We start from the raw sequence: 41,800 nt of genomic DNA, 5'->3' as shown, positions 1-41,800 counted from the left end.
GGGCAGGAGCGGCGCAAGCCGCGACCGCCATGTCCCGATGTCGCGTCGTCTTCGGGTGTGCCCCTGTAGGAGCGAGGTGAGTCGCGACCGCGAACGCGCAGAGATGACGGGGCTGTCGCCGTTCGCCGAGGCGGTGTGCTCGCGCCAGGGTAGGAGCGGCGCAAGCCGCGACATCGCCGCCACAGTCTTGCAGCGCATCTTTCAGGAAAGATCTGGATCTGGATCTGGATCAGATCAAGATCAAACCCAAAGCTTCCGCCACTAAAGCGGCGGGTTACTTTCTTTTGTCTAAAGCAACAAAAGAAAGGTAACCAAAGAAAAATGCTTTGTTTTGAATCACAAGCCCGCACGAGCGATGCCGACGCAGGGATTTTTCATACGGGACATCCCTGTCCCGATGAAAAACGGCCCGTATCCCTGCGGGCCGCCCTCCGGGTCGTCGATTGCCTTCGCTAGTGCGATGCTGCGCACAGCAACAGCAACAGCAACAGCAACCGCGACAGCAACCGCAACAGCAACCCCAACAGCAACAGCAACAGCAACAGCAACAGCAACCGCAACCGCAACCGCGGGATAGCTCGTCGCCGCTCTTGGGTAGGAGCGGCGCGAGCCGCGACCCGCGAACTGCGAATGCGACGAAACACTGGTGCTTACGTACTCACAACCCCGCTCATCCCGGCAACCCACGCGCGCAGCCGCGGGTCGCGTATCTCCAGCACCTCGAACAGGCCCAGGGCGCGCAAGGCCGGCAGCGCTTCGGCGATATGGCGTTCGGCCTGCGCACGCGCGCCGGCATCGGCCTGCGCATCGGTCCAGATTCGCGCGTTGGCGAGAAAGGCGCCGACCGACCCCTTGCGCACGAGGACGCCGTCGATGCAGGTGTGGTCGAGGTGGTCGGGCAACAGGTCTTCGGCTCGCATGGCGGTGCTCGGTGATGGAGGAGGCGCTCATGCTGGGTTCGGTGGCGAGCCTCTGCTACGTTGCCCCGGCCATTCGATAGCGGGTTCCGGCCAATGTCCGATCCTCTGCTCGCCGCGCTGCGCGCCGATTCCGCCGACGGGCCGGTGGCGATCGCGGCGACCACGACTCACGCCGGCGTACGCGATACCGCCGCGCACCGGCATGCGCGCGGGCAATTGTTCGGCGCACACCGGGGGCTGTTGACCGTCGGCACCGCGCAGGGGCGCTGGCTGGTGCCGGCGACGGATGCAGTCTGGGTGCCGCCGCAGGCCGAGCATTCGTTGCGCTCGCACGGCGCGGCGTTCTCCGGCTGGAGCGTCTACGTCGCCGAGCCCGCCTGTGCGGCGCTGCCGGCCCGGGCCTGCGCCCTGCGGGTGTCCGGCCTGCTGCGCGAGGCGGTCGCGCGGGCGGCGCAATGGCCGGGCGACGCGCCGCTGGGCCCGGCCCAGGTCCGGCTGCTGCAGGTGTTGCTCGACGAGATCGCGTCGGGCGCGCTTGCTGCCGGTCTGAGCGCGGACCCGGTGCAGCCGCCGATCGGCCTGCCGATGCCGAGCGACCCGCGCTTGCTGCGACTCGCCCAGGCCCTGATCGAAAACCCGGCCGACCCGCGCGGCCTGGCCGACTGGGCCGCGTTCGCGCATTTGTCCGAGCGCAGCCTGAGCCGGCGCTTCGCCGCGCAGACCGGTCACAGCCTGCTGCAGTGGCGCCAGCGCGCGCGGCTGATGCGGGCCATGGAGCGCCTCGCTGCCGGCGACGCGGTCACCGCGATCGCCCTGGACCTGGGCTACGACAGCGTCAGCGCCTTCATCGCCATGTTCCGGCGCAGCCTCGGCGCCAGCCCGACCGCCTACCTGGCACGGCTCGGGACCTGAGCGGACCGCGGGTGCCCCGGCCGGCGCCCGGGTGGGTCTTCGGTACCCGGCCGGTCACCGGGAGAAGAGAAGATTTCATCGCCCCCCCCTTGAAAGGCTTCCGGTACCGCCTCATCTAGCGTGCAGTCCCGGTTCGTCCGGGCGCTTTTGTCCCCGGCGTTGGCACTCTCCGGGGGCGACTGCTAAAATTCCCCTTCTTTCTCCACCCATTCAAGCACTTACAGAGGGTTGCCATGAATCTCAAGCCGCTTTACGACCGCGTTGTGGTCAAGCCGATCGAAGCCGACGAAATCTCGGCCGGCGGAATCATCATCCCCGACGCCGCCAAGGAAAAGTCGACCAAGGGCGAAGTCGTCGCCATCGGCGAAGGCAAGGCCCTGGACAACGGCAGCGTGCGCGCGCCGAAGCTCAAGGTCGGCGACAAGGTCATCTACGGCCAGTACTCGGGCAGCTCCTACAAGCAGGACGGCGTCGAGTACAAGATCCTCAAGGAAGACGACGTCCTCGCGATCGTCGGCTGATCGGGCGGGAGTCTGGAATTGGGGAATCGGGAATCGGCACGCGCTTGCGCTGCCTCCCGGGTCCCGTCCCGACTCCGTAATGCGCTCTTTCGATTCCCTATTCCCTATTTCCCATTCCCGGAGTTCCAACCATGTCCGCTAAAGAAATTCGTTTCGGTGAGGATGCGCGCGCCAAGATGGTGCGCGGCGTCAACGTGCTCGCCAACGCCGTGAAGGCCACCCTCGGTCCGAAGGGCCGCAACGTCGTGCTCGAGAAGAGCTTCGGTGCGCCGACGATCACCAAGGACGGCGTGTCCGTCGCCAAGGAGATCGAACTGGCCGACAAGTTCGAGAACATGGGCGCGCAGATGGTCAAGGAAGTCGCTTCCAAGACCTCCGACAACGCCGGCGACGGCACCACCACCGCGACCGTGCTGGCCCAGGCGCTGATCCGCGAGGGCATGAAGGCCGTTGCGGCCGGCATGAACCCGATGGACCTCAAGCGCGGCATCGACAAGGCCGTGATCGAGGCCGTGGCCGAGCTCAAGAAGCTCTCCAAGCCGTCCTCGACCAGCAAGGAAATCGCCCAGGTCGGCGCGATCTCCGCCAACTCCGACGCCGACATCGGCGACCTGATCGCCCAGGCGATGGACAAGGTCGGCAAGGAAGGCGTGATCACCGTCGAAGACGGCTCGGGCCTGGAGAACGAACTCGACGTCGTCGAGGGCATGCAGTTCGACCGCGGCTACCTGTCGCCGTACTTCATCAACAACCAGCAGTCGATGTCGGCAGAGCTCGACGACCCGTTCGTGCTGCTGTACGACAAGAAGATTTCCAACGTCCGCGACCTGCTGCCGGTGCTGGAAGGCGTCGCCAAGGCCGGTAAGCCGTTGCTGATCGTCGCCGAGGAAGTCGAAGGCGAAGCGCTGGCGACCCTGGTGGTCAACACCATCCGCGGCATCGTCAAGGTCTGCGCCGTCAAGGCTCCGGGCTTCGGCGACCGTCGCAAGGCGATGCTCGAAGACATGGCCGTGCTGACCGGCGGCACCGTGATCTCCGAGGAAGTCGGCCTGCAGCTCGAGAAGGCCACGATCAAGGATCTGGGCCGCGCGAAGAAGGTGCAGGTCTCCAAGGAGAACACCACCATCATCGACGGCGCCGGCGACGGCGATTCGATCCAGTCCCGCATCAAGCAGATCAAGGCGCAGATCGAAGAGACCTCTTCGGACTACGACCGCGAGAAGCTGCAGGAGCGCGTGGCCAAGCTGGCCGGCGGCGTGGCGGTGATCAAGGTCGGCGCATCGACCGAGATCGAGATGAAGGAAAAGAAGGCTCGCGTCGAAGACGCGCTGCACGCCACCCGCGCTGCCGTGGAAGAAGGCATCGTCCCGGGCGGCGGCGTCGCGCTGCTGCGCGCCAAGGCCGCGATCTCGGGCCTCAAGGGCGCCAACGAAGACCAGAACCACGGCATCCAGATCGCCCTGCGCGCGATGGAAGCTCCGCTGCGCGAAATCGTCACCAACGCCGGCGAAGAGCCGTCGGTCATCCTGAACAAGGTCCAGGAAGGCAAGGGCGCGTTCGGTTACAACGCCGCCAACGGCGAATACGGCGACATGCTCGAGTTCGGCATCCTGGACCCGACCAAGGTCACCCGCACCGCGCTGCAGAACGCCGCGTCGATCGCCGGTCTGATGATCACGACCGAAGCGATGGTCGCCGAGCTGCCGAAGAAGGACGAGCCGGCGATGCCGGGCGGCGGCGGCATGGGCGGCATGGGCGGCATGGATTTCTGATTCGAGCCTCCGCGCTGACGCAACACGGAAAACCCCGCCGCGAGGCGGGGTTTTTCTTTGCCCGCCGGGCCTGCGGCAGCGGCGGCGAGCGGAATGCGTTTACTCGCGACCGGCCGCGCTCGACAATGCCGGCCAGCCCCGCCCCGCCCTGGAACCTGCATGTCCCTGCGCCCGATCGCCCTGCTCGTGACCAGCCTGGCCCTGTCGTTCGGCAGCGGCTGCGCCGTGGTCAAGGTCAAGGAACGCGCCTTCGGCGAGGTCGCGGTGGAGCGCAACCTCGACGCGCTCAGCAGCGGGCGCCTGAGCACCGCCGCGGCGACCGCGCTGGGCTCGGCCGGCCTGGACCCCGATCAGTGCGCGCGCGAGCCCGAGCCCTGCATCGCCCAACTGCGGCCGCTGGCGCCGGTCGAGGACTGGCTGGCGACCGCGGCGGAGTTGCAGCTGCTGCGCATGAACACCGCGCCCGCGACCGTGGCCCAGGCCGCCGAGAGCGCTGGCCCGGCCAAGCGCGCCCAGCCGTCGAGGACTGCCGGGCCGTCGCAACGCGCCGAGCCGAACCCACAGGCCGGGCCCGACGTCGACGCCGACCTGCGCACGCGCGCGGCGATCGAGACCGCGCGCTATGCCTATGCCTATCTGTTCCTGAGCCCGCGCACGCCCGAGCAACGGGTGTTCGAGGCCCGCCAGGAGCGCGTGCTGCGTTTCTACAACCGCGCTCTCGACGTCGTCGCCCAGGCCGCCTTCGAGGCCAGCCGCGGCCAGATCGGCGCCACCCCGCTGCAGGTCGGCGGGCTCGAGCTGAGCATCGCCCTGCACGGTTACGAAGCCACCGAGCTGACCCAGCAACCCGAGGCCTTGCTCGCGTCCGACACCCTGGGCTTCGACAACCTGCGCGCGGTCTATCGCCGCGACGGGTTCGGCACCGCCCTGGTCGCGGTGTTTCCGCGCCGTTCGCGCAGCGACCCCGATGCCGCCGACACGCCCTACCGCGACACCCGCTACCTGCCGGTGACCGCGACCCTGCGCTTCGACGGCGACGGCGGGCTCGACGCGGTGCTCGCCAGCCGCGTCGCGCGCATGGACGTCTACAACCCCTATCGCATCGACAGCGAGACCATCGCCGGGCGCAAGGTGCCGCTGGCGGCCAACTACTCGGCCGCCTACGGTATCTGGCTGGCGCGTTCGGAACTGGCGAGGCTGAGCCTGTCGAGCCTGCTGCGGCCGAAGCAGGCGCGCGCGTTCAAGCCGCGCATCTACCTCAACCAGCCTTACGACCCCGACAAGCGGGTGATCGTGCTGGTGCACGGCCTGGCCAGCAGCCCGGAGGCCTGGGTCAACCTCGCCAACGAACTGCTCGGCGACGAAACCCTGCGCAAGCATTACCAACTGTGGCAGGTGTTCTATCCGACCAACCTGAGCATCCTGGCCAATCGCGCCGCGATCGACGCGGCCCTGACCCAGACCTTCGCTCACTACGACCCCGAAGGCGACGACGTCGCCGGCCGCGACGCGGTGCTGGTCGGGCACAGCATGGGCGGGGTGATCTCGCGCCTGCTGGTCAGCGACAGCGGCGAGCGCGTCCTCGACGCGACCCTGCAGGCCTTCGATCCGGCCGCGGCGCAGCGCCTGCGCAAGGAGCCGCTGGTGCGCGAGCTGACCGTGTTCAAGGCGATGCCGCAGTTCGAACGCGCGGTGTTCATGGCCTCGCCGCACCGCGGCGCAGTGGTCACCGACGGCTGGCCCCTGCGGATGGTACGCAAGCTGATCCGGCTGCCGTTCGACGTGCTGCGCGAAACCGCCGAGCTCGCCCAGCGCAACGAAGTGAACCAGGACGAATTGCAGAAGATCGGTTTCCGCAAGGGCCGCCCGCCGACCGGCCCGGACGACCTGAGCCCGAACTCGTTGTTCATGCGCAGCACCGAAAACCTGCCGATCGAACCGGGCCTGCCGTACCACACCATCGTCGGCCAGCGCGATCCCAAGCTGCCGCTGCTGCAGTCCAGCGACGGCGCGGTGCCGTACCGCAGCGCCCACCTCGACGGCGCGCTGTCGGAGAAGGTGATCCCGTCCGGCCACAGCGTGCAGGAGACCCCGCAGGCGATCCTCGAGCTGCGCCGGATCCTGCGCATCGACATGGCCGAGTACGCCAGGCGCACGCAGCGTTGAGGCACGGCCAGCCTGGATCTTGGGTTAGCCCGCGGCGCCTTCCCCCTGTAGGAGCGGCGTGAGCCGCGACCAACCGAAGCGATCAATACCACCTGGCTTCCCGAAACCCGGAACCCTTCACGCGAAACCACACCCGCGTCGTTGCCGCAATTGCGCGGTCGCGGCTTGCGCCGCTCCAACCGAAGCGATCGATACCACCTGGCAACCCGAAGCCCTGAACCCACCCGCGCGAAACCAGCCTACGCCGTTGTCGTAGATTCGCGGTCGCGGCTCACGCCGCTCCTACAAGGTATGGCGACATCGCGGCACGACGCGATCCGCCTCGTGCCGCGCTCCGGTCGTCGCCTCAATGGTGGGCGTTGCCGATCCCGCCGCCCTTGCCGTCGGGCACCAGCACGCGCACGTTCTGCATCATGCCCTGGTCCTCGTGGTCGAGGATGTGGCAGTGCAGGACGTACTCGCCGATGTAGCGTTCGTAACGGGTACGCACGAACACCTTGTAGTTCTGCTTGACGAACAAGGTGTCCTTCCAGGTGCCCTGGGTGTTGGCGTACTGCGAGTCGCCGGGCTCGCCGGCGATGCTGACCTCGACGCCCTTGTCGTTGAGGATGCTGACCACCTGGAACGGATTGACGTGGATGTGGAAGGGATGGCCGCCGAGCCTGGAGGTGAGCGTCCATTCCTCGACGCCGCCGAGCACCAGGTCGCGCGCGCCGTTCGGGTCGTAGGGTTTGCCGTCGACCTTGTACACCATCGGCACCGCCTTGGTGTCGATGTCGAAGGTCAGGTCCTGAGAGCCGGTGAGTTCGCTCTTCGGGATGTCCTTGTGCGGCACGAATGCATTCAAGCGCAGGCGGTCGCTGAGGTCGGCGACGACCTTGGCGCGGATGTACGCCGGCATCAGGTACTTCGCCGAGGCGATCAGGTTCTGGGTCAGATAAGCGCGGATGTCGTTGACCGGGGGGCCACTGCCGGCGGCGACGTTGACCAGCCCGAGCAATTGGCGGTCTTCGGCGGCGTTGGTGATGCTGCCGCCGGGCGGTGCGGCGCCGTCTATCACGCAGTACTGGCCGCCCTGCGGGAACACCACCAGAGCATCGCTGCGGTAGCCGGGTTGCAGGATGTTTTCGCCTTTCTCGATCGCCTGGGCGTGGCTCAGGCCGTCGGCGGCGACCTCGAACTGCGGCAGCAACGGGCCGGTGCAGTTCCGGGTCACCCAGCCGTCGAGCGCCGGTCCGGACAGACCCTCGATGCTGGCGGCGCCCGCGCGTACCGCGCGCAGTTGCAGGTTGATGGTGTTGCGCACCCCGGCGTGCAGCAGGCGCCAGCGTTCGGCGCGGCCGGCGGTCAGGCCAAAGAAGGTCGGCAGCACTTCGCCGTTGATGCTGGTGTAGCGGCCGGAGACGTTCCACAGGTTCTTGCCGTCGGCGGTGAAACCGAACTGATCGTAGGCCTCCAGGCCGCCAACGTCGCCGGGATCGCAGACCCAGGCGCCGGTGACGGGGTCGGTCTTGATCTTGCCGAGCGGATCGGTGGGCGTCGGCGCGCCGCGGCAGGCATAGGCGACTTGCTGGAACAACAGCACGCGGTCGGGGTAGGGCGTGCCGCCCGGGTCGCGCAACAAGGTGTCCAGGTCGCCGTTGCGGTCGGCCGAAGGCAGGCGGTTGCCGCGCACCAGCAGCGCGCCGGCCATGCCGCTGGAGACTTGCAGCGCGGTCGAGCCGTGCAGGTGCGGGTGGTACCAGTAGGTGCCGGCCGGATGATCGGCGGGCAGGTTGTATTCGTACTCGAACTTCACCCCGGGACGCAGGGTCAGCAGCACGTTGTCGCTGTTGCCGGTCGGGCTGACCCACAGGCCGTGCGAGTGCAGGTTGGTCGAATTGAAGCAGTGCGGAACGTTGATGCCCGAGGAACCGCACTGTTCCGGCGGCAGGGCGTTGTCGAGGCGCACGCGCACGGTTTCGCCGGGCGAAGTGACGATGGTCGGCGCCACGAACGGCACCTTGGGATTGGTGCCGGGGCTCTGGTACGAACGCAACTTCACCTTGTCGAAGCGGTTGTGCTGGGGGTTCCAGATATCCGACACGGTGTAGACGACGCGCAGGTCGAGGATCGCTTCGTGAGTGTCCAGCGGTTGCGGGCCGCTTTGGGTCAACAGCATCGATGGCGTCTTGGCGTCGGCCGAGCGCAGCATGCGCGCCATCACCGGTTGGTCGAGCTCGCGCGGCGCGCCGTCCTGCGCGGCGAGGGTCGGGGGTGCAGCGGCGAGCAGGCAGGCGAGCGCGAGCGGTTGCGCTCGCAGCGGGCAGCGCCGTGCATTCGCAGCCGAGGTCTGGGAACTGCGATCCATGCTTGGGTTCCTGGTGGCACTTCGGTGAAGTGCCTGATCGGCACTGGAAGGTGTCTCGGTGGACCGCCGCGGTGCAGCGGCTCTTACAGTGCGGGTGCCGTCCGCGATGCGGTCTGCTGCGGTGCCTGCGCGGCCTGCTGGGCCGGCGCCTGTGCCTGGTTCAGGGCCTCAAGCTGACGGAACGATTCTTCCGTCGGTGCGGTGCGGTCGGTGGCCACCCCTACCCGGGTATGGGTGGGGCTGGCGAGGTCGCCGTGGACCAGGAACGCGGTCTTGCCGACTTCCTTGGTAGTGGGGTCGACGCTCAGCACGACGTGATCCGGGGTCAACTGGTTGCGTTTGCTTTCCAGGGTCAGGCCGGCGGCGATGCGGTCGGCGTCGCGTTCGGACAGTTGGCCGCCGTGCTTGCGGTACTCGCCGTTGACCTTGTCGAGGATACCGCGGAACAGCGCGTGGTCGGGGTGCTCGGCGTGGCGCGGGTCGACCTTGCCGCCGTGCGCATGCGGGTCGCCGCGCAACTCGTTGAGCAGGTCCAGCGGCGAGGCGTTGATGTTGACGTGGGTGTGGGTCGACTTGGTGTGGTCGAAGTGCCCGGCCCGGGGCGGCGTGCTGCTGGTGTCGAAATAGGGCTGACGGTTGGCGGAATTGGCGCCGAGGTCGATGCCGTTCTGCTCCATGATGCTTTCGTTGAGCTTGAGCTGGGTCAGGTTGACGTGCAGCTCGGGCTTGCCGCCGGCCGCGGTCTTGCCGTGGGCGTGTTCGAGCTGGCTGACGTAGCCGATGTAGCCGGCGCCGTAGTAGTTGGCGTAGTCCGAATTGCCGTTGTGCCCCAGCCGCGCCTGCGCCGGCGGCATGTCGAAGTAGTACTTGCCCATCGCCTTGACGTTGTCGGCGCTCATCGCCATCGACAGGTTCGCATCGACGGTCAGGTCGGCCTTCAGCGCATAGGTGAAGTTGGGCGCGCTGCCGCCGCGGGTCATGAAGTCGCCGGCGCGGCCGGGCGAGGCGTTGTAGACGTCGGCGAGGGTCGCGGTCGGCTTGGCCTCGCGCACGCTGCCGACCAGGGCGTTCCAGCCGGCGATGTGGGCCTTGGCTTCGTTGTCGCGGTCGGCCTGGATGACCTTGCCGATGGTCGCGGTGTAGTCGTGTTTGTCGCCGACGGTCTTGGCCAGCGCGGTGGCTTCGGTGGCGAAGGTCTTCAGCGCGGTGTCGCGGTCGTTGCGGTAAAAGCCGTGCTGCACTTCATGGCCGAGCACGAAGGTCATGTTGCCGGCGTCGTAGCTGCCCGCCGGCGGCTTGGTCAGGCCGTTGATCGGCAACAGCATGGCTTGCTCTTTGCCGTTGTAGGCGCCGCCGGCATGCGCATCGGTCAGCGGCTTGAACGATTTCAGGTGGCCCTTGGCGATGGCGTCGTCGACCTGCGCCGCCAGGGTGGGCGAGTTGGCGATGGTGGTCTTCAGGTTCGCGGCGACCTCGGCGGAGACGCCGGGTTGCTTGGCGAATTCGTCGAGCAGCTTCTGCAGCTCGGTACTGGTCGGGGTCGGCATGATGGCTTCCCAGCCTTATTCGATGGTGATGGTCTTGACGCAGCGATGGCCGATCTTGTCCGGCGAATCGTTGGACTCGCCCTCGACGAAGACCTGCAGCGATAGCGCGGGGCGCTGGAAATTCCAGTGATCGACGCGGCCGTGTTCGCCGTACGAGGCGCTGTCCTGGAAGCCCATGCTCTTGAGTTCCTTGGCATAGGCGTCGAAGTCGAGGCCGCAGACCGGGGTCATCGGCGCGCGCTCGTCGCCGCTGCGGGCGAAGTCGAAGATCAGCTTGTTCTTCTGCGAGCCGGCCGGGCGGGTGACGTAGAGGTTGTACGACCAGTCCGGATGGATCTGGGCGCCTGCGCCGAACGAGCCGTCGCCGCTGTCGGCCTGGCGCATGGCCAGTCCGGTGTGTTTCTCCACGTGCTCGGCGGTCAGGTCGGCATTCGACTCCAGGCTGCCGATCAGCTTGAGCATGCGGCGGCTGACCTCGTCGCCGCTGAGTGGGGTGGTGCCGTTGGCGGCGGTCATCGGATCCTCCTGGGTGGCGTTGGCGCTTGAACGGGGCGATGAGGCATGGCTGCAGGCCGACAGGAGCAGGCATGCGGCCCAGGCCGTCAGCAGAGTGCGGGGGGATGCGGGGTTGCGGGGCATAGCGCCTCTCCGTGGACGCGGGTGGCTTCCATATAGATGCGGGGAGCACGCCGAATCAACGGCAGGAACGCGGCCGACAGGACACAGCAGTTCATGAGGGCCGGTCGGCGCCGCGCTGTTCATCCCGCCGGGCTGCGAGCGTTTGGCGCAGCCAAGCGCTTGTCCTCCCTGTTCAGGTTTATTGAGCGAACGCAGCGCCGAAGGGTTGTGGTCACAGCGACGAATGCGATGTCATCGGTAACATCCGCGTCGTTACAGGGCTTGCCGAGGCGTATCGCGAATCGTTCTCAGTGTTTCAAATGAACTGGTGAGTTCTGTTTTGCACTGCAGCGTGCAAGGGGATAACGCTTCCTTCACGATCGCCCCGCATCCCGACGTGGGGGAGGGAGCAAGCCCGCAACCGGTTCTACCGGAAGCGGGCTTTTTTATGCCCGAAGGTTTTGTAGCGCTTCGGCACGCGCGCGAACTCCCGGCCGACTCGCTTTTGCGGCAGCGAGACCACCCGCCCTCGCGCGAGCGACGCGACCGCCGCCGCATGGCGCCGCGCCGACAACCGAACGCAGCCGTCACCCGCTCGATCGACATCGCCCAGCGCGCAACCCGCGCCCCATCGCTCCCACCCGCCTAGTTCCTAGTTCCTAGTTCCTAGTTACTAGTTACTAGTTACTAGTTCCTCACTTCTCCCAACTCACTCCTCCCAACTCACTCCTAGCTTCTAACTCCCCCCGCACACCGCATGCCATCATCGCCGCATGTCCGCGTCTTTCTCCTCGACTCTTCCCCACGACGGCCCGGCACTCGAACACGCGCTCGCCGAGCGCGCCTTGACGCGCTTGCGCGCGGCTTCGCCGGAAGCGCGCGCTGCGCTCGACGATGCGGACCTGGCCGAGCGCGTGTCGCGCGTCGCCGTGGTCAGCGACTTCGCCATCGACACCCTGGTGCGGCAGCCGGCGTTGCTGCTCGCGCTCGGTGCCGACGACGGCGCGAGCGAACCGCCGCCGCCTACGCTCGAAGCCGAATTCCGCGCCGATTGGGGCACGCGCCTGCGCCGTTACCGCGCGGCCGGCTCGACTCGCTTGATCTGGCGCGACACGCTCGGCCTGGATCGGGTCGAGGACACCCTGGACGGCAGCACGCGCCTGGCCGAGGTCTGCCTGCAGGTCGCGTTGAGCGCGCTCGAAGACGAGTTCGAGCGCCGCCACGGCGCGGTGCGCACGCGCGACGGCGAACGCGTGCGCCTGGTCGTGTTCGGCCTCGGCAAGCTCGGCGGCGGCGAACTCAATTTCAGTTCCGACGTCGATCTGGTCTACGCCTACGAGCACGACGGCAGCACCGAGTTCGACGGCCGCGACGCCGCCCGCGCGCTCGATGCTGAGGCGTATTTCGCCAAGCTCGGCCAGCAGCTCGCGCGCCTGCTCGACGAGATCACCGCCGACGGCTTCTGCCACCGCGTCGACCTGCGCCTGCGCCCTTACGGCAACGCCGGCCGGGTGGCCTGGTCGTTCGCGGCGATGGAGCAGTACTTCCAGCGCGAGGGCCGCGACTGGGAGCGCTACGCCTGGCAGAAAGCGCGCCCGGTGGCCGGCGACTTGGATGCAGGCGAGCGCTTCCTGGAGGCCCTGCGGCCGTTCGTGTACCGGCGCTACCTCGACTTCGGCGCGCTCGACGGCCTGCGCGCGATGAAGGCGGCGATCAGCGCCGAGGTCGCGCGCAAGGAACTCGCCGACGACATCAAGCGCGGCCCCGGCGGCATCCGCGAGATCGAGTTCCTGGTCCAGGCCCTGCAGCTGATCCGCGGCGGCCGCGAGGCCGAGCTGCGCGGGCGGCGCTTGTTGCCGGCGTTGCGCGAGTTGATCGCGCTGCGCCAGATCGCCGAGGAGACCGGCGAATCGCTGGCCGAGGCCTATCGTTTCCTGCGCCGCCTGGAAAATCGCCTGCAGATGCTGCGCGACGCCCAGACTCACGCCTTGCCTGCGGCCGACGGCGACCGCCTGCGCATCGCGGTCGGCCTGGGCCATGCCGGTTGGGACGGGTTGTCGAGCGAACTGGAACGCCGCCGCGAACGCGTGACCGGCGAGTTCGAAGCCTTGCTCGCGCCGCGCCGCCGCCGCGCCGCGCCGGACGCGCTGACCGCGTACTGGCGCGCGCTGCCCGAGTCGGGCGAGGCCGAGACCCTCGCCGAGGCCGGTTTCGATGCGGCCGCCGAGGCCGACGGCGCCTTGCGCGACTTCGCCCGCAGCCCCGGCGTGCGCGGCCTGTCGGATGCGGCGCGCACGCGGTTGGACCGGGTGTTGCCGGCGCTGTTGCAGGGCGCGGCGACCTCCTCGCAGCCGATGCTCGCGCTCAAGCGCCTGCTCGCGTTGCTGCACAACGTCCTGCGCCGCAGCGCCTACCTGGCGTTGCTCGACGAACAGCCGGCGGCGTTGTCGCGGCTGGTCGAGGCGGTGTCGCGCAGCGCCTTGCTGGCCGAGCGCCTGGCGTCGCACCCGCTGTTGCTCGACGAATTGCTCGACGCGCGCGTGGTCGGCCCGCTGCCGGGACGCGAGGAACTGCAGGCGGCCAGCGCCGAGGTCGGCGGCGGCGACGACGCCGAGGCGACCCTGCAGGCGCTCAACGAGGTGCGCCAGTCGCTGAGCTTCCGCATCGCGATGGCCTTGCGCGACGGCCGCCAGTCGGCCGAGCAGAGCGCGCGCCAGCTCGCCTGGCTCGCCGACGGCGTGGTCATGCGCATTCTCGCCCTGGCCGAGCAAGAGGTGGCCAGCGCGCACGGCCGTGTGCCCGGTGCGCGTTTCGCCGTGCTCGGCTACGGCAGCCTCGGCGGCGAGGAACTCGGTTTCGGTTCCGATCTCGACCTGGTGTTTCTTTACGACGCGCCGGCGATCGAAGGCGGCGCCCAGTCCGACGGCGCGCGTCCGCTCGATGCCGGGCGCTGGTTCGCGCGGCTGGCGCAGAAGATCGTCGCCCTGCTCGGCGCGGTCACCGCGGCCGGGCGCTTGTTCGACGTCGACGTGCGCTTGCGCCCGGACGGCGCCAAGGGCCTGTTGGTGTCGTCGCTGGCGAGCTTCAGCGAATACCAGTACGAACGCGCCTGGACCTGGGAGCACCAGGCCCTGGTGCGCGCGCGCTTCGTCGCCGGCGACGCCGGCCTGCACGAACGTTTCGAAGCGGTGCGCGAGCGCACCCTGGCGCGCGAGCGCGACGGCGCCAAGCTGCGCGACGACATCGCCAGGATGCGGGTGAAGATGCGCGCCGAACTCGACCGCAGCGACGCCGCCTATTTCGACCTCAAGCAGGGCGAGGGCGGCCTGGTCGATCTGGAATTCCTGCTGCAGTACCTGGTGCTGCGCGATTCGGTGCGCGAGCGCGCGCTGCTGTCGCCGCGCGACTCGGCCGGCCTGATCGAGGCGGCGCGCCGCTGCGGCGCCTTCGACGACACCCAGGCCGCCTCGCTGCGTGTCGCGCACACGACCTTGCTGGCGGCGGGGCTGGAATGCACGCTCGACCGGCGCCCGCGCCGGGTGGTCGAGACCGAGGCGATCGCCGCTTCGCGCGCCGCTATCTCGTCGGCGCTGCGCGCGCACGGTCTGGGCCAGCCGTCATGACCGGGCGCGGTCGGCAGGGCGCCACGAGCGGCGCGCGGCGATGATCGACGACAGCGCGCGCGGCATGATCTCGGTGTGGATGGGCACGACCACCCAGTCGCCGCAGGCGTTCGAGCGCTATCTCGACGGCATGGAAGCGAGCGGCTCGGGTTGCCCGGCGCATCGCGACTTCGGTTGCGACTTCCTGGACGAGGATTTCTTCATCGCCCATGTCACCGCCGGGCTGCGGGTCGTGCCGGTGGAAACCCTAGTGCTGGAAGTCGGCACGCATACGCCTCAGGCCGAGCGCGCGATTCTGGCGCGCTGCCATGCGCTCGGCGTGGTCGAAGGCAATGCCTTGTATTTCTACGACCACGCCGTGTTCCACGAAGCGCAGCCCGGCCGGCGCTACAACGAACTGCATTTCATCGGCAGCTTCGCCAACCCCCGCCAAGCCCGCTAGGAGCGGCCGCCCGCCGCAGGCTCAGTCGCCCAAGCCCAAGCCCAAGCCCAGGCGGCGGCGGACTTCCTGCGCGACCCGGGCTGTTTCGCGCAGCGGCGTCACCGGATAGGCCGACAAGCGCTGATCGAAGGGGCGGACCCGGCCGAGGCTGAGCAGGCTGTCGACGAAACGGCCGGGCCGGCCGTCGACCCGCTCGATGCCGAAGGCGAACACCGGTACCCGGGTGGCCGCGGCTTCCGAAAGCATGTTGACCGAGTCGGCGGTGCAGACGATGCGGTCGGCCCAGCCGAGCAGGCCAGGGTAAGGGTTGGCGCCCTCGCCGGGTTCGTACCAGGACACCCGCGGCAACCGCGCCAGGCGCTGGCGCAGGCGCGCGCGGATCTCGACCGGGGTGCGCCGCGAGGTGGTCGCCAACAGGCTGCCGGACTCGCGTTCGAGCAGGGTCTGCAACTGCGTCGCCAGCACGTCGAACGCGGCCTGGTCGAACTTCGCGTGCGCGCTCGGGCCGCCGAGCAGCAGCGCGGTGCGCGGCCCAGGCAGGGCGCCGAACGCGGAAAACGCGCTGCGCGCGCCGGCCAGCCACAGATCGTCGACCGGGTTGAGGCTGCCGAGCAGAGTGACGACGTTGCTGCCGTGCAAACCGTCGTGCTCGGGGGCGATGACCAGGTCCCAATGCTTCGGCGCGATGCGCGGGTCGAGGATCTGCACCGCCGCGCAACCCTCGCCGCGCAGCAGCCGGGTCGCCAGCGCGGCCTGGCGGCCGCAGCCGATCACCAGCGGCGGCCGGGCGCCGCGGGCGCGCACGAACTCGGGCCCGAACGCCTGGGCGGCGCCGGGCAGGCGCCGCGGCGAGGCCCAGCGCCAGGGCGCGCGCGGGCTCAGGGTCCAGTCGATCGCCGGCCGCCCGAGCGCCTGGGTCAGCGCATGGGCCTGGCGCTGGTTGCCGGCATGGCCGTCGGTCAGGATCCAGGTTGCAGCGGTGGAGTTAGTTTTGGCAGAAAGGCCGTTTCGTTGCACAGATGCGCTTAATCCGTTCCGGGATTGTCGGTTCTAAGGTCAGATTGAGACTCTACACTTCGTCTCCCGATCAACGCCCAGCGTGGCAGCCTCATGGAGAAGACGATGTCCAGGCCCCTGAACGACGAAGCCCTCGATCAACTGTTCCGCACCGCCCGCACGCACAACGAGCTCGGCGGCGAGGTCAGCGACGAGACGCTGCGCCAGCTGTACGACCTGGTCAAATGGGCGCCCACCAGCGCCAACGGCTCGCCGGCGCGCTTCGTGTTCGTCAAGTCGGCCGCGGCCAAGGAAAAGCTGCGTCCGGCGCTGTCGGAAGGCAACCTGGCCAAGACCATGGCCGCCCCGGTCACGGTGATCGTCGCCCACGACCTGGAATTCCACGAAAAGCTGCCCTACCTGTTCCCGCACGCCGATGCCCGCAGCTGGTTCGCCGGCAACGACGAGCACATCCGCACCACCGCATTCCGCAACGGCAGCCTGCAGGGCGCCTACCTGATCCTGGCGGCGCGTTCGCTCGGCCTGGACACCGGCCCGATGTCGGGTTTCGACAACGCCAAGGTCGACGAAGCCTTCTTCGCCGGCACCCGGATCAAGTCCAACTTCCTGATCAACCTCGGCGTCGGCGATCCGTCGGCGCTGTTCCCGCGTTCGCCGCGCCTGCCGTTCGACGAGGCCGCGCGCATCGACTGAGGCGTGCGTGCCGCCATGCTTCCGGCGCGGGCCGATGCCGGCCCGCGCCCGCTTGCGCAGTAGTGATGTCGTCATTTCTCCCGAACCACACGCTCCATACGATCCATCCCTTACGACCCCATTCGAGGAATCCAAGATGAAGCGCATCCTGCTCGCCGCCGCCCTGGGCCTGGCTTTCGCCGGCACCGCCAGCGCCGCCGCCGTGACCTACAAGATCGACCCCAACCACACCGACGTAGTGGTCGGCTGGAGCCATTTCGGCTTCTCCAATCCGGTCGCGCATTTCGGCAAGGTCGACGGCACCATCACCTACGATCCGGCCAAGCCGGCGGCGTCCTCGGTGCAGGTGACCATCCCGCTCGACGGCCTGGATTCGCACGTGCCGGATTTCGACGAGCACCTCAAGAGCGCCGATTTCTTCGACGCCGAGAAATTCCCGACCATCACCTTCAAGAGCACCAAGGTCGAAGCGGCCGGCGAGAAGAAGCTCAAGGTCAGCGGCGAGCTGACCGTGCGCGGCGTGACCAAGCCGGCGGTGCTCGACGTCACCATCAACAAGATCGGCGAGCAGCCGATGGCCAAGCGCGCCGCGGCCGGCTTCGACGCCACCACCACGCTCAAGCGCAGCGATTTCGGTCTCGGCAAGTACGCGCCGAACGTCAGCGACGAAGTCAACATCCGCATCACCACCGAAGCGCTGGTGCCCAAGCCCGAAGCCAAGAAGTAAGCGCGAACGCATGATCATCGAACGCCCCTCCAGCGCCCGCGGCCGGATTCAGGCGGGTTGGCTCGACAGCCGCCACACGTTTTCGTTCGGCGGTTATTACGACCCGGCCTGGATGGGCTTCGGTGCCTTGCGCGTGATCAACGAAGACCGCGTCGCCGCCGGCGCGGGCTTCGAGCCGCATCGCCACGCCAACATGGAAATCCTCAGCTACGTGCTGAGCGGCGGCCTGTCGCACAAGGACAGCGCCGACGGCGGCGGGGTGATCCGCGCCGGCGAGCTGCAGTGGATGAGCGCAGGCCACGGCGTCGAGCACAGCGAATACAACGCCTCCGACAGCGAGCCGGTGCATTTCCTGCAGATCTGGATCCAGCCCGACCGGCTCAACGCCCGGCCCGCCTACGCCCAACTCGAAGCGGCCGACGCGCGCGACGGCGAGTTCGTTCTGCTGGCCTCGCGCGACGGCGTCGACGGCGGCCTGCCGGTGCGCCAGGACCTGCGCCTGTACGCGCTCAGCCTGACGCCCGGCGCCAGCGCGCGGCGCGTACTCGAGGCCGGGCGGCTGTATTGGCTGCAGCTCGCGCAGGGCCGGATCGAAGTGGATGGCCGCACGCTCGAAGCCGGCGACGCCCTGGGCTTCCGTGAGGAGTCGGCCGAGCTGGTGTTGACCGGATCGGGCGATGCGCGCGCGCAACTGCTGTTTTTCGACTTGCCGCCGGCGGGTTGAGGGGCAAGAGCGGGAGCATCTCCCTGACCCCCTTCCAAACGGAGGGGCGTTTCGGGGTATCGCATCGATCCGGACGTTCGTCGCTTCGAGGCATCCTCGCTCGGTCGAGTGGATCGCTCGGTACCCGATCAAGCGGCAACTGTTGCAGCGCCTACCCGAAGCTTTCCCCTTTGGAGAGGGGGGGCAGGGGATTTGCGCTTGGCACCGACGACCCGCCAGGGGGCCCTACACGGCCCGGCCCCGCAACGCTGCTAAACTGCCACCCCCGCGTCGCCATCCGTCGTCCCTCATGACCGCAGCCAACGCCCATCCCACCCAGGCCAACGCCGAACAGCGCTATACCGTCACGCGCGCCGAGCTGCCGTTGAGCTGCCCGCTGCCGTCGATGGCGCTGTGGAACTCGCACCCGCGCGTGTACCTGCCGGTCGAGGCCGAGCGCGAATGCCAGTGCCCGTACTGCGGCGCTCACTTCACCCTGGTCGACGACTGATCGCCGCCGCGTGACATCGCCAAGGCCGACCATGCGCCGGCTGACGGTGATGCAGTTGCTGCCGAAGCTGGAATCCGGCGGTGTCGAACGTTCGACCCTGGAAATCGCCGAGGCGCTCGCCCGCGCCGGCCACCGCGCCATCGTGGTCTCGGCCGGCGGCCGCCTGGTGCCGCAACTGGTGGCGTCCGGCGCCGAACACATCGAACTGGCGATCGGGCGCAAATCGCCTTCGACCCTGCGCCATGCCTTCGGCCTGCGCCGGCTGTGGGCCGAGCATTCGGTCGACATCGTCCATGCGCGCTCGCGCCTGCCGGCCTGGATCGGCCTGCTCGCCTGGCGCGGGCTGGACGAGGCGACCCGGCCGCGCTTCGTCACCACCGTGCACGGGCTCAATTCGCCCTCGCGCTACAGCGCGGTGATGACCCGCGGCGAGCGCAGCATCTGCGTGTCGCGCACGGTCCGCGACTACGTGCTCGAACACTATCCCGACACCGACCCGGCCAAGCTGCGGGTGATTCCGCGCGGCATCGACCCGGCGGCGTTCCCGCATGCGCCCTGGCCGGATCCGCAGGCGCGCGCCTGGGCCGCGGCGCAGCATCCCGCGCTCGCCGGCGACGGCCCCCTGCTGTTGCTGCCGGGCCGCGGCACCCGCCTGAAAGGCCATGCCGATGCGCTGGCCCTGCTCGCGGCGATCCGCGCCGACGGCCGCGACGCGCGGTTGTGGCTGCCGGGCGCGCGCGAGGCCGGGCGCGAGGCCTACATTCTCGAACTCGAACAGGCCGCGCAGCAGCTCGGCATCGGCGAGGCGATCGCCTTCACCGCGCCGACCGACGCGATCGCCCGCGCCTATGCCGCCAGCGACCTGGTCCTGCAGCTCTCGCGCAAGCCCGAGGCCTTCGGCCGCACCGTGGTCGAGGCGCTGTCGTGCGGGCGCCCGGTGGTCGGCTGGAACCACGGCGGCGTCGGCGAACTGTTGACCGAGCTGCAGCCGCGCGGCGCGGTCGCGCCGTTCGACCTGCAGGCGCTGCGCGCGGCGGCTTGCGAATTGCTAACGCAAGCGCCCGCGCCTGTGGATACGATGGCGTTTTCCCTGCGGGCGATGCAGGAGGCCACGCTTGCCGTCTATGCCGAACTCGTCGATCCCGCACACCGCGCCTGAGCCGGCGACGGCCGCGCCGCCGCCTGCCGACGCACCTCATGCGATCGTCGGCTGGCGCTGGGCGCCGGCCTGGATCCTGGCCTATGTGGCGCTGTTGTTCGCGCCGGGCTATGCCGAAACCGTCCTCTCCCTCGGTGCGCTGACCGCGCTGGTCCGGCTGGCGCTGGCGCGCTTCAACACCGGCGCGCGCCTGCTCAGCGATCCGGCCTGGGTGCTGACCAGCGCCCTGTTCGCGGCCTACTGGCTGCCGGAGCTGATTTCGGCGATCGATGCGGTCGACCCGGGCCGCGCCCTGCGCGAAGCCGCGGTCGACCTGCGCTATCTGCCGTTCCTGTGGCTGGTCGCGGCCGCGGTCGCGACCCGCCAGGGGCAACGCACCACCTTCGGCGGCCTGGCCATCATCATCGGCCTGTGGACGGTCGACGCCTTGCTGCAGGGCCTCACCGGCACCAGCCCTCTGTTCTTCGGCATCGATTCGCTGAAGCAGGCGATCAGCGGACACGGCATGTGCTCGGCCGCCGAGACCGCCAGCGTCGACCGCCTCAGCGGCGTGCTCGGCCCGTGCAATCTCAAGCTCGGCCAGGTGATCGCGAGCTTTTCGCCGTTCGTGCTTTACGCCGCCGGCCGCCGTTTCCGTCTCGGCGGTTGGCTGATCGCGGCCGCCGCGGTCGGCGTGGTGGTGGTGCTGGCCGGGTCGCGCGCCTCGTGGATCACCTACGGCCTGGTGCTGGTGCTGTCGGGTTGGCGCCTGCTCGGCTGGAAGCGCCTGCTCGGCGTGTTCGCGTTCGGCGTGCTGGCTTTGGCGGTGCTCGACCAGACCACGCCGCAGGTGCACGACCGCCTCGCCCGCACCGCGCACATCGTCAGCGCCGACGTCGAAGGGCTCGACAGCGCGCTGTCCGGGCGTACCCGGATCTGGCGCGCGGCGCTGTGCATGGTCGGCGAGCATCCGGTCAACGGCGTCGGCGCGCGCGGTTTCCGCGAGGCCTTCCCGGCCTGCGACCCGCAGCCCGGACGCACGACGTCCTGGGGCGAGGGGCCGGCGCTGCATGCGCACCAGCTACTGCTCGAAGTGCTCGCCGAAACCGGCGCCTTCGGCCTGTTGCTGTGGCTGGCCGGGGCCGCGCTGGCCTGGCGCGCCTGGGCGGTGGCCGATGCGCGCGCGCGCGAGGCCGCGCGGCCGGCGATGCTGGCCCTGCTGGTGACGGTATTTCCGTTCAACACCCACCTGGCCTTCTATTCGACCTTCTGGGGCGGGCTGACCTTGCTGCTGGCGGCGCTGTACGCCGGCAGTCTGCTGGCGCAACCGCCGGACGAAGGCGAGGCGGCGTAGGCGGTCGCGCGGTCAGGCCGAAGCGTTTTCGGCGCCCTGGTTCTCCGCCGGTTTCTTGTACGGCGAGCGCATCCCCGGCGGACGGCGCTTGAAGCGGCGGTGGATCCACAGGTACTGGCTCGGCGCTTCGCGCACCATCGCCTCGATTTCGGCATTCACGCGGGTGCTGTCCTGGGTGGCATCGCTGGACGGAAACCCGGCCAGCGGCGCGCCGACGCGCAGGACGTAGTCGGCGCCTTCGCGGCGATGGAAGAACGGCACTACCGCGCACCCGCTGAGGCGCGCGAACTGGTGGGTGGCGGTGATCGTCGCCGCCGGCACGCCGAAGAACGGCGCGAACACGGTGTCCTTGCCGCGCATGTCCTGGTCCGGCGCATACCACAGGAAACCGCCCTGCTTGAGGTGGCGCATCGCCGGGCGGATCTCTTCGTTGGTGAACATGGCCGCGGCATAGCGCAGCCGGCCGCGCTTGACCGCCCATTCCATGACCGGGTTGCGGTGCTTGCGATACATGCCGGCCAGCGGCAGGTGGTCGCACATCAGCCGCCCGCACATCTCCAAGGTCATGAAATGGCCCGAGATCATCAGCACGCCACGGCCGGCCGCGCGCACCTCGTCGAGTCGGTCCAGGCCTTCGATGCGCACGGTGCGCCGCATCGGCGCGACCTCGCCCCACCAGGCGCGGGCGAATTCGAAGAAGCCGATGCCGAGGTCGCGGAAGCTGTCGCGCAGCAGGGCCTCGCGCTCGGCCTCGTTCTTTTCAGGGAAGCACAGCGCCAGGTTGATGCGCGCCGCGCGTCGGCGCTGGCTCGCCGCGCGCAGGGCGAAAGCGCCGATAAGGCGGCCGAGCGCGCGTTGCAGGCCCCAGGGCAGGCGCGCGCCGAAACACATCGCGGCCAGGGCGAGCCACATCGGCCACAGGCGCGGCACCAGCAGGGAAGGGCGGGGGGGCAGGACGGGTTCGGCCATGGCGATAGTTTATGCGGTGAGCGTGTAGTGCCGGTGCACTGCGGATCGCCGCGGCTTCGAGCAGCCAGTCCGGCGGCCGGCGATCGCGCGGCTGCGCCGCACCGCGGGCCTCGCGGTGCATGGCGCCGATGCGGCGCGTACGCCCGCGCATCGCGGTTTTGCGCGCCCGGTCGAGGCCGGCCCGCCGTGCGATGAGCGCATCCACGACCGGATCACCTCCGCAAGCTTTATCCTTGTCGGATGCGGAAGGACTTGATCGAGCGCCTGTTGCGCGGCCTGTATTCGGTCGCGCTGTATCTGTTGGCGCCGGTGACGATCTATCACCTGATCTGGCGCGGCTTCCGCCAGCCGGCCTATTTCCAACGCTGGCTCGAGCGCTACGCGGTCTATCGCGGTCCGGCGCAGACCCGCACCCTGTGGCTGCATGCGGTGTCGGTCGGCGAGGTCAACGCCGCGATCCCGCTGGTGAACGCCCTGCGGCGCGGCCGTCCCGACCTGCGCCTGCTGGTGACCACGATCACCCCGACCGGTTCGGACCGCGCGCGTTCGGCCTGGGGCGACTCGGTCGAGCACGTCTATCTGCCCTACGACCTGCCCGGCGCGGTCGGGCGATTCCTGCGCCATCACCAGCCCTGCGCGGCGCTGATCATGGAAACCGAGCTGTGGCCGAACCTGTTGTTCGGCTGCCGCGACCGCGGGATTCCGGCCTATATCCTCAACGCCCGCTTGTCCGAGCGTTCGTTGCGCGGCTACCGCGTGCTCGCGCCGCTGGTCGGGCGCGCCCTGCGCACGGTGCGCACGGTCGCGGCGCAATCGCGCGCCGACGGTGCGCGCTTCGTCGAACTCGGCGCGCGCCCCGAGCAGGTCACCGAGACCGGCAACCTCAAGTTCGACGTCAACGTGCCCGACGCGCTCGACGAATTCGCTCTCGAATGCCACCGCCACACCGGCGAGCGGCCGGTATGGATCGCGGCGAGCACCCACGAGGACGAGGAAGCCGCGACGGTGGCCATGCACCGCCGCCTGCGCGAACGTTTCCCCGGCCTGCTGCTGTTGTGGGCGCCGCGTCATCCCGAGCGTTTCCGGGTGGTCGCCGAGAATGCCCGCAGCGCCGGTTGGCAGGTGTCGACGCGTTCGCGCGCGCGCTGGCCGCAGCCCGGCGACGATGTGTTCGTGATCGACACCCTCGGCGAACTGATGAGCTTCTACGCCTGCGCCGACGTCGCCTTCGTCGGCGGCAGCCTGCAGGCGATCGGCGGGCACAACCTGCTGGAACCCGCCGCCACCGGCACCCCGATCGTGACCGGCCCGCACCTGCACAACTTCGTCGAGATCGCACAGCGGCTCGAAACCGCCGGTGCCCTGCGCATCGGCGCCGACGCCGACGCGGTCGAAGCCGCGGTCGAGCGCCTGCTGGCCGACCCGATCGAGCGCGCCAGGATGATCGACGCCGGCCGCGCCCTGGTCGAACTGGGCCGCGGCGCCCTGGCCCGCACCATGGCCCTGCTGCAGCCGGCGTTGCCGCCGCTGCCGTGAGCGCTGCGCGCCGCGCCCTGTAGGAGCGGCGTGAGCCGCGACTGCGGGATGGGCAGAAACGCCATCGTCGTCGTAAATCATCGACGCAAAATACCGGCACGCGGGTAGGAGCGGCGCAAGCCGCGACCGCGAACCCACAACCATTGCGCCAACGTCCGCAGAGCGTCGTCTTCGCAGCGGTGCCCGTGGTCGCGCCGTCGTTGCCAGGGCGCGGTCGCGGCTAGCGCCGCTCCTACCCTGGTGAAGCTACGCGGCTTCGACTACGAAGATATTGAGGTCGTTGCGCGTCCCGCGGTCGCGGCTTACGCCGCTCCTACAGTTGGATACGCACAAACGAAAAAACCGCCGGAGGGCCGGCGGTTTTTCGTAGCGTTCCGGACGTATCCGGACTGTCCTCTTACTGGGTCAACGGCGGCGCCAGGTCGGTGGCGGCGTCGGCGGTCAGCAGGCGGTTGATGTCCTGCACGTCGGCGACGTCGAGCGAGCCGGCGGCCTGCTCCAGCAGCAGACGGTTCTGCAGGTAGTTGTATTTCGACTGGGCATAGGCCTGCTGCGCTTCCAGCAGGGTGCGCTGGTTGTTCAACACGTCCAGCACGGTGCGGGTGCCGACTTCCAGGCCGACCTGCGAGGCGTCGTAGGCGGCCTGCGCCGAGACCAGGGCGAGACGGCGCGCCTCGACTTCGCTGATGCCGGCGACCAGGGTCTGATAGGCGTTGCGGGTGGTGCGCACCAGCAGGCGCTTCTGGCGTTCGAGTTCGTCCTGGGCGGCGTCGCGGCGCGCCAGGGCCTGGCGCACGCCGGACTGGATGCGGCCGCCGGCGTACAACGGCACCGACAGTTCCAGGCCGATGCTCGGGCCGTGGTTGGCGTTGCCGGGGGCGTTCATGGTCTGGCCCATGAAGGTGCGGTCGCCCCAGTTGGCGTTGTCGCCGTAGCTGCCGTTCAAGCTCAGGGTCGGCCAATGGCCGGCGCGCGCGGTCTCCACGCCGATCTCGGCGGCGCGCACCTGCAGGTCCTGGGCGCGCAGCGAGGGATTGTTCTGCACCGCGTTGGCGACCCAGCCTTCGACGTCCTGCGCTTCGGGCAGGCTCGGCTTGAAGTCGGCCGGCAGCGCCTTGAGCGTGCGCACCGGCTGGCCGGTGATCTGGCTCAGGCCCTGGTAAGCGTCCTCGACCGCGTTGCGCGCGGTGATCGTGCCGGCGCGGGCGGTGTCGTACTGGGCGCGCGCTTCGTGCACGTCGGTGATCGGCGCCAGGCCGACCTCCAGGCGCTTGGAGGCGTAGTCGAACTGCTTCTGCAGCGCGGTTTCGGCGGCTTCGGCGGCGGCCAGGTTCTCGAGCTTCACCAGCACGTCGAAGTAGGCCGCCGAGGTGCGCGTGATCAGTTCCTGGCTGGCCGACTCCAGGGTGAAGTCGCTGGCCTGGCTGATCGCATTCTGACCCTGGTAGGTCTTGATGCTGGCGCGGTTGTAGATCATCTGGCTCGCGGACAGCGCGTAGTTGCGCGAGGTGCTGTCGGAGCGAAAGTCGACGCCGGCCGGGACCGGGTCCGGATCGGTCGGGTCGCTGCTGCCCGAGCCGCCTTCGGTGGTGGTGCGGCTGCGGGTCAACCGCGCGGTGCCCGACAAGGACGGCAGCAGCGCGGCGCGGGCCTGGATGCGGTCTTCCTTGGTCGCCAGACGGTTGGATTCGGCCGCCGACAGCTGCGGGTCGCCCTGGCGCGCGAGTTCGTAGGTCTGCAACAAGTCTTCCGCCGACGCGACGGCCGGCAGCAGGGATAAGGCCAGGGCAAGAACGAGAGGGCGGCGGATCATGCGGCTTCCTTGAGCGTTCAGAACTCGAAGGCAGGCGCGGGGGCCGCGCCGACGAGATAGGGGAGGTCGGTTTCGAACAACGATTGGATGCGCGCAGCGTTGACATCGTTGCGTTCGCCGGCGGTGACCCGCAGTCCTTCCATGGCCGGCGAGCGGCCGCGGACGACGAACAGGCGCCCGTCGGGCTGCAGCCACTGCAGCCACTGCGGCGGAATCTCGGCGACCGCGCCGGTCACGCAGATCGCGTTGAAGCGGCGGTCGGTGCGGTAAGCCAGGGCGTCGGCTTCGACGACCTGGACGTTGTCGATCGATTGCGCGGCCAGGCGCGCGCGCGCGGTGGCGGCGAGGTCGGCGTGAAGCTCGAGGCTGACCACTTCGCGGGCGAGGCGGCCGAGGCAGGCGGTCAGGTAGCCGCTGCCGGTGCCGATCTCGAGCACGTCGTCGGTCGGGTCGACCGCGAGCGACTGCAGGGTGCGGCCTTCGAGCACCGGCTTCATCATGAATTCGCCGTGCGCCAACGGCAGCTGCACGTCGGTATAGGCCAGATTGCGGTGCGCTTCGTCGACGAAAGCCTCGCGCGGCAGGGCCGCCAGCACATCGAGCACGCGCGGGTCGAGCACGTCCCACGGCCGAACCTGTTGTTCGACCATCAGTTCACGTGCTTTGGCGTAATCGAGCGTAGTCATCGGGGCGTCTTCATGGTGCGTGGGAACTGCGAATTCTACCGGGACCGCACGACCCCCGGAGCAAAAGAATTAACCACGCCCCGGTCCGGGCTTAGTGCCGAAAGTCACCGGAACTCTCGGCACCGTGCGGGTTTCGGGCCGTGGCGCGGCGGTTTCAGCGCTCGCGGCGGGCGTAAGCGCGCAGGAACATCGTCACCGAGGCGTCGATGTGCGCGCGCACTTCGGTCCGGCCCGGCGCGCCGCAGCCGAACATCAGCAAAGCGTGCGGCTCGCCCTTGACCAGGCAGAAAAACTGCGGCGCGGCGCGGGCCACGTCGTCGATCTCCAGCTCGCCGGCCTCGACCCGGCGTTGCAGCAAGGCGGTGAATTCGTCGTGCAGCCGTTGCGGGCCGGCCTCCCAGAACATCTTCGACAGCGGCGACTGGGCGACCTGGGGGGAGCACAGCAGGCGGTGGATCTGGATCGCCTCGGGCGAGCTGACCATCTCGTAGAAAGCGTTGGCGATCGCCAGCAGGCGCTCGCGCAGCGGCGTGGCCGGGTCGGGCACGAACATCAGCGGCGGCAGGTGCTGCTCGCAATAGGCCTGGACCGCGGCGCCGAACAAGGTCTCTTTATCGCCGAAATGGCTGTAAACCGTGAGCTTGGACACGCCCGCCCCGGCGGCGATCTGGTCCATGCTGACCCCGTCGAACCCCTCGGCCAGGAACAGGCGCTTGGCCGCGTCGAGGATCGCGTTGCGCTTGCTCAAGTCCTTCGGGCGGCCAGGGCCGGCCGGCTTGGCCGGCGGCGGGGGGGAGCTGGAGGGGCGGGGCGAAGGCATAAGGAATACTGGACTACCGGGTTCGTTATTTATACAGTACTGGCAAGTACATTAATTCGCGATGAGGCCAACCGCAATGCGCCACCGGACTTTTTCCGCCGCATCCTCCGCTCCGATGCTGTTCGGCGCGGCGCTCGTGTTGGTCCTGACGGCCTGCGGCAACGGCCAGCAGGTCGAAGAGTCCCCACGGCCGGTACTGGTCGCCCGCCCGGGCGGCACCGTCAACGGAGTCTCGGCCTTCGCCGGCGAGGTCCGGGCCCGCGAAGAGAGCCCGCTGTCGTTCCGGGTAGGCGGCAAGCTGGTCGAACGCAAGGTCGACGTCGGCGCCCATGTTGCCGCAGGCCAGGTGCTGGCGGTACTCGACGCCGGCGATCTCGACGCCCAGGCGCGCGCGGCCCAGGCCCAGCTCGCCGCCGCCGAGGCCGACTACGGCCGCGCCCGCGCCGACCAGATCCGCTATGCGCAGCTGGCCAAGGACCAATTGGTCAGCCGCTCGACCCTGGACGCCCAGGACGCGGCGGCCAAGGCGGCGCTCGGCCAGGTCAACGCCGCCCGCGCCAACCTCGAGGTCGCGCGCAACCAGTCCGCCTACACCCATCTGCGCGCGCCGAGCGCCGGGGTGATCGCCAGCCGCAGCGCCGAGGCCGGCCAGGTGGTCGCCGCCGGCCAGCAGGTGTTCGCGCTGGCCGCCGACGGCGCCCGCGAAGTCGCCTTCGCCGTGCCCGAGGGCGCGATCGCGACCTTCAAGCCGGGCCAGGAGGTGTTGATCGAATTGTGGTCGCAGTCCGGCCAGCGTTGGCCGGGCCGGGTCCGCGAGGTCTCGCCCGCGGCCGACCCGGCTTCGCGCACCTACGCTGCGCGAGTCACCGTCGACGCGCCGGCCGGCACCCTCGAGCTCGGCCAGAGCGCACGCATCTACCTGCCCAACCAGGCCGCCAGCGGGCTCAGCGTGCCGCTCGCGGCGGTGCAGCGCAGCGCTGACGGCGCCGCCGTGTTCGTCGTCGACATCAACAGCGGCACGGTCAAGCTGCGCCCGGTCAAGACCGGTCCCTACGGCCCGGAGCGGGTGCCGGTGACCTCGGGCCTGCAGCCCGGCGACTGGGTCGTCGCCGCCGGCGGCCACCTGCTGCGCGAGGGCCAGAAAGTCCTCGCCGTCGACCGCGACAACCACCCGGTCGAGCCCGCCTCGCCGAGCGGCGGCAAGCGCCCGGCGCCGAACGCCGCAAAGCGCTGACCCCCGGCTCCCTGCGACCTCCGACCAGGCCGGCCATGCCTCCGCGCTACCGCCCGCACCCTCACCCCAACCCTGTCCCGCCGCCGGGACAGGGGCCTACGAAGTGAGCTGATCCATGCGCTTCAATCTTTCCGAATGGGCCCTGCGCCACCGCAGCCTGATCGTCTACGCCATGCTGGTGCTGGCCATCGCCGGTGCGATGTCGTATCTGCGTCTCGGCCGCAGCGAGGACCCGGCCTTCACCTTCAAGGTGATGGTGGTGCGCACCCTGTGGCCCGGCGCGACCGCCGAGGAAGTCTCGCGCCAGGTCACCGAGCGCATCGAGAAGAAACTCATGGAAACCGGCGAGTACGAGTTCATCCGCTCGTACTCGCGCGCCGGCGAGTCGCAGGTGATCTTCGCCGCGCGCGATTCGATGCGCTCCAGCGAGATCGGGCCGCTGTGGTATCAGGTGCGCAAGAAGATCGGCGACATTCGCCCGACCTTGCCGAGCGACGTGGTCGGCCCGTTCTTCAACGACGAATTCGGCGACACCTTCGGCAACATCTATGCGCTGACCGGCGAGGGCTTCGACTACGCCGTGCTCAAGGACTACGCCGAGCGCGTGCAACTGGCGCTGCAGAGCCAGACCGACGTCGGCAAGATCGAGCTGATCGGCGTGCAGGACGAAAAGATCTGGGTCGAGCTGTCGAACGTGAAGCTGTCGACCCTGGGGGTGCCGGCGCAGGCCGTGCAGGAAGCGCTCAATCAGCAGAACGCCCTGGTCGCGGCCGGCTTCTTCGAGACCCCGACCAGCCGCGTGCCCTTGCGCGTCGGCGGCCAGTTCACCTCGGTCGAGCAGATCCGCGAATTCCCGATCCGGGTCGGCGACCGCACCTTCCGCCTGGCCGATGTCGCCGACGTGCGCCGCGGCTTTTCCGATCCGCCGCAGCCGCGCATGCGCTTCATGGGCCAGGATGCGATCGGCATCGGCGTGTCGATGAAGCAGGGCGGCGACATCCTGCGGCTCGGCAAGACCCTGGAATCGGAATTCGCGCGGCTGCAGAAGACCCTGCCGGCCGGCATGGAACTGCGTAAGGTCGCCGACCAGCCCGCCGCGGTCGAGGAATCGGTCGGCGAGTTCGTGCGCGTGCTCGCCGAAGCGGTCGCGATCGTGCTGTTGGTGAGCTTCTTCTCGCTCGGCCTGCGCACCGGTCTGGTGGTGGCGCTGTCGATCCCGCTGGTGCTGGCGATGACCTTCGCGGTGATGGATTTCTTCGGCGTCGGCCTGCACAAGATTTCGCTCGGCGCGCTGGTGCTGGCGCTGGGCCTGCTGGTCGACGACGCGATCATCGCGGTCGAGATGATGGCGATCAAGATGGAGCAGGGCTTCGACCGCCTGCGGGCCGCCGCCTTCGCCTGGGACAGCACCGCCTTCCCGATGCTGACCGGCACCCTGGTCACCGCGGCCGGCTTCCTGCCGATCGCGACCGCCGCCTCGAGCACCGGCGAATACACCCGCTCGCTGTTCCAGGTGGTGACCATCGCCCTGCTGGTGTCGTGGATCGCCGCGGTCGCCTTCATCCCCTTCCTCGGCGACAAGCTGCTGCCGGACTACGGCCACGCCGCGGCGCCGCCGAAGCCCGGTTCGCTGGCCGCGCGCTGGCACGATGCGCGCGTGGCCTGGGCCCGGCGCCTGCCGATGCTCGCCAGCGTGATCGCGCCGAAGCCGCCGATCGACGGCCATGCCCACGACCCGTACGAATCCAAGTTCTATGTGCGCTTCCGCGGCTGGGTGACCTGGTGCGTGCGCCGGCGCTGGCTGGTGATCGGCATCACCGTCGGCGCCTTCCTGCTGTCGGTGTTCATGTTCCGCTTCGTGCCGCAGCAGTTCTTCCCGGACTCGGTGCGCCCCGAACTGATGGTCGACATGGAACTGGCCGAAGGCAGCTCGCTGCGCCAGACCGGAGAGCAGGCCAAGCGCCTGGAGGCCATGCTCAAGCAGCGCAAGGACCTGGCCAATTACGTGTCCTACGTCGGCACCGGCTCGCCGCGCTTCTACCTGCCGCTCGATCAGCAACTGCCGGCGGCGAACTTCGCCCAGTTCGTGCTGATGCCGAAGGACCTGCAGGCCCGCGAGACCCTGCGCACCTGGATCATCCAGGACGTGGCGCCGCGCTTCCCGGAACTGCAGTTGCGGGTGACGCGACTGGAGAACGGGCCGCCGGTCGGCTATCCGGTGCAGTTCCGCGTGTCCGGCGAACACATCGACCAGGTGCGCAAGATCGCCAACCAGGTGCGCGAGAAGATCCGCGCCAACCCGCACGTCGCCAACGTCAACCTCGACTGGGACGAGCCCAGCAAGGTCGTGCGCCTGCAGGTCGACCAGGAGCGCGCGCGTGCGCTCGGCATCAGCTCGGCGCAGTTGTCGCAGTTCCTGTCCAGCTCGCTGTCGGGCTCGCACATCAGCACCTATCGCGAAAGCAACGAGCTGATCGAGATGCTGCTGCGCGGCCCCGAGCAGGAACGCCTGCAGCTCGACATGCTCGGTAGCCTGATGGTGCCGACGAGCAACAACCGCAGCGTGCCGCTGACCCAGATCGCCACCCTCGAATACGGTTTCGAGGAAGGCATCATCTGGCACCGCGACCGCCTGCCGACCATGACCGTGCGCGCCGACATCTACGACGGTACCCAGCCGTCGAGCGTGATGGCGCAGATCTCGCCGACCCTCGACGGGCTGCGCGCCAAGCTGCCGTACGGCTATTCGATCGACATCGGCGGCAGCGTCGAGGACTCGGCGCGCGGGCAGAAGTCGATCAACGCCGGCATGCCGCTGTTCCTGTTCGCGGTGTTCACCCTGCTGATGCTGCAGTTGCGCAGCTTCTCGCGCAGCTTCATGGTGCTGCTGACCGCGCCGCTGGGCCTGATCGGCGTGACCCTGTTCCTGCTGGTGTTCCGGGTGCCGTTCGGCTTCGTCGCGATGCTCGGCACGATCGCGCTGGCCGGCATGATCATGCGCAACTCGGTGATCCTGGTCGACCAGATCGAACAGGACCGCAGCGAAGGGCATGAGCCGTGGAAGGCCATCGTCGACGCGACGGTGCGGCGGTTCCGCCCGATCGTGTTGACCGCGCTGGCGGCGATCCTGGCGATGATTCCGCTGTCGCGCAGCGCCTTCTTCGGCCCGATGGCGGTGGCGATCATGGGCGGCCTGATGGTCGCGACCCTGTTGACCCTGCTGTTCCTGCCGGCGCTGTACGCGGCGTGGTTCCGGATCAAGGTGCCGAGCGAGACTTGAGGTCGAAGCGACTGTCGCGCGGAATACCCTCTCCCATTTACGGGAGAGGGGTTGCGCAGGATTGAACCAAAGAACCTGCCGTCTAAGCGTGCTCGACGCTGAAGGCCAAGGTCGCCTCGATCGCTCGCTTCCAACCCGCATACAGGCGCTCGCGCTCGGCTTCGAGCATCTGCGGCTCGAAGCTGCGTTCGACCTGCCATTGCCGGGCGATCTGTTCTCGGCTTTCCCAGAACCCGACCGCCAACCCGGCCAGATAGGCCGCGCCGAGCGCGGTGGTCTCGCTGACTCTCGGGCGCTTTAGGGGCACGTCGAGAATATCGGCCTGGAACTGGGCGGTGAAATCGTTGGCGATGGCGCCGCCGTCGGCGCGCAGCGACTTCAGTTCGATGCCCGAATCGGCCTGCATCGCGCTGAGCACGTCGCGGGTCTGGTAGGCCAGCGATTCGAGCACGGCGCGGACGAAATGTTCCTTGCTGGTGCCGCGGGTGAGGCCGAACATCGCGCCGCGCACGTCGCTGCGCCAATACGGCGCGCCGAGGCCGACGAACGCCGGCACGAAATACACGCCTTCGGTCGAACGCGCGCGTTCGGCGTAGGCCTGCGAGTCGCCGGCCTTGCCGAGCATGCGCAGGCCGTCGCGCAACCACTGCACCGCCGAACCGGCGACGAAGATGCTGCCTTCGAGCGCGTACTCGACCTTGCCGTCGATGCCCCAGGCGATCGTGGTCAGCAGGCCGTTGTCCGAACGCACCGCCTTCTCGCCGGTGTTCATCAGCAGGAAGCAGCCGGTGCCGTAGGTGTTTTTGGCCATGCCGGCCTCGAAGCAGGCCTGGCCGAACAGCGCGGCCTGCTGGTCGCCGGCGACGCCGCAGATCGGCACCGAGTTGTTGAAGAAATGCCGCGCGCCGGTGTGCGCGTAGATCTCGCTGCTGGAACGCACCTCCGGCAGCATCGCCGCCGGCACGTCGAGCATCTTCAGCAGCTCCGGGCACCACTGGCGCTTGTGGATGTCGTACATGAGGGTGCGCGAGGCGTTGCTGTAGTCGGTGACGTGAGCCTTGTTCTCCGACAGGTTCCAGATCAGCCAAGTGTCGATGGTCCCGAACAACAGGTCGCCGCGTTCGGCGCGTTCGCGCGCGCCTTCGACGTGATCGAGGATCCACTTGACCTTGGTACCGGAGAAGTAGGCGTCGATCAGCAGGCCGGTGCGTTCGCGCACCAGCGCCTCGTAGCCGTCGGCCTTGAGCTGGTCGCAGATCGCCGCGGTCTGGCGCGACTGCCAGACGATCGCGTTGTGGATCGCCTGGCCGGTGTGCCGGTCCCATACCACCGTAGTCTCGCGCTGGTTGGTGATGCCGATGCCGGCGATCTGCGAGGCGCCGATCCGGGCCTTGGTCATCGCCTCGATGGCGGTGGTCTGCACGCTGGCGAGGATCTCGCGCGGGTCGTGCTCGACCCAGCCGGGGCGCGGGAAGATCTGCTCGAATTCGCGCTGGGCGACGCCGACCACCGCGCCGTTGCGATCGAACAGCATCGCGCGCGAGCTCGTCGTGCCCTGGTCGATGGCGAGGATATAGGATTCGGTCATGGCATTGATGAGGAGTGAGTGGAGAGGAGTGAGAAGCCGGGAACCTGGTGCGGAGGAGCGAGAAGTGAGTCAGGGCGGGCGTTCGGCTGGTTGAAGACGATCGTTGTGCGAAGTGCGAAGGAACTCGGATGACGACGTGAGCCGCTCCTACTCACTCCTCTCCGCTCGCTCCTCGCGTCTCCCTAGCCGTAAACCGCCTGAAACCCGAACGCGCCGAGCAGCGCGCCGACGATCGGCGCCACGACCGGCACCCAGGCATAGCCCCAGTCGGAGCCGCCCTTGCCGGCGATCGGCAGCAGCGCGTGGGCGATGCGCGGGCCGAGGTCGCGCGCCGGGTTGATCGCGTAACCGGTCGGTCCGCCGAGCGACATGCCGATCACCACCACCAGCAGGCCGACGCCGAGCGGGCCCATGCCGGGCGCCAGCGTGTTGGCGCCGACTGCGAGCGCGCCGAAGGTCAGGGCGAAGGTGCCGATGATTTCGGTCAGGACGTTGGCCTTGGTGTCGCGCACCGCGGGCGCGGTGCAGAAGATCGCGAGCTTGGCGGCGGGGTCGTCGCTGATCCGCCAGTGGGCCAGATAGGCCAGCCAGACCAGCACCGCGCCGGCGAAGGCGCCGGCGATCTGCGCGGCGACATAGCCCGGCACCACCGCCCACGAGAGCTTGCCGATGCCGGCCAGGGCGATGGTCAGCGCGGGGTTCATGATCGCGCCGCTGGTCGGTCCGGCGATGAAGATGCCGATCAGCACCGCCAGCCCCCAGGCCGCGGTGATCACGCCCCAGCCGGCGCCTTGCGCCTTCGACCGGTTGAGCAGAGCGCCGGCGACCACGCCGTTGCCGAGCAGGATCAACATGCCGGTGGCGGTGAACTCGCTGAGGTATTGCGACATCGGTGTGACCATTGCGATGACTCTCCTGGGTGTCGCGTCGGTACGTCGGTGGTGTTATCGAGGGGGGCTACGGCGTTGCGAGTCGTGGCGATAGTTCGGTTAGGAGTGGTGGGCGACTAACGGAAACGAAGTTCCTTCCTTTCGTCGTTCCCGCGAAGGCGGGAATCCACAGACTCCAGAGCCATGCTTCGGAGAAGCCCTGGAGGTTCGGCTTCGCCGAAATGAAAGCCGAGCCTGCCTTCTCGGGAACGACGATAGGAGGGACGAGCGACTGAACGCGCACTCCCGACAGTGCGTAGCGGCGCCCCGGCTCATGCGTCCTCCGCTGGTACATCCTCCGCTGGTACATGTGCATCCACCCGGCCAGCCAGACGTCGCGCAACATAACCCTGCAGTTGCATCGCACCCGCCGCGTCGATGCGCAGCCCGAGCTTCGAGCGCCGCCACAGGATGTCCTCGGCGCTGCGCGCCCATTCGCAATCGACCAGGTAGTCGACCTCGGCGGTGTACAGGTCGGCGCCGAAGCATTCGCCCAGCTCTTCCAGATGCGAGCAGCTCTCGACGATGCGCAGCGCGCGGCTGCCGTAGTTGCGGCACAAGCGCAGGGCCAGGGCGTCGGGCAGCCACGGCCGGCGCAGGCTGAAGTCCTCGTGGAAGGCCTCGAAGTCGGCATCGGGCAGGTCGCCGCCCGGTAGCGGCGCGGCACCGGTCCAGGCCGGGCGCGGCGCGCCGAACAGGGGCGCGAGCCGGTCGCAGGCTTCCTCGGCGAGTTTGCGCGCGGTGGTCAGTTTGCCGCCGAACACGTTGAGCAAGGCCGCGCCTTCGCGGTCGAGGGTCAGCAGGTAGTCGCGGGTGATCTCCGAGGCGGCGTCGCTTTCGTCGTCGAGCAGCGGCCGCACCCCGCTATAGGTCCAGACCACGTCGCTCGGTTGGATGGCGCGCTTGAAATAGCGCGAGGCGGCCTCGCACAGGTACTGGGTTTCGGCCTCGTCGATGCGCGGCGCCGCGGGATCGGCATGGTAGTCGACGTCGGTGGTGCCGATCAGGGTGTAGTCGTGTTCGTAAGGAATCGCGAACACGATGCGGCGATCGGGTTGTTGGAAGATGTAGGCGTGATCGTGTTCGAACAGCCGCGGCACGACGATGTGGCTGCCCTTGATCAAGCGCAGGTTGTGCCGGTGCTTCACCTGTGCGACTTCGTCGAGGAAGCGCGCCGCCCACGGGCCGGTGGCATTGACCAGCACGCGTGCGCGTGCTCGCCGCGGCCCGCCGTCGGGACCGCGCAACTGCACCTCCCAGGCCTCGGCGCCGCGCTGCGCCGCGACGCAGGCGGTGCGGGTCAGCACGGTCGCGCCGCGTTCGGCCGCATCCATCGCGTTGAGCACTGCCAGCCGTGCGTCCTGCACCCAGGCGTCGGAGTAAGCGAAGCCGTGGACGAAGTCGTCGCGCAACGGCCGCCCGGTGATGTGTTTGCGCAGGTTGACCGAGCGCGAGCCGGGCAGGCCGCGTCCGCGCCGGCCGCCGAGGCGGTCGTACAGGAACAGGCCGATGCGGATCATCCAGGCCGGGCGCAGATGCGGTTGGTGCGGCAGGACGAAGCGCAGCGGCCAGATGATGTGCGGGGCCATGCGCAACAGGCGCTTGCGTTCGGCCAGCGCCTTGCCGACCAGGGCGAACTCGAACTGTTCGAGATAGCGCAGGCCGCCGTGGATCAGCTTGGTGCTGGCGCTGGAGGTGTGCGAGGCGATGTCGTCGCGTTCGCACAGCAGCACCGACAGGCCGCGGCCGGCGGCGTCGCGGGCGATGGCGACGCCGTTGATGCCGCCGCCGACGATCAATACATCGACGGCGGACAGCTCGTCGGCGGAAAGCTCGGTATCGGACAGCACGGCATCGGACTGAGTCGCGGCGGGCGCCGGGCGGTCGGGAGCGGATGCGGGTTCGGTCATGCGCTCTCGCGAATGCTGCGGGCCGCGGCGTCGACCCAGGACACGTCAGGATGATGGCATACGGCGACGAATCGATTGTGGCCGGGGTTCACATCAACGGCGGGTGACGGCAGTGTGGCGAAGCGGCCGGGGGAGAAGAAAAAAAACCCGGTGCGCGAGCACCGGGTGGAGTGTCCAGACCTCTGGAGAGAAAGCGGTCTTGCGGCGGCTTGCGGAAGATCGGCCGAGCTCAGTCGCGCAGTTCGGCGATGGGGCAGGGCAGTTCGAGCTGCGCCAGCACCGCGTCGGTGACCGTGCGGGTGCCGACGGCTTCGCCGGCCGGGGCGAGGTCGGCGGTCAGCACGCCGGCTTCGAGCACCGCCGCAACCGCCTGTTCGATGCAGTCGGCCTCCGCGTTCAGGCTCAGCGAATGACGCAGCAACAGCGCCGCGCTGAGGATGGTGCCGCAGGGGTTGGCGATGCCGCGGCCGGCGATGTCGGGCGCCGAGCCGTGGATCGGTTCGTACAGGCCGACCTTGCCTTCGCCGAGCGAGGCCGACGGCAGCAGGCCCAGCGAACCGGCCAGCATCGAGGCCTCGTCGGTGAGGATGTCGCCGAACATGTTCTCGGTGACGATCACGTCGAACGCGCGCGGCTTGGCGATCAGGTGCATCGCCATCGAATCGACCAGTTGATGTTCGAGGGTGATGTCGGGAAATTCGTCGCGGGCGACGCGGGTGGCGACTTCGCGCCACAGCCGCGAGGTCTCCAGCACGTTGGCCTTGTCGACCGAGACCACGTGCCGGCGGCGGCCGCGCGCGAGCTGGCAGGCGCGGCGCACGACCCGTTCGATTTCCTCGACGCTGTACTCGCACAGGTCGCTGGCGCCGGTCTCGCTGCGCTGCTTCCGGCCGAAATAGATGCCGCCGGTGAGTTCGCGCACCACGATCATGTCGACTCCGGCCAGCAGGTGCGGCTTGATCGGCGAGGCGCCGAGGGTGGCCGCGTGCGGCTGCACCGGGCGCAGGTTGGCGTACAGGCCCAGGCCCTTGCGCAGCGCCAGCAGGCCTTGCTCGGGGCGTACCTTCGCCTTCGGGTCCGACCACTTGGGGCCGCCGACCGCGCCGAGCAGCACCGCATCGGCGCGCTGGCAGGCGCTCAGGGTCGCGGCCGGCAGGGGCTCGCCGCTGGCGTCGATCGCGGCGCCGCCGATCAGGTGCTCGTCGAGGGTGAACTGGTGGCCGTAGCGGCGGCCGACCGCGCGCAGCACTTCGACCGCGGCGGCGGTGACTTCCGGACCGATGCCGTCGCCCGGCAGAACGACGATGTCAGCGCGCATGTGGATTCTCCTGGCGGGGGTTCGGCGCCGTCGCGCGGCGCTGTTCGTACTGGTTGATGGTGTCGAGCTGGCGCAGCAGGTAACCGAGCTGGTCCACGCCTTCGATCAGGCAGGTCTGGGCGAAGGCGTCGAGCGGGAACTCGATGGCGCGGCCGTCGGGCAGGTGCAGGCGGCGCGTGCGCACGTCGACGCGCAGCTCGATGCCGGGCTGGTCCAGCAGTTCGTCCAGCAACTCCTGCGAGACCACGATCGGCAGCAGGCCGTTCTTGAGCGAGTTGCTGCGGAAGATGTCGGCGATCTCGCTGCTGACGACCGCGCGCAGGCCCAGGTCGGTCAGCGCCCACGGCGCGTGTTCGCGCGAGGAGCCGCAGCCGAAGTTGCGGCCGGCGACCAGGATCGCGGCGCCGGCGTTCTCGGGGCGGTTGAAGACGAAGTCCGGGTTCGGCGAACCGTCCGGCAGCGCGCGCCAATCGTTGAAGGCGAAGCGGCCCAGGCCCTTGCGCTCGGTGGTGGTGAGAAAACGCGCGGGGATGATCTGGTCGGTGTCGATATTGCGTTCGCGCAGCACCACGGTGCGCGAGACCAGCTCGACGAAGCCGTCGTTCGGCTGCGCCGCGCCGGGGAGCGTGATGGGAGACCGGGACGCGGACATTACGCGACCTCCTTGACGGCGGTGAGATACGGTCGCGGGTCGGTGACCTGGCCGGCGATCGCGCAGGCGGCGGCGGTCAGCGGCGAGGCCAGCAAGGTGCGCGAGCCCTTGCCCTGGCGACCCTCGAAATTGCGGTTGCTGGTCGATACCGCGAGCTGGCCGGGACCGACCAGGTCGCCGTTCATGGCGATGCACATCGAACAGCCGGGCTCGCGCCATTCGGCGCCGGCCTCGCGCACGATGCGGTCGATGCCTTCGGCCTCGGCGTCGCGCTTGACCTGCTCCGAGCCCGGCACCACCAGCATGCGCACGCGCGGATGGATGCGGTGCCCGCGCAATACCTCGGCGGCTTCGCGCAGGTCCGACAGGCGCGAGTTGGTGCAGCTGCCCACGAAGACGACGTCGACCGGACGGCCGGCCATCGCCGCGCCGCCGTCGAAGCCCATGTAGGCCAGGGCCTTGGCTTCGTCGGCATCGTTCGCCTGCGGCAGGTGCGCATCGATCGCCGCGACCTGGCCGGGATGGGTGCCCCAGGTCAGGGTCGGCTTGATCGCGCTCGCGTCGATGTGCACTTCGCGGTCGAACACAGCGCCGTCGTCGGTCTTGAAGGCGCTCCAGCGTTCGACTGCGCGCTCGAAGTCGGCGCCGCGCGGCGCGCGCGGGGTCGCGGCGAGGTAATCGAAGGTGGTCTGGTCGGGCGCGATCAGGCCGGCGCGCGCGCCGGCTTCGATCGACATGTTGCACACGGTCATGCGCTGGTCCATCGACAGGGCGCGGATGGTCGAGCCGCGGTATTCGATGACCTGGCCGGTGCCGCCGTTGACGCCGATCTCGCCGATGACGTGCAGGATCAGGTCCTTGGCGCCGACGCCCGGTGCCAGTTCGCCTTCGATGTTGATCGCCAGGGTCTTGGGCTTGCGTTGCAGCAGGCACTGGGTGGCCAGCACGTGGCCGACCTCGCTGGTGCCGATGCCGAAGGCCAGCGCGCCGAACGCGCCGTGGGTGGCGGTGTGGCTGTCGCCGCAGACGATGGTCATGCCGGGCTGGGTCAGGCCCAGTTCCGGCCCGATCACGTGGACGATGCCGCGGTAGGCGCTGTCGAAATCGAACAGCTCGACGCCGTGGCGCGCGCAATTGCGGCGCAGGGTCTCGACCTGGCTCTCGGCCTCGGCGGTGAAATAGGGCAGGCGGCCGTCGGCGCCGGCCGGCAGGGTCGGGGTGGAGTGGTCGAGCGTGCCCTTGGTCAGGTCCGGGCGGCGCGGCGACAGCCCGCGCGATTCGAGTTCGGCGAACGCCTGCGGCGAGGTGACTTCGTGGATCAGGTGCAGGTCGATGTAGAGGACCGCGGGCACCGCATCGCTTTCGGGCGATACCAGGTGCGCGTCCCACAGTTTGTCGAACAGAGTGCTGGGAGGAGCCGAGGTGGTAGTCATGGAGTCCGGTGTTCTGTTTGGCTGCTATGGCTGGAGTGTTTTGGCGCTGCGCCGGAGTTCGGTGGCTTCGTCCCTAGCCGAGTCTTTCGGCTGTCGTCCCCGCGAAGGCGGGGACCCAGGGCTCTATCGCAGCAGCACTCTGAAGTCTCTGGATCCCCGCCTTCGCGGGGATGACGACTTCGGGAAGACGCGACGGCCGGAGAGGGGCGAGATTCATGCCGTAGCCGTCAGCCGCTGCGGCGCCTGCTGGGTGCGGCGGATGCGGTTGGCGACGTCGAGCCAGGCCAGCGCGCTGGCTTCGATGATGTCGGTGCTGGTGCCCGAGCCGGTCATCTCGACGCCGTCGATGCGCGCGGTGACGCTGGCCTGGCCCTGGGCGTCGTCGCCGGTGGTCACGCTCGACACGTTGTAGCTGTCGATGTGCAAGGCCACGCCGGTCGCCCGCGCGAGCGCGGCGAACAAGGCGTGCACCGGGCCGTCGCCGATCGCCGCTTCGCTGACCGCGACGCCGTCGGGATCGAGCAACTGCACGCTCGCGGTCGGCAGGCTGCCGTCGGCGACGCCGGTGCTGACGTGCGCGCGCACCAGGCGATGGCCGCGGCCGGCCTTGGCGTCGGCGCCGAGCACCAGCGATTCCAGGTCGGCGTCGAACACTTCGCGCTTCTTCTCGGCCAGCGCTTTGAAGCCGGCGAACACTGCGTTCAGACGCGCCTCGTCCAGGGTGAAGCCCAGGGTTTGCAAGCGATCGCTCAGCGCCGCGCGGCCGCTATGGCGGCCCATCACCATCTGCGACTGCGCCCAGCCCACGTCTTCCGGATGCATGATCTCGTAGGTGCCGCGGTGCTTGAGCATGCCGTGCTGATGGATGCCGGACTCGTGGGCGAAGGCGTTCTGGCCGACGATGGCCTTGTTGCGTTGGACCACCATGCCGGTGATGCGCGACAGCAGGCGCGAGGTCGGCACCAACCGGCGCGTGTCGATGCGGGTGCCGACGTTGTAATAGGCGTTGCGCACGCGCAGCGCCATCACCAGTTCTTCCAGTGCGCAGTTGCCGGCGCGTTCGCCGATGCCGTTGATGGTGCATTCGACCTGGCGCGCGCCGCCCTCGATCGCGGCCAGGCTGTTGGCTACGGCCAGACCCAGGTCGTTGTGGCAGTGGGCGCTGAACACGGCGCGGTCGGCGTCGCGCACGTGGGCGCGCAGGTACTCGAACAGGCTGCGGATTTCGCTTGGGGTGGTGTAGCCGACGGTGTCGGGGATGTTCAGGGTGCGCGCGCCGGCGGCGACCGCGGCGCTGCAGATCTGCGCCAGGTAGTCGTGCTCGGTGCGCAGCGCGTCCTCGGCCGAGAACTCGACGTCGTCGACGTAGCGGCGCGCCTGTTCGACCGCGGCGATCGCGCGTTCGATCACCTGGGCCTTGTCCAGGTTGAGCTTGTGCTGGCGGTGCAGCGGGCTGGTCGAGATGAACACGTGGATGCGCGGCTTGGCCGCCCCTTCGAGCGCGCGCGCGCAGGCCTCGATGTCGCCGGGATGGCAGCGCGCCAGGGTGGCGAGGGTGGAGCCGCGCACTTCGCGCACGATCGCGCGGGTGCCTTCCAGGTCGGCTTCCGAGCTGGCCGGAAAGCCGGCTTCGATGACGTCGACGCCGAGTTCGGACAGGGCATGGGCGAAACGGAGCTTCTGCGACGCGGTCATGCTGCAGCCGGGCGATTGTTCGCCGTCGCGCAGACTGGTGTCGAAGATGGTGACGTGTTCGGACGCGTCGCTGATCGGTACTACCGGTCCGGGCGAGTCGTTCATGCGGGGATTTCCTCTGCTGCAGCTGGAGTTCGGTTCGAACGCGGCGGGATGGAGTGCGCGGCGTCGGCGGCGGGGCGGGAGTCGGGGCCGCTCGGGCCCCGGCTAAGTCGCAACGCCGGAGGAAGATTGGCCAGCCGGTAAATGTCCGCCTCGATGGTTGCGGTCTCGCGACCGAGCGCTTCGCGAGTGCGCCGGCGCGGGCGCCGCGGCGCCCGCGGGCGCACCTCCGACAGCAGTTGCGCGAGCACGCCGGCATCCAGGTTGCCGCCGGAGACGACCGCGCATTTGCGCTTGCCGGCGATGCGGCGGCCGGCGGCCAGGGCCAGGGCGCCGGCGCCCTCGGCGATGATGTGTTCTTCCAGGGCCAGGCGGACCAGGGTCTCGCGCAGTTCGGCCTCGCGCACGATGACGATGTCGTCGAGCATGCTGCTGAGCACGCGCTCGGTCAGCCGGCCGGGATCTTTGACCCGCACGCCGTCGGCCAGGGTCGCGACCGGTTCGATCAGGCGGCGGTCGCCCTGCAGCGCGCGCGCCATCGAGTCGACGCCTTCGACCTGGGCGCCGATCACCCGGATGCGCCGCGCCGCGGGCGTGCGCGCCAACAGTTCGGATTTCAGCGCCAGAACCACGCCGGCGGCCAGGCCGCCGCCGCCGATCGGCACCATCACCACGTCCGGCGCGAACGCGGCCAGTTCCAGGCCGACCGTGCCCTGGCCGGCGATCACGTCGGGATCGTCGAAGGCCGACAGCAGGCGATAGTCGTGCTGGTCGGCCAGTTCGATCGCGAACGATTTGGCCTCGTCGTAGGTCTCGCCGTG

General features: G+C 69.2%; 31 protein-coding genes and 1 pseudogene (1 of these 32 running past the window's edge). 15 read left to right on the top strand and 17 right to left on the bottom strand.

Annotated elements, in window-relative coordinates:
• Positions 1-650: 650 nt before the first annotated feature.
• Positions 651-920: a hypothetical protein gene (locus AC6CH2_RS22075; RefSeq protein ID WP_498271088.1), complete on the bottom strand. Its 270-nt coding sequence runs from the start codon at positions 918-920 to the stop codon at positions 651-653.
• Positions 921-1,013: 93 nt separating this feature from the next.
• Here AC6CH2_RS22075 and AC6CH2_RS22070 point away from each other — a divergent pair, with 93 nt between their 5' ends.
• From AC6CH2_RS22070 to AC6CH2_RS22055, 4 genes are all read left to right on the top strand, one after another.
• Positions 1,014-1,832, top strand: a complete 819-nt coding sequence (locus AC6CH2_RS22070) for an AraC family transcriptional regulator (protein ID WP_498271087.1) — start codon at positions 1,014-1,016, stop codon at positions 1,830-1,832.
• A gap of 233 nt (positions 1,833-2,065) precedes the next feature.
• Entirely contained in the window at positions 2,066-2,353 is a 288-nt protein-coding gene (locus AC6CH2_RS22065) for a co-chaperone GroES (protein ID WP_031370299.1), read from the top strand.
• A gap of 131 nt (positions 2,354-2,484) precedes the next feature.
• Positions 2,485-4,125 carry a chaperonin GroEL gene (groL, locus tag AC6CH2_RS22060; protein WP_435396992.1) on the top strand — a complete coding sequence of 547 codons (1,641 nt, stop codon included), beginning with the start codon at positions 2,485-2,487 and terminating at the stop codon, positions 4,123-4,125.
• A 159-nt stretch (positions 4,126-4,284) separates the two neighbouring features.
• Entirely contained in the window at positions 4,285-6,291 is a 2,007-nt protein-coding gene (locus AC6CH2_RS22055) for an esterase/lipase family protein (RefSeq protein ID WP_498271086.1), read from the top strand.
• Between the two features lie 346 nt (positions 6,292-6,637).
• On the opposite strand, the gene AC6CH2_RS22050 is transcribed toward AC6CH2_RS22055, so the two are convergent.
• From AC6CH2_RS22050 to AC6CH2_RS22040, 3 genes are all read right to left on the bottom strand, one after another.
• Positions 6,638-8,641, bottom strand: coding sequence for a multicopper oxidase family protein (locus AC6CH2_RS22050; protein WP_498271085.1), 2,004 nt, complete (start codon positions 8,639-8,641; stop codon positions 6,638-6,640).
• Between the two features lie 83 nt (positions 8,642-8,724).
• Positions 8,725-10,188, bottom strand: coding sequence for an XVIPCD domain-containing protein (locus tag AC6CH2_RS22045; protein ID WP_498271084.1), 1,464 nt, complete (start codon positions 10,186-10,188; stop codon positions 8,725-8,727).
• A gap of 15 nt (positions 10,189-10,203) precedes the next feature.
• Positions 10,204-10,704, bottom strand: coding sequence for a hypothetical protein (locus AC6CH2_RS22040; RefSeq protein ID WP_498271083.1), 501 nt, complete (start codon positions 10,702-10,704; stop codon positions 10,204-10,206).
• 875 nt (positions 10,705-11,579) lie between these two features.
• Here AC6CH2_RS22040 and glnE point away from each other — a divergent pair.
• Together glnE and AC6CH2_RS22030 are read left to right on the top strand one after the other, a co-directional pair.
• Complete coding sequence (gene glnE / locus AC6CH2_RS22035; protein ID WP_498271082.1) at positions 11,580-14,429, top strand: bifunctional [glutamate--ammonia ligase]-adenylyl-L-tyrosine phosphorylase/[glutamate--ammonia-ligase] adenylyltransferase; 2,850 nt, start codon at positions 11,580-11,582, stop codon at positions 14,427-14,429.
• A gap of 40 nt (positions 14,430-14,469) precedes the next feature.
• Positions 14,470-14,871, top strand: coding sequence for a hypothetical protein (locus tag AC6CH2_RS22030; protein ID WP_498271081.1), 402 nt, complete (start codon positions 14,470-14,472; stop codon positions 14,869-14,871).
• 21 nt (positions 14,872-14,892) lie between these two features.
• Here AC6CH2_RS22030 and AC6CH2_RS22025 read toward each other — a convergent pair whose 3' ends face one another.
• On the bottom strand, positions 14,893-15,888 hold the full coding sequence (locus AC6CH2_RS22025; protein WP_498271080.1) for a mitochondrial fission ELM1 family protein: 996 nt from the start codon (positions 15,886-15,888) through the stop codon (positions 14,893-14,895).
• A gap of 105 nt (positions 15,889-15,993) precedes the next feature.
• Here AC6CH2_RS22025 and AC6CH2_RS22020 point away from each other — a divergent pair, with 105 nt between their 5' ends.
• From AC6CH2_RS22020 to AC6CH2_RS21995, 6 genes are all read left to right on the top strand, one after another.
• Positions 15,994-16,581, top strand: coding sequence for a malonic semialdehyde reductase (locus tag AC6CH2_RS22020; RefSeq protein ID WP_435397375.1), 588 nt, complete (start codon positions 15,994-15,996; stop codon positions 16,579-16,581).
• A gap of 136 nt (positions 16,582-16,717) precedes the next feature.
• Positions 16,718-17,308, top strand: coding sequence for a YceI family protein (locus AC6CH2_RS22015; RefSeq protein ID WP_498271079.1), 591 nt, complete (start codon positions 16,718-16,720; stop codon positions 17,306-17,308).
• A gap of 10 nt (positions 17,309-17,318) precedes the next feature.
• A complete protein-coding gene (locus AC6CH2_RS22010; RefSeq protein ID WP_498271078.1) occupies positions 17,319-18,032 on the top strand; it encodes a pirin family protein in 714 nt (237 codons plus the stop codon).
• A 289-nt stretch (positions 18,033-18,321) separates the two neighbouring features.
• Entirely contained in the window at positions 18,322-18,522 is a 201-nt protein-coding gene (locus AC6CH2_RS22005; RefSeq protein ID WP_435397378.1) for a zinc-finger domain-containing protein, read from the top strand.
• A 31-nt stretch (positions 18,523-18,553) separates the two neighbouring features.
• Positions 18,554-19,681 carry a glycosyltransferase family 4 protein gene (locus tag AC6CH2_RS22000; RefSeq protein ID WP_498271077.1) on the top strand — a complete coding sequence of 376 codons (1,128 nt, stop codon included), beginning with the start codon at positions 18,554-18,556 and terminating at the stop codon, positions 19,679-19,681.
• Positions 19,647-21,014 (top strand): O-antigen ligase family protein, encoded by a 1,368-nt coding sequence (locus AC6CH2_RS21995; protein WP_498271093.1) that lies wholly within the window; start codon positions 19,647-19,649, stop codon positions 21,012-21,014. The genes AC6CH2_RS22000 and AC6CH2_RS21995 overlap by 35 nt, the downstream gene beginning before the upstream one ends.
• 12 nt (positions 21,015-21,026) lie before the next feature.
• Here AC6CH2_RS21995 and lpxL read toward each other — a convergent pair whose 3' ends face one another.
• Entirely contained in the window at positions 21,027-21,983 is a 957-nt protein-coding gene (gene lpxL, locus AC6CH2_RS21990; RefSeq protein ID WP_498271076.1) for an LpxL/LpxP family Kdo(2)-lipid IV(A) lauroyl/palmitoleoyl acyltransferase, read from the bottom strand.
• 240 nt (positions 21,984-22,223) lie between these two features.
• Here lpxL and waaA point away from each other — a divergent pair, with 240 nt between their 5' ends.
• Positions 22,224-23,519 carry a lipid IV(A) 3-deoxy-D-manno-octulosonic acid transferase gene (gene waaA / locus AC6CH2_RS21985; protein WP_435394777.1) on the top strand — a complete coding sequence of 432 codons (1,296 nt, stop codon included), beginning with the start codon at positions 22,224-22,226 and terminating at the stop codon, positions 23,517-23,519.
• 397 nt (positions 23,520-23,916) lie between these two features.
• On the opposite strand, the gene AC6CH2_RS21980 is transcribed toward waaA, so the two are convergent.
• The 3 genes from AC6CH2_RS21980 to AC6CH2_RS21970 all read right to left on the bottom strand — a co-directional run bounded on the left by AC6CH2_RS21980 (position 23,917) and on the right by AC6CH2_RS21970 (position 26,838).
• Complete coding sequence (locus AC6CH2_RS21980; protein WP_498271075.1) at positions 23,917-25,332, bottom strand: TolC family outer membrane protein; 1,416 nt, start codon at positions 25,330-25,332, stop codon at positions 23,917-23,919.
• 17 nt (positions 25,333-25,349) lie between these two features.
• The gene (locus tag AC6CH2_RS21975; protein WP_435394775.1) at positions 25,350-26,018 is read right to left on the bottom strand and encodes a protein-L-isoaspartate O-methyltransferase family protein; all 669 of its coding nucleotides are present in this window, start codon (positions 26,016-26,018) and stop codon (positions 25,350-25,352) included.
• 154 nt (positions 26,019-26,172) lie between these two features.
• Positions 26,173-26,838: a TetR/AcrR family transcriptional regulator gene (locus AC6CH2_RS21970; protein ID WP_498271074.1), complete on the bottom strand. Its 666-nt coding sequence runs from the start codon at positions 26,836-26,838 to the stop codon at positions 26,173-26,175.
• Between the two features lie 115 nt (positions 26,839-26,953).
• Between AC6CH2_RS21970 and AC6CH2_RS21965 the strand changes: the two genes are divergently transcribed.
• Both AC6CH2_RS21965 and AC6CH2_RS21960 read left to right on the top strand, forming a co-directional pair.
• Entirely contained in the window at positions 26,954-28,072 is a 1,119-nt protein-coding gene (locus AC6CH2_RS21965; protein ID WP_498271092.1) for an efflux RND transporter periplasmic adaptor subunit, read from the top strand.
• Between the two features lie 115 nt (positions 28,073-28,187).
• Positions 28,188-31,352: an efflux RND transporter permease subunit gene (locus tag AC6CH2_RS21960; protein WP_435394772.1), complete on the top strand. Its 3,165-nt coding sequence runs from the start codon at positions 28,188-28,190 to the stop codon at positions 31,350-31,352.
• A gap of 82 nt (positions 31,353-31,434) precedes the next feature.
• On the opposite strand, the gene glpK is transcribed toward AC6CH2_RS21960, so the two are convergent.
• The 8 genes and pseudogenes from glpK to AC6CH2_RS21920 form a co-directional block, all read right to left on the bottom strand.
• Positions 31,435-32,940 carry a glycerol kinase GlpK gene (gene glpK, locus AC6CH2_RS21955; protein ID WP_498271073.1) on the bottom strand — a complete coding sequence of 502 codons (1,506 nt, stop codon included), beginning with the start codon at positions 32,938-32,940 and terminating at the stop codon, positions 31,435-31,437.
• A 182-nt stretch (positions 32,941-33,122) separates the two neighbouring features.
• Complete coding sequence (locus AC6CH2_RS21950; protein WP_498271072.1) at positions 33,123-33,842, bottom strand: MIP/aquaporin family protein; 720 nt, start codon at positions 33,840-33,842, stop codon at positions 33,123-33,125.
• 299 nt (positions 33,843-34,141) lie between these two features.
• On the bottom strand, positions 34,142-35,779 hold the full coding sequence (glpD, locus tag AC6CH2_RS21945) for a glycerol-3-phosphate dehydrogenase (protein ID WP_498271071.1): 1,638 nt from the start codon (positions 35,777-35,779) through the stop codon (positions 34,142-34,144).
• 229 nt (positions 35,780-36,008) lie between these two features.
• Entirely contained in the window at positions 36,009-37,097 is a 1,089-nt protein-coding gene (leuB, locus tag AC6CH2_RS21940) for a 3-isopropylmalate dehydrogenase (RefSeq protein WP_498271070.1), read from the bottom strand.
• Complete coding sequence (gene leuD / locus AC6CH2_RS21935) at positions 37,087-37,749, bottom strand: 3-isopropylmalate dehydratase small subunit (RefSeq protein WP_498271069.1); 663 nt, start codon at positions 37,747-37,749, stop codon at positions 37,087-37,089. The genes leuB and leuD overlap by 11 nt, the downstream gene beginning before the upstream one ends.
• On the bottom strand, positions 37,749-39,182 hold the full coding sequence (gene leuC / locus AC6CH2_RS21930; protein WP_498271068.1) for a 3-isopropylmalate dehydratase large subunit: 1,434 nt from the start codon (positions 39,180-39,182) through the stop codon (positions 37,749-37,751). Before leuC ends, leuD begins: the two co-directional genes overlap by 1 nt.
• A 213-nt stretch (positions 39,183-39,395) precedes the next feature.
• On the bottom strand, positions 39,396-40,982 hold the full coding sequence (locus tag AC6CH2_RS21925) for a 2-isopropylmalate synthase (RefSeq protein ID WP_498271067.1): 1,587 nt from the start codon (positions 40,980-40,982) through the stop codon (positions 39,396-39,398).
• A 178-nt stretch (positions 40,983-41,160) separates the two neighbouring features.
• Positions 41,161-41,800: pseudogene (locus AC6CH2_RS21920) on the bottom strand (threonine dehydratase); its annotated part runs 366 nt beyond the window's last position; the annotation flags it as partial.

The organism is Lysobacter sp. GQ73 (assembly GCF_059758755.1).
The sequence above is the reverse complement of the archived record's forward strand: the minus strand, read 5'-3'. Positions and strand labels throughout refer to the sequence as shown.

What these genes read in the sequence shown, in the direction of transcription:
- AC6CH2_RS22075 (WP_498271088.1), bottom strand. Translation starts at nt 920, where the DNA reads ATGCGAGCCGAAGACCTGTTGCCCGACCACCTCGACCACACCTGCATC.
- AC6CH2_RS22070 (WP_498271087.1), top strand. Translation starts at nt 1,014, where the DNA reads ATGTCCGATCCTCTGCTCGCCGCGCTGCGCGCCGATTCCGCCGACGGG.
- AC6CH2_RS22065 (WP_031370299.1), top strand. Translation starts at nt 2,066, where the DNA reads ATGAATCTCAAGCCGCTTTACGACCGCGTTGTGGTCAAGCCGATCGAA.
- groL (WP_435396992.1), top strand. Translation starts at nt 2,485, where the DNA reads ATGTCCGCTAAAGAAATTCGTTTCGGTGAGGATGCGCGCGCCAAGATG.
- AC6CH2_RS22055 (WP_498271086.1), top strand. Translation starts at nt 4,285, where the DNA reads ATGTCCCTGCGCCCGATCGCCCTGCTCGTGACCAGCCTGGCCCTGTCG.
- AC6CH2_RS22050 (WP_498271085.1), bottom strand. Translation starts at nt 8,641, where the DNA reads ATGGATCGCAGTTCCCAGACCTCGGCTGCGAATGCACGGCGCTGCCCG.
- AC6CH2_RS22045 (WP_498271084.1), bottom strand. Translation starts at nt 10,188, where the DNA reads ATGCCGACCCCGACCAGTACCGAGCTGCAGAAGCTGCTCGACGAATTC.
- AC6CH2_RS22040 (WP_498271083.1), bottom strand. Translation starts at nt 10,704, where the DNA reads ATGACCGCCGCCAACGGCACCACCCCACTCAGCGGCGACGAGGTCAGC.
- glnE (WP_498271082.1), top strand. Translation starts at nt 11,580, where the DNA reads ATGTCCGCGTCTTTCTCCTCGACTCTTCCCCACGACGGCCCGGCACTC.
- AC6CH2_RS22030 (WP_498271081.1), top strand. Translation starts at nt 14,470, where the DNA reads ATGATCGACGACAGCGCGCGCGGCATGATCTCGGTGTGGATGGGCACG.
- AC6CH2_RS22020 (WP_435397375.1), top strand. Translation starts at nt 15,994, where the DNA reads ATGTCCAGGCCCCTGAACGACGAAGCCCTCGATCAACTGTTCCGCACC.
- AC6CH2_RS22015 (WP_498271079.1), top strand. Translation starts at nt 16,718, where the DNA reads ATGAAGCGCATCCTGCTCGCCGCCGCCCTGGGCCTGGCTTTCGCCGGC.
- AC6CH2_RS22010 (WP_498271078.1), top strand. Translation starts at nt 17,319, where the DNA reads ATGATCATCGAACGCCCCTCCAGCGCCCGCGGCCGGATTCAGGCGGGT.
- AC6CH2_RS22005 (WP_435397378.1), top strand. Translation starts at nt 18,322, where the DNA reads ATGACCGCAGCCAACGCCCATCCCACCCAGGCCAACGCCGAACAGCGC.
- AC6CH2_RS22000 (WP_498271077.1), top strand. Translation starts at nt 18,554, where the DNA reads ATGCGCCGGCTGACGGTGATGCAGTTGCTGCCGAAGCTGGAATCCGGC.
- AC6CH2_RS21995 (WP_498271093.1), top strand. Translation starts at nt 19,647, where the DNA reads ATGCCGAACTCGTCGATCCCGCACACCGCGCCTGAGCCGGCGACGGCC.
- lpxL (WP_498271076.1), bottom strand. Translation starts at nt 21,983, where the DNA reads ATGGCCGAACCCGTCCTGCCCCCCCGCCCTTCCCTGCTGGTGCCGCGC.
- waaA (WP_435394777.1), top strand. Translation starts at nt 22,224, where the DNA reads ATGCGGAAGGACTTGATCGAGCGCCTGTTGCGCGGCCTGTATTCGGTC.
- AC6CH2_RS21980 (WP_498271075.1), bottom strand. Translation starts at nt 25,332, where the DNA reads ATGATCCGCCGCCCTCTCGTTCTTGCCCTGGCCTTATCCCTGCTGCCG.
- AC6CH2_RS21975 (WP_435394775.1), bottom strand. Translation starts at nt 26,018, where the DNA reads ATGACTACGCTCGATTACGCCAAAGCACGTGAACTGATGGTCGAACAA.
- AC6CH2_RS21970 (WP_498271074.1), bottom strand. Translation starts at nt 26,838, where the DNA reads ATGCCTTCGCCCCGCCCCTCCAGCTCCCCCCCGCCGCCGGCCAAGCCG.
- AC6CH2_RS21965 (WP_498271092.1), top strand. Translation starts at nt 26,954, where the DNA reads ATGCTGTTCGGCGCGGCGCTCGTGTTGGTCCTGACGGCCTGCGGCAAC.
- AC6CH2_RS21960 (WP_435394772.1), top strand. Translation starts at nt 28,188, where the DNA reads ATGCGCTTCAATCTTTCCGAATGGGCCCTGCGCCACCGCAGCCTGATC.
- glpK (WP_498271073.1), bottom strand. Translation starts at nt 32,940, where the DNA reads ATGACCGAATCCTATATCCTCGCCATCGACCAGGGCACGACGAGCTCG.
- AC6CH2_RS21950 (WP_498271072.1), bottom strand. Translation starts at nt 33,842, where the DNA reads ATGGTCACACCGATGTCGCAATACCTCAGCGAGTTCACCGCCACCGGC.
- glpD (WP_498271071.1), bottom strand. Translation starts at nt 35,779, where the DNA reads ATGACCGAACCCGCATCCGCTCCCGACCGCCCGGCGCCCGCCGCGACT.
- leuB (WP_498271070.1), bottom strand. Translation starts at nt 37,097, where the DNA reads ATGCGCGCTGACATCGTCGTTCTGCCGGGCGACGGCATCGGTCCGGAA.
- leuD (WP_498271069.1), bottom strand. Translation starts at nt 37,749, where the DNA reads ATGTCCGCGTCCCGGTCTCCCATCACGCTCCCCGGCGCGGCGCAGCCG.
- leuC (WP_498271068.1), bottom strand. Translation starts at nt 39,182, where the DNA reads ATGACTACCACCTCGGCTCCTCCCAGCACTCTGTTCGACAAACTGTGG.
- AC6CH2_RS21925 (WP_498271067.1), bottom strand. Translation starts at nt 40,982, where the DNA reads ATGAACGACTCGCCCGGACCGGTAGTACCGATCAGCGACGCGTCCGAA.